Source organism: Exiguobacterium sibiricum 7-3, assembly GCF_000620865.1.
In the GTDB taxonomy this organism is placed as follows: domain Bacteria; phylum Bacillota; class Bacilli; order Exiguobacteriales; family Exiguobacteriaceae; genus Exiguobacterium_A; species Exiguobacterium_A sibiricum_A.
The window spans coordinates 896,355-954,025 of record NZ_KK211190.1; the positions used below are offsets into that span (position 1 = coordinate 896,355).

Consider the following 57,671-nt stretch of genomic DNA (forward strand, 5'->3'; position numbering starts at 1 on the left):
ATCAATACTTTTGCCCGGGCGAACGGATCTTTGATCCGGACATTTGTTTGCCAACTCGAGGTATCAATTAATTTTCCGCGGTATCTTGTATTGTTTTGTTTTAGACTGGCTTCCGTCTGTCCGACTTTTGCAAGATTTGGCGTAGTGAAGACGATGCTCGGCACAGGAAGTAATTCCAGTCGGCGCGTATTGCCTTCGAGCATATTACAGGCAGCAAGCCGTCCTTCCGTTCCTGCAAAAGGAGTCAAGGCAGGATTTCCGCTGACTGCTACGTCACCTGCTGCATAGATGTTTGAAGCGGAAGACTGGAGGTAATCGTTCACATGTATGCCTTTTTCTTCGTAGATGACACCGGCTTTTTCCAATTGCAAATGTTCGATGCTTGCGACGCGACCTGTCGCATTCAACACAACGTCAGCTTCTAACCGTGTTCCGTCAGAAAGTGTCAATGTCGTGTCCGAGTAAGATACAGCTTCCGTTTCGTGAAGAATCTTGATGCCAAGCGCCTGTGTCGCTTCGAGCAGCACGGAAACTAAATCTTGTTCAAACTGTTTAAGTGCACCGGAACGCAGGAGAATCGTCACTTCAGAACCGGCGATTCGCGCAAGGTGAGCGAATTCAAACGAAATGTATCCTCCACCAATACAGACAAGGCGACGGGGTACATCACGTAATTCCAGAAATTCATTACTGTTGAGGAAACGTTCACTACCGGGAACGGACAGCTCACGTGGGCGAAGTCCGGTCGCGATTAAAAATTGGTCGGCTTCCAACTCGATATCGTCCACAAGGAGTTTTTTGTTAGATAGAAAACGGGGTTCACCGTGATAGTAGTCAATTCCCACCTCGTCATACCGATTTCGTGTTTGTTCCGGGATGGCACGTGTGTATTCATTTTTTCGTTCCATCAGCTGACGCCAGTCAATGGACACAAGGCCTTTTAATCCATATCCCAGCAGACGTTCGACGGCGTCTTTAGCTTCACTGCCGGTCAATAAAATCTTTTTCGCATCACAACCACGCTGGGCGCATGTTCCGCCCGGTGTAAAGTTTTCGATAATGGCAACGTTTAGTCCTTTTTCGGCAAATTTATAAGCTGCTTGGTTTCCAGCAGATCCTGTACCTATTACAATGCAATCGTATGTACGCATTTTTTATCCCCCATATGTCATAATCAATGTATGATATTTACCCTATAACGTAAAACTAAAAACGGTGGAAGGAGACATTTTTGTGAGTCATCAAGAACATATTAAGGCGAAATTATCCCTTTTACCTGACGAACCGGGTTGCTATTTGCATAAAAATCAATTTGGTGAGGTCATTTATGTCGGAAAAGCTAAAAATTTAAAGAACCGTGTCCGGTCTTATTTCACCGGTGCACATGACTTAAAGACAGAACGGCTTGTCGCAGACATCCGTGATTTTGAATACATCATTACGGGAAGTGAGCTCGAAGCTTTGCTTCTTGAGATGACACTGATCAAGAAACACGACCCGAAATATAACATTATGCTGAAGGATGATAAATCCTATCCTTATTTAAAAATTACGAATGAGACGTATCCGCGTCTGATTACGACCCGTAAATTAAAAAAAGACGGCGGACATTACTTTGGTCCTTATCCAAACGCCTATGCTGCGAACGAAACGAAACGTCTGCTCGACCGGTTATATCCGCTCCGGAAATGTCAGCCGATGCCGAAGAAGTTGTGTTTGTATTACCACATCGGTCAATGTCTTGGTCCTTGCGAAATTTCGAACCTTGAAGGTGTGCAAAAAGACATCGTTTCGGAAATCCGCCGTTTCTTGTCGGGAGAAACAAAAGACCTGGTCCAGTCGTTGCAACAAAAGATGAGCGTTGCAGCGGAAGAGATGGAATTCGAGCGGGCAGGGGAGTTGCGTGACCAAATTCGGGCGATTGAATCCATCATGAACAAGCAAAATATGATTACGGCAGACCTGACCGCGCGGGATGTCTTCGGGATTTATGTCGACAAGGGATGGATGTGTGTCCAGGTCTTCTTCCTGCGTGGCGGAAAAATGATTGAGCGCGATGTGTCATTGTTTCCGATTTACGGGACACCGGCAGAAGAGCTCGAGAGTTTTATCGTCCAGTTCTACGAAAAAAACATTAAACCGAGCGAGATTTATGTCCCACCCCTCGTCAATCAGATGTTGCTGAAAGAAGCGCTTAGTTTGCGTGTCCATGTACCGGTCCGCGGATCAAAACGTAAGTTGCTTGATCTTGCGACGAAAAATGCGGAAAATGCAATCGGCGAACGGTTCGAACTGATTGCTCGTGATGAAAAGAAAACCGTTCAGGCTGTTCAGGAACTGGCCGATGCAATTGATATCCATCCGTTATCGCGGATTGAAATCATTGATAATGCCAACATTCAAGGTGCTGATGCCGTATCGGCACTCGTCGTTTTCGAAGACGGAAAACCGCTCAAAAAAGAGTATCGCAAATTTAAAATCAAGACTGTCACAGGACCGGATGATTATGAGTCGATGCGGGAAATCGTCAGACGACGCTACCGGCGTTTATTGCTTGAAGGAGCACGTTTGCCGGATCTTGTCTTGATAGATGGTGGACTCGGGCAATTAAATGCCGCACTCGAAGTGATTCAAGATGAACTGGGATTATCCCTGCCAGTCGGCTCACTGAAAAAAGACGATAAGCACCGGACAAGTCAATTATTGTTCGGGGAAGGCGGTCGGTTGATTGAACTGCATCCGCGTTCGAGTGCGTTTTATTTGCTGCAACGTATGCAAGATGAGGTCCACCGATTTGCCATCACATTCCACCGTTCGTTGCGCTCAAAAGGAATGACTCGGTCGCTGCTTGACGACATTCCCGGAGTCGGGCCAAAACGCCGTCAACAGTTGATCCGCCATTTTGGGTCGATGCGGAGTTTGAAGAAAGCGAATATCGAACAGCTGACGGAAGCGGGCTTACCCATTAAGTTAGCAGAGACGGTTGCGGAATATCTCAGTCAGACGAATGAGGAGTAAACTTAAAATTTAATGAGCAGACAAAGAGGCGAACCCGACTATCACTCAATAGCGGGTTCGCCTCTTCTTTGGAACCGTAAGAAAGCTGTACAATCCAAGCCGTATGTAATTATTTTGTAAACCAACAGGTCAATAACAAAAGGACGGCTATTAAAAAAATCACGAGGAAGACATATTGCTTTTTATCGGATTTTTTCTTGGAATTTGCTAACGTGACACTCGTAACTAAGACAATCGCGATCGCGAACCATGTCCAAAAGCTCATAATTTCCCTCCATTCCAAAGACACAATCAGGTACACCGAAAATTCGGTGTACCTGATTTAAATTGTTCAGTTATTGATATATTTTTCGTAGAACGAACCAAAGTCTTTTTGATTCCACTTGTAGTAATGGCCCTGTAACCAGTCAAACGACTCTTGCGATAAGTCTTTGAACGTTTGCGGGACGTTCATATCGCCTTGGCGGAGACCGCCGAGAATCGTCACGGAATGATTCAGTGAACTGTTAGCGAACTCAAGCATCTTTTGTCCCTCGTATTGTTTTTCGGCAATGGCGAGAAGCGCTTTGTAAAGATCCTTCACGTGTTCGAGCTGTTTTTTATCGACATCAATCGAATAGTGTTTTCCGCCAATCTCAAACTTGATCTCGACATCGAGATCAACCGTACCGGCCGTTTCAAACATGACATGACGAATCGGGTAATGGGCATACGGATAACGGTAGAGAACACGTTTTGAGCTGACGGCACTTTCTCCATCAAGATGGACCAATGCCAGATTCGTAAAGCAGTACTCATCCGTTTTCGATTTGATTAAGAAATAAATTTTTTCGCCGTCTTCGTGTAACACGTAGTCGTCCGCGGCGGCCTTGTCAAAATCGTCCGGGTGAATCACTTGCCCAATATCACTGAATCCTGTTAAATCGGCTGCTAGTTTCTTGAACATAAAAATTCCTCCTTTGGTAGATGCGACTAAGTATGGATACGGCAATCAAACTAAAAAGGTTTCATGTTTCAAGAATTCGAGGTCCGCTTTAAAACTCCTGTATAGATTTCAAAGTGAGCGTTCTATCGGATCTTTTGGATCAATCTCAATCAAAATATGTACGCTGGTTTTGTTTAATTCTGCATATCCTTCCGCCACACAACCGTGCAGTCGAGAGAATTGTTCCGCTAAAAAGCCGGCTTCTAATTGGAAATAGCCTGCAGGACGGTCGAGGCGTGTCGATTCAGGGGGTGTTAATACAAAACTCAAAGAGTTTCCTTTTTGTTTTTTTAGTTCGAGATGTCCCCAACCCGCTTCGTAAAAAAAGGGAGCTGCTTCTTCTGCACTTAAGACCGGAAATTCACGTGCCAGTCGCTTGCCTGCCCAATAGATGACATGGCGGTAATCTGTTCCTAATAAATCCATCAGCACATAGTCACGAATCAGTTCGATTCCGAATGTGGAAGAGGGGGTTGGTACTGAATCCATCAACAATCACTCCTATCTCTGAAACTATTATAGCGGGGTAATTCTCCTCGGTCATTGTTTTCCTGAAAAAATTTGCAGTTATTTGCAGTTAAATGCAACGGCTCGGGTTGTCTTATAAAAAGGACAGGAGTAGAATAAGTGATGAAAAGACGAATTTCCTTATGAAAGCGCTTTTCTACCAAAATGCGCCAACATTTGATTGGCAAACAAAAGGGGGGATTTGGATGACGAATCATCGTGATTTCGTGGGGCGTAAAATACACTCACTGCTCGGCGTCATTCCAATCGGGTTATTTTTACTTTCTCATTTTACGACGAACTATTTCATCGTTCGTGGGGAGGAAGACTTTAATAAGGCTGCGGAAGTCGTGGGGAGCGTTCCGTATCGGTTGTTCTTGGAAGTGTTTGTCATCTTCATTCCAATCATCCTACACGGTATCTACGGTGTTTACATCGCGTTTACTGGTTCCGCGAACACAGGTCGTTATACATACTTCCGGAACTGGATGTATGTGCTACAACGCTTTTCAGGTATTTTCCTTGTCGTGTTCATCACATGGCACGTTTGGGAAACACGGATTGCGGCAGCAATGGGTACGGAAGTTGATGCGAGCATGATGCAAAATATCGTCGATAACGGATTCATGCTTGCCTTCTACATCGTCGGGATTTTAGCGACGACGTTCCACTTGGCGAATGGTCTCTGGACGTTCTGCATCACATGGGGAATCACACAATCACCCGCTTCTCAAAAAGCGATGTCTTATGTGGCAGCCCTCGTATTCATCGGATTATCGTTTGTAGGCGTACGCTCGATCTTGACGTTTGCAGGCGTGTTGTAAGGAAAGGGGAACTAACAACATGGCGAATAAGAATCTTGTCATCATCGGTGGAGGACTCGCCGGTTTGATGGCTACGATAAAAGCAGCAGAACAAGGTGTACCCGTAAAATTATTCTCACTTGTACCGGTCAAACGTTCACACTCCGTTTGTGCACAGGGGGGAATCAACGGGGCCGTCAACACGAAAGGGGAAGGTGACTCACCTTACCAGCATTTGGACGATACGGTATATGGCGGCGATTTCTTAGCCAACCAGCCACCGGTCCAAAAGATGACGGAAGCAGCGCCGAAAATCATTCATATGTTCGACCGGATGGGCGTCATGTTTAACCGGACACCGGAAGGATTACTTGATTTCCGTCGTTTCGGAGGAACATTACATCACCGGACGGCTTACGCCGGTGCAACAACAGGGCAGCAATTGTTGTATGCACTTGATGAACAGGTCCGTAAGTTTGAAGCGCAAGGTTTGGTAGAAAAATATGAAGGATGGGAATTCCTTCGTGCAATCATCGATGAAGAAGGTATTTGTCGTGGTGCGGTGTGTCAAAACTTACGTTCGATGGAAATCGAAGCGTTCGCAGCTGACTCAGTCATTTTAGCAACAGGTGGTCCGGGGGTTATCTTCGGAAAATCAACAAACTCGGTTATCAACACAGGGCAGGCAGCGGCGGCAGTCTACCGTCAAGGTGCCATTTATGCAAACGGTGAGTTCATTCAGATTCACCCGACAGCGATTCCCGGAGATGATAAACTCCGTCTCATGAGCGAATCAGCACGTGGTGAAGGTGGACGTGTCTGGACCTACAAAGACGGTAAGCCATGGTACTTCCTTGAAGAAAAATATCCGGCTTACGGAAATCTTGTGCCACGTGATATCGCGACGCGCGAAATCTTCGATGTCTGTGTCAATCAGAAGCTTGGTGTCAACGGGGAAAACATGGTCTACCTTGACCTTTCTCACAAAGATGCGAAAGAACTGGACGTCAAACTGGGTGGGATTCTTGAAATCTACGAAAAATTCGTCGGAGATGATCCACGAAAAGTACCAATGAAAATCTTCCCGGCAGTCCATTACTCAATGGGTGGATTATGGGTCGATTATGATCAAATGACGAACATCCCGGGCTTATTTGCATCCGGTGAGTGTGATTATTCGATGCATGGCGGTAACCGTCTAGGAGCGAACTCGTTATTGTCTGCCGTATACGGCGGAATGGTCGCTGGACCGGCAGCCATCGCTTACATGAACGATCTCGATCAATCCGTCCATGAAATGCCGGAAGAAGTCGTCGAAGCGCATAAGATTGCAGAAATCAACCGTTTCAACGACATCCTCGCGATGGAAGGTACGGAAAATGCATATCAAATCCACCGTGAACTCGGTGAAGTCATGACGGATAACGTCACGGTTGTTCGTTACAATGACAAACTCGAGCAAACGCTTGAGAAGATCAAGGAACTCCGCGACCGTTTCACACGCATTTCAGCGACGGATACAGCGCGTTGGAGCAACCAGGGCGCATCGTTCATTCGTCAACTCGATCATATGCTTGATCTTGCGGAAGCCATCACGCTTGGAGCCTTAAAACGGGATGAGAGCCGTGGGGCCCATTACAAACCGGACTTCCCGGAACGTGATGACGAACGATTCTTGAAAACGACGATGGCTCGTTACACGAACGGTCATCCGGAAATCTATTACGAAGAAGTGGATACATCCTTGATTCCACCGCGTAAACGCGACTACAGCAAGAAGTCGAAGAAAGAGGTGAAGGCATAATGGCGACACCACTCGAACAGAAAACGAATCAAAAACCGGTTCAATTCATCGTCCAACGTCAGGATGGACCGGATGGTAAAGCATATGATGAAGCATTTGAAGTCCCTTACCGCCCTAACATGAATGTCATTTCGGCCTTGATGGAAATTCGTCGTAACCCGGTCAACGCAGCCGGAGAAAAAACGACACCCATCAACTGGGATATGGGCTGTCTGGAAGAAGTATGTGGGGCGTGTTCAATGGTCATCAACGGAACACCCCGTCAATCATGTACAGCACTTGTCGACAAGCTCGAGCAACCGATTCGTCTTCAGCCGATGCAGACGTTCCCAATCGTCCGTGACCTTCAAGTCGACCGTCAACGGATGTTTGATGCCTTGAAGAAAGTCAAAGCATGGGTACCGATCGATGGGACGTATGATTTAGGTCCAGGACCCCGGATGCCGGAAAACAAACGCCAATGGGCATACGAACTTTCGAAATGTATGACATGCGGTGTCTGTCTTGAAGCGTGTCCGAACGTCAACGACCGGTCGAACTTCATCGGACCGGCATCGATTTCGCAAGTCCGTCTCTTCAATTCGCATCCAACCGGTGCGTTCCACAAAGAAGAGCGTCTTGAAGCTTTGATGGAAGACGGTGGAATCATGCAGTGCGGAAACGCACAAAACTGTGTGGAAGTGTGTCCGAAAGGAATTCCATTGACAACGTCAATCGCAGCGATGAACCGTCAAACGACATTGCACTCATTCAAGAAATTCTTCGGCAGTGACGAAGGACGCACGGGAGAAGCAGTCAGTCGTTAATACGAAAACGTAAAATTAAAGAAGGGGCGATGCTCCTTCTTTTTATAATTTAAGGAGGAAATGGTTGTGCGTGTACCTAGTTATATCAATGATTTGGACCAGTGGTTGGAACAGATGAAGCACGGCACACGGCTTGATGTCGCGGTCCGGTTCGCTGAAACCGATGCTTACGGTCACATGAATAATCGGGTTCCCTTCGTTTATTTCGAAGATGTCCGGACCTTGATGCTTGAAGAAACAGGCTACTCGCTTGCTGATGACGGAATCGTCGTCGTCGCGGATGCGCAGTGTAACTACATCCGACAAGTCTATCCACGGGCCCGTCTTGCCGTCTACGCGTATCCTGTCCAGGTCGGAACGGCTTCGTGTGATGTCCATTACGCGGCATTCAGTGAACAAGAGGAATTGATGTTTACAGGACGGACCTCGATGGTTCAGATTGATCGCTCCGGGAATGCCTTTCCTTGGAATGAAGCCTATAAAAATTCCTTGCAGAATCGATTCGAATCCGTTATCATTTGATAATGAGTTCACATATTCGAAAACGACTCACTAGTACGTTATTAGTGGAGGGAGATTTCTTAATCATGGAAAAAACATTCAAAGTCATCGCGGATTCAGGCATTCATGCTCGTCCGGCAACACAACTCGTCAACACAGCTTCTAAATTCCAATCAGACATCAACTTGGAATACAACGGAAAGACTGTTAACCTCAAGTCGATCATGGGTGTTCTTTCACTCGGAATCGCAAAAGACTCAGACATCAAAATCGTTGCAAACGGTGACGATGCTTCTGAAGCTATCACGACTCTTTCAGATATGCTGACAAACGAAGGTCTTGCTCAGTAATCCTTTATCGTACATTCTTGGACGCCGGTCTTGCACCGTCGTCCTTTTTTGTTACCATATGAGATGAGAGGAAAGTGAGGGGAAATCGTGAATAGATCAATTGGAGTATTAGATTCTGGGGTTGGTGGATTGACGGTCGCACGTGAATTGATGCGTCAGCTGCCCCATGAACAAATCATATATGTCGGAGATACATTACGGTGTCCGTACGGTCCCCGGCCGGAAGAAGAAATTCGTCAATTTACGTGGGAGATGATTGATTTTCTTGTCGCTCAGGATGTGAAATTGATCGTCATCGCCTGCAATACGGCAACAGCGGTCGTCTTAAAAGAAGCGCGTCAAAAGTTATCGATTCCAATCATCGGTGTCATCGATCCCGGTGCACGGGCAGCGGTCAAAGTGACGCGGTCGAAACGAATCGGTGTCATCGGTACGAAAATGACGATTGAAAGCAACTCGTATGAAAAAGCATTACGTCACGTTGAGGGTCAGGTCGTTGTCGAGTCGCTAGCCTGTCCACCGTTCGTCCCGCTTGTCGAATCATCCCAGACAAGTGGAGCGTATGTTGAGCGCGTCGTTGCAAACACGTTGAAACCATTGCTCTCATACGATATGGATACACTGATTTTAGGATGTACGCACTATCCGTTGCTTGCAGAAGTCATTGGACGAGTCATCGGACCAGACGTCCAGCTGATTTCTTCAGGAGATGAGACGGCGCTTGAAGTCAGTGCATTGCTTGATTATAACGGCATTACGGCAGATCTTGATCGTGTTCCGGAACATGTCTATCATGCAACCGGTGATACACGCTCTTTTGAACGAATCGCCAGTGACTGGTTAAATCAACCGGTTCAAGCGAAACGGTTAGTGTTAGGAACGGAGGAAGAAAAATGCGTTTAGATCAAAGAGGACGGACGGATATGCGGAAAATTCAGTTTGAGACGGGTGTCAGTAAACACGCGGAAGGATCCGTACTGATATCGGTTGGGGATACACGCGTCTTGTGTACCGCAACGGTCGAAGAAAAAGTCCCGCCCTTTTTACGCGGGAAACGACACGGCTGGATCAATGCCGAATATGCGATGTTGCCGCGGGCGACAGCACAACGGACAGGACGGGAAGCCGTTCGAGGAAAGCAGACGGGACGGACGATGGAAATTCAGCGATTGATCAGTCGGGCATTACGTTCTGTCGTCAATCTGGAGAAATTGGGCGAACGGACGGTTTGGATTGATTGTGATGTTCTGCAAGCAGATGGTGGAACCCGGACAGCGGCGATTACAGGCGGTTTCCTGGCGCTTGTCTTAGCGGTTGACGGATTGATTCAAAGCGGCAAGCTGACGGATACACCAATCAAAGAAGGAATTGCGGCAGTATCCGTCGGGAAAGTCGGGACGGAGCTGTTGCTTGATCTTTGTTATGAAGAAGACGCAGCGGCAGATGTCGACTTGAATCTTGTCATGACATCATCCGGAAAAATCGTCGAACTGCAAGCGACAGGGGAAGAAGCAACCTTTTCTCGCAAAGAAATGCTCGATATGCTTGAACTTGGGGAAAAGGGTATTGAAGAACTCCTTCATGCGGCCGAACAATCGTTAGGCGCCTCATGGTGGTATGTCGGGGAAGAGGTGGAGCACGGATGAAAATTATCGTAGCAACGAGAAATCCAGGAAAAGTTGGTGAGTTTCAAGCGATGCTCGGACGACTCGGATACGACGTTGAATCCTTACTGGATTACGAGACGGCACCGGAGACCGAAGAAACCGGATCGACATTTGAAGAAAATGCGGAATTGAAATCCAGAGAAGCGGCAGCCTACTTTGGTCACGCCGTACTATCGGATGATTCCGGGCTTGAAGTGGATGCATTAAATGGAGCGCCTGGCGTCTACTCTGCCCGTTTTGCAGGAGAGGACAAGTCGGATGCGGCCAATAATGCGTTGTTGTTAGAAAAATTAGCAGATACACCGGCAGATCAGCGGGCAGCTCGTTTCGTCTGCGCCTTGTCGCTTGCAAAACCGTCGGGTGAAACATTGACTGTCCGCGGGACGATGGAAGGGCAGATTGGATTTGAAGCGAAGGGGACAAACGGTTTTGGTTACGATCCGTTGTTCCTCATTCCGTCATTAAATCAGACGGCAGCCGAACTAACAAAAAGTGAAAAGGCGACCATCAGCCATCGTGGACAAGCATTGCGAAAACTTGAAGCGGCATTAACTACTTTTTTGGGAGAGTGATTTTAGATGAAAGCGTTAATCGTAAGTGACAGCCATGGTCTCGATCAGGAACTATTGACGATATTCAACCGCCACCAAGAAGCAGATGTTGCCTTTCATTGCGGTGATTCCCAACTGACAGGGAATACCGAATCGTTATATCCCTATCGTGTTGTAAAAGGAAATTGTGATTACGGGAATGATTTTCCGGACGACGTCGTTGAGGAACTGGGCGCGTTTCGTGTTTTATGTGTCCACGGTCACCGGCAAGATGTGAAGTACAGTCTGGATCAATTGGTTCACTACGCTGATCAAAAAGCGGCAACAATTGTCTTATACGGTCATTCGCATGTCGCAAAAGCCGAACAGCGGGACGGTAAATTATTCATCAATCCGGGTTCAATCCGGATGCCGCGCCATCGTCCGGAAAAGACGTATGCGTTGCTGGCGGTAGAAAATAATCAATTTACAGTCGATTTTTATGATTTGACAGGTGAAAAAATTAATGCTTTACATCTCGACGGAACACTTTAAAAAGAGTTTTTACGAATGTGATTGACACGAAAGAATTGTTTTAGTATAGTTTATTCGTGTTGACACGTCTCAATAGCTCAGCTGGATAGAGCAACGCCCTTCTAAGGCGTCGGTCGGGGGTTCGAATCCCTCTTGGGACACTATAATTAAAATAGAGACTTCTCTTATGAGGGAGGTCTCTTTTTTTTATGCTTTTTTTCGGGTATACTTAAGGTATCGTGAACTTGAAAGGGATGATGAAGATGTTGAAGAGAATGAGTGGAATCCTCTTACTGACAGCGGCTTTAGCCGGCTGTAGCGAGGTTACGGATACAGTGGATAATGCGAAACAACAAGTGACGGATGTAAAGAATAGTGTCGATTATGCAGGACAATTGCAAGACATCGCCAAGGATACGTCGAAAGTGACATCAGAGTTATCGACAAAACTCGACCAGGCAGCGACAGAAGCACGCGATGCCGCAAATCCGGAACAAGCACTTGATCAGCAAATCGAAAAATTACAAAATGATGGAACGGTTCAACAGTTGAACGGAGAGTTGAACCAAATTGATGAACGGCTTGCGAATTTAGACAGTCCGCCCGCGGAGCTGAAGAACTTAAGTGAAAAACTGGAGCAGTACGTAAATCAATCGGAAGATATCACACGATTGCTGGAAACCGATGTTTCCTTGGATACACTTAACAAAATGGGAATCGAACAGGCGGGGCAATTACAAGAAGCCATCTCGAACTGGACTTCTTTGCTTGATCCGTTTACAAAGTAAGACAGATATGAAAAAGGTGGGATGACTGTGAATCAGTCGCAATCACGTTGGATGGAACAACCGTTGGAAGACGAGCGAAAGCGGCTTGCAAGACTGAGTCAAGATGAGTTGACGGCTGAGTTGGGGCAACTAAAAATCTTGGAAACAGAAGAAGACATTCTCTATATGCTCTATACGATTCAGGAAGCCTTTATGAAAACTGAACAAGGTGTGGAGGCCTATTTACAGGTGACCGAGCCTTTTCTGGATGTAGATGGTGTCGAGCAACTCATTGCCCTTTTCATGTATGAAAAGGGAGAGTGGTATTCATTTAACGTGGCCTTACGGACTGCCTCTCCCTATCTTCCGTATGGTCTTGCATTAAAGTTAGACGAAATGGCCCAGTCGCTCTCGCGTAAGAAAGGGGATGCTCGACAAACGGATGATTCCTCCTATGTGAAAATCCGTGAAACATCACCATTGCAGTTAGACGCAGGTGACTGGGTTGAATTTTACCGGCTCGGGACGATTGCAGAACAGTTTCGATTAATCGGACAACTCGATTTACAGACAAATCCTTCTTTCGTCCACTACATTGTTCAGGACTACTTCACGGGAGAAGATGTCAAAGAACAGAGTGCTCTCGTCATTCAGACATGGCTTCCACAACTACCTAAGGATCGGAACCTCTTTCCGCTTCGGATATCGATTCCGTCCATCCGGGTAGAACATGTCTTTGAAAATCTGGATCAACTCGAGAGACATGTCACGAGACAGGCGCTAGAATTACAGTCTTTTAGTGACGAGACATTTAAATTAAGACGAATGGATCCGTTTAAGGCACTGTTGTTCATGAGTTGGTATCAAATCGTCTTTCCGAAAGAAACACTGGAGGGGGAAGACGGCTGGCAGAAATGGTTGGATGCAGTCGATGAATTGACAGAACTCGACTTCAGTTCGGAAACACCACCATCCGGTTTGAGTGAACAAGCTAAAAGGATTTATCAGGCTGTTTATTTCGTATTACCGGAAGGGAAACAGTACGAGCAGGCATTACTTCTCTAATTCAAGGGAATGCCTCGTTCAACAGTGGTAATCCTCAGAACGATTGTGCTATAATGTGACTTGTTGTACACACACGTACGCTAATTGACATTTTTGGAGGGACTCAGCATGACTGCAAAATGGGAAAAACAATCAGGTAGCCTCGGCGTTCTCACGTATGAAGCGCCTGCTGAAGCATTTGATAAAGCGGTAGACCAAGCGTTCAAAAAAGTCGTTAAGACATTGAACACACCAGGTTTCCGTAAAGGAAAAATGCCACGCGCAATGTTTAACAAAATGTACGGCGAAGAAGCACTTTACCAAGATGCACTTGATATCTTATATCAAGACACAATCGAAGGTGCTGTCGTCGAATCAGGAATCGAGCCAATCGCGCTTGATAACATCGACGTCGAAACACTCGAAAAAGGAAAACCAGTTGAGTTCAAAATCACATTCGTGATTGAGCCGGACGCAACACTCGGTGAGTACAAAGGTCTTGAGTACACAGCAGTCGAAACAGACGTTACAGACGAAGATGTCGATGCTGAACTCAAAACAATGCAAGAACGCGGTGCAGAGCTCGTCGTTAAAGAAGACGGCGCGATCGAAAATGGCGATACAGTCGTATTCGACTTCGCAGGTTTCGATGGTGAAAACCAATTCGACGGCGGAACTGCAGAAAATTACTCACTCGTCATCGGATCTGGAAACTTCATCCCAGGATTTGAAGAGCAGATGGTTGGTCTTAAATCAGGCGAGCAAAAAGATATCGACGTCACGTTCCCAGAAGAGTACCATGAAGCATCACTCGCTGGAAAACCAGTCGTATTCAAAGTAACAATCCATGAAATCAAAGCACAAGAACTTCCTGAATTGACAGATGAGTTCGCTAAAGAAATGGACGAAGAAGTTTCTTCTCTTGATGAGTTGAAAACAAAAATTCGTACACGTCTTGAAAACACACGTAAACAAGAAGCTGATGCTTCAATGCGTGATGAGTTGGTTGAAGCTGCGACTAAAAACGCAACAGTTGATCTTCCAGAAGTCATGGTTGAAAACGAAGTTGAGCGTATGGTCCAGGAATTCACACAACGCATTCAGTCACAAGGAATTGACCTTAACATGTACTTCCAGTTAACTGGAACGACTGAAGAGGCAATGCGCACTGAAATGAAAGAACAAGCAGAAGAGCGCGTTAAAGCTCGTCTCGTTCTTAAACAAATCGTTGCAGATGAAAAAATCGAAGTTACTGAAGAAGAAGCGCAAGCTGAACTTCAATCGATGTCTGAACTCTACAACATTCCTGCAGATCAACTCGAAACGATGCTTGCACCACAAGGCGGACTTGATACACTTAAAGGTGATCTCCAGTTCCGTAAAGCAATCGACGTTCTCGTTGACAACGCAAAAGCGAAATAAGCAAACAACCGAACAGGATCGACTTCAAGACCAATTTCTGGTCTTGAAGTCGATTTTTTTGTACGATAGGTCAAACAAGGACAAACAAAATTATATTTTTCAAATCAAACTGTAAAACGCTCATCCAAGATTTGAAAGAGTTTCCTTGTTCATGCTACAATCATAAATAGTAAAACGTGAGAATAGATGCGAAACGGATCTATACAAATTCCACGTTAAAGGGGTGGACCTTTATGTTTAAATTTAACGAAGAAAAAGGTCAGCTAAAATGTTCTTTCTGCGGAAAGACACAAGAACAAGTGCGCAAACTTGTTGCTGGACCTGGCGTATACATTTGCGATGAATGTATCGAACTCTGTAATGAGATCGTCGAAGAAGAGCTTGGTACAGAAGAAGAAGTCGAACTGAAGAACGTACCAAAACCGCATGAAATCCGTGCGACTTTAAATGACTATGTCATCGGGCAGGAAAAAGCGAAAAAATCGTTATCTGTCGCGATGTACAATCATTATAAACGGATCAATGCCGGTGGACGTGCCGACGACGTAGAATTGTCTAAATCCAACATCGTCATGATTGGACCGACTGGTAGTGGTAAAACACTCCTCGCACAAACGATGGCCCGTATTCTGAATGTTCCGTTCGCAATCGCGGATGCAACAAGCCTGACGGAAGCCGGATATGTCGGGGAAGATGTTGAGAACATTCTCTTAAAACTCATTCAAGCTGCTGACTATGATGTCGAAAAAGCAGAAAAAGGTATCATCTACATCGATGAAATCGATAAAATTGCCCGTAAATCCGAGAACCCATCGATCACACGTGATGTCTCAGGTGAAGGTGTACAACAAGCGCTTCTGAAAATCTTAGAAGGTACAGTTGCGAGCGTTCCGCCACAAGGTGGCCGGAAACATCCGCATCAAGAATTCATTCAAATCGATACGACGAACATCTTGTTCATCGTCGGTGGTGCCTTTGACGGGATCGACCAATCGATTAAACGTCGTCTTGGTAAAAAGGTCATCGGATTCGGAAACGATTCTGAGAACCGTAACCTGACGCAAAAAGAAATCCTTGCGGCTGCTTTACCGGAAGATTTACAGAAATTCGGATTGATTCCGGAATTCATCGGACGTTTACCTGTCATGGCGACACTTGAGCCGCTTGACGAAGAAGCGCTCGTTCAAATCTTAACAAAGCCGAAAAATGCACTCGTCAAACAATACAAAAAAATGCTTCAACTGGATGATGTCGAACTCGACTTCACAGATGACGCACTCGTCGAAATTGCGAAACTTGCAATTGAACGGAAAACAGGAGCACGTGGTCTTCGTTCAATCATCGAAGAAACGATGCTTGATATCATGTTTGAAATTCCATCACGTGAAGATATTGCGAAAGTCATCATCACAGCAGAAACGTTGACTGGAAAACGCGGTCCGACGCTTGAGTTGAAGGATGGCACAATTGAACATGGTAAAGAAAAAGAAACGGCGTAACACCGTGACAAATCGGCTCGGAGGCTACTTGTACGCCTTTCCGAGTCTTTTTGTTTAGGAGGAGATTTTTGATGAAGACAAAACAATATCCATTATTGCCACTACGTGGTGTCGTCGCCTATCCATTAATCGGCCTGACGATTGATGTCGGGCGTCCTGTCTCGCTCAAAGCATTACTGGCATCGAAAGAACATGAAATTGATTTGGTTGTCGTCACGCAACGAGATCCGGAAGCGGAACCATCTGTTGACGGCTTGCATACGATCGGCACGCTCGTTCAGATTGCGAAAATGAGTGAGCTTGGCAACGACACGGTCCGCGTGCGGGTTATCGGTAAAGAACGTGTCCGAATCGATCAAGTAACAGAAACGGATGAAGGCTATCAAGCGAGTATCGAACCGATTGAAAAAGCAGACATCAAAGGAGCGAAGCAAGAAGCGCTCGTCCGTCTGATCAAGGAACAATTTGGACAATTGGTATCACGCATCAAAGGAATCGGGACAGATGAACGGCGCCGTTTTGAGACATACGAACGACTTGACTCGTTGACAGATTATATCGCTTCTAAGTTGCCGATCGACATTGCGAAAAAACAGGAATTTCTGGAAGAGAATGATCCCGTTGAGCGTGGGGTCATGCTTCTTGATGTAATGAAACATGAATATGAAGTCGTCGAATTGGAACGCGAAATGCGGGAACGGACGAAAAAGACGATTGAACAGTCGCAACGTGAATATTATCTACGGGAACAGTTGAAGACGATTCAACAGGAACTCGGTGGAGAAGCAGTCTCGGCAGAAAGTGACGCTGTGAAGTATAAAGAAAAATTAGCGATGCTTGATTTGTCGGAAACGGCAGTCGTTAACATCGAAAAAGAAATCAACCGACTTTCAGTCGTCCCGGCAACGAGTCCGGAACATGGTGTGATCCGGAATTATTTGGAGTGGTTCTTCTCCCTTCCTTGGAACGAAGCGACCGACGATTTTTTGAACGTCGAAGCCGCATCGGAACAGTTGGATGAGGATCATTATGGATTGGAAAAAGTGAAGGAACGGATTCTTGAATACTTGGCGGTCCGACAGTTGACCGATTCGTTACGGGGGCCGATTTTATGCCTCGCCGGTCCTCCGGGAGTAGGTAAGACCTCACTGGCCCGGTCAATTGCTACAGCGCTTGAACGGAAATTCGTTCGTGTCTCGCTTGGTGGAGTACGCGATGAAGCGGAAATCCGAGGGCACCGCCGGACCTATATCGGAGCCATGCCCGGCCGGATCATTCGCGGCTTGAAGCAAGCCGGAACAAACAATCCGGTGTTCCTGCTCGATGAAATCGATAAGATGGCAAACGATTTCCGTGGCGATCCGTCTTCAGCGATGCTTGAAGTGCTGGATCCGGAACAAAATAACAGTTTTTCCGATCACTATATCGAAGAACCGTTTGATTTATCCAACGTCCTATTCATTGCAACCGCAAACGATGTCTCAAATATTCCGGGCCCTTTGCTTGACCGGATGGAACTGATTCAAATCGGCGGCTATACGGAACAGGAAAAAACAGAGATTGCAATCCGGCATTTATTGTCGAAACAATTAAAAGAGCACGGACTGAAAAAAAGTCAGCTGACGGTTAAACCGGATGCCTTACAAGAGGTAGTGCGCCGGTATACACGGGAAGCAGGTGTCCGGAGTTTAGAGCGTGTCATCGGTGCGTTATGCCGAAAAGCGGCGAAGCAAATCGCAATGGGTGAAAAGAAACGGGTTACGGTCACGAAACGCAATTTACCTGACTTCTTAGGTAAACCGATCTATCGTTACGGTCAAAGTGAACTTGAAGATACGATTGGCGCGGTGACCGGTTTAGCGTATACTGCATTTGGGGGCGATACACTGACGATTGAAGTGAGTCTCGCTCCAGGTAAAGGGAAACTGCAGTTAACGGGGAAATTGGGAGACGTCATGCAAGAGTCGGCTCAAACGGCATACAGCTTTGTTCGGGCGAATGCAGAAGCGTTTAAGATTGATCCAAATTTCTATGAGACACAAGACATCCACATTCACGTTCCGGAAGGCGCAGTCCCGAAAGACGGCCCTTCGGCAGGTATCACAATCGCGACCGCACTGATTTCCGCGTTGACGAAACGACCTGTACGGCGAGATGTCGGTATGACCGGAGAGATTACGTTACGAGGACGGGTGTTACCGATTGGTGGTTTAAAAGAGAAGTCACTTGCCGCCCATCGTGCCGGTCTGACGACAATTTTGATGCCGCAAGATAATACACGTGATATCGATGAAATTCCGGAAACGGTCCGGGATGGCATTCGTTTCATACCAGTCGCGACAATGGATCAAGTGCTCGAACATGCATTAAAAGGAGAGTAACATGAAAATTTATAAAGCAGATTTTATTACGAGTGGAGTCAATCCGGAACATTATCCGGAACCACTCCTTCCAGAGGTAGCACTAGCCGGACGTTCGAACGTCGGAAAGTCGTCGTTCATTAACAAACTCGTTCAGCGAAAAGCACTCGCCCGCACATCATCAAAACCGGGTAAAACACAAACGTTAAACTTCTTTAACATCAATGATGAAGTCATGTTTGTCGACGTACCCGGTTATGGATATGCGAAAGTTTCAAAAACCGAGCGTGAGGCATGGGGCAAGATGATGGAAAAGTATTTCACGACACGTGAAATCTTAAAAGGGGTAGTTCTCCTCGTCGATATCCGTCATGAACCTTCAGCAGATGATGTCATCATGTATGATTTCTTGAAATACTATGATTTATCGGTCATCGTCGTAGCGACGAAACTCGATAAAATCAAGCGTGGTCAACGCGATAAACAGATTGCGGCAATCAAGCGGAAATTACAGTTTGACGGGCAAGACACATTCATTCCATTTTCTTCAGAAACGGGTGAAGGTGTCGATGCGGCATGGGAAGCCATCTATCGCCACTTATAATGCAAATGAATGGGAACGACTGCCTATCGGTAGTCGTTCCTTTTTTTATCCAAAATATCCCTTTCAGAAATAAACACTTCCCATATATGCGATGGATTGTTTTCACGTTACAATGGAAAAAACAAAAGAGACGGAAAGGGACGTGTAAAGATGAAGCGATATAAATGGATCGCAGCAGTAATTGTCCTTCTGATTTTGACACCACTATTGATTTGGTTCATACAAAAGGAACGGACATTAAACGTAATCCTGTTTGATTACACGGTAGGAAAACAACAACGGGAACATGCAGGAACGACCTGGTTGTTGAATCATTTGAAAATCACGAAGGATGAAGGAAAGAATTATACATACACGGATTACATCAACCGGTATGACGGGACACAAGGCGAAACGATGCTGAAACAAGCAGCGAAGGCGGATGTCCTGTTGTTTACGGACACGTACGGGAAATCCTATACGGTCGATGGTAAACAACAACACCGTGGCGGACTGACAGCTGAGGATGTGGCACTCGCGACAGATGCCATCTCAAAAGGAAAGACAGTGGTTGCAGAGTTCAATACAGCAGCCAGCCCGACGCCATCCGATCGTTCCAATTCCTTTCGACAATTGTTTGGTACGGCATGGACGGGATGGATTGGCCGCTTTTTCCCGGACTTAACGAAATTACAGGGACTCGATCAGACAGTCATCGACAAATTGAAGATTCAAGCAAAAGACAAAGCGTTTAAATTATCCGGACCTGGTTATGTCTTTATCAACGATTCAACGGAAGAAGTCTTTTTCGTCAACGATGAGACGCCTCTCTTGTACACATGGGATAAAAACCAAGGGCAGGCGAAGGATGAAGTCCGCTACAACTACTGGTTTGAAGTATTAGAGCTTGACGGAGGCGAACAACAGGCCCATTTCTCTTGGAATCCGTCAAAGAAGACACAAGCCATGTTGCGTGAGCGGCAATTGCCTCTTGAATTCCCTGCGTATGTTAAACAAGGAAGCGGCCATTATTTTGCAGGTGATTTCACAGATGTGGCCGATATTCCGCGCTACTATCGTTATGCCAGTCTTGACTGGTTCCGTAAGCAATTCATTTTGGATAGTGCAGACAGCGAGACCGCATTCTTTTGGAAAGTCTATGCACCGACCATCAGTCGTATTTTGAAAGAAACCAAAGTCGTAAAACAGCAGGCGACGCAAGTTAAACCGTTGGCGCAAACGAAAGTCAACAATCAAACAGTCCGTACACGGGCACGTTCTGGTCAAGACACACTTGAGATGTATCAAGACGGGAAATGGAAACCATATTTTGTTAAAGGTGTGAATGTTGGACTCGGACGTCCCGGTGCTTTCCCGGGAGAACATGCTATCAGCCGCAATGAATATGACCGGTGGCTGAAACAGATGGGCGAGATGGGGGTCAATACCATCCGTATTTATACACTTCACCCTCCGGCATTTTATGATGCGTTAAAAGCTTACAACGAAACAGCAAAAACACCGATTTATCTGATGCAGGGCATGTGGGTCGAGGAAAAACCGTTTGAAGAATTAAAAAATGCCTTTGAACCGAATTTTTTGAAGATGACGGATACGGAAGCCGAACGGATGGTCGACGTGATTCACGGGAATGCGGTCGTCAAGGAAGTCGTCGGGCATGCTTCAGGAACCTATACGTCAGACGTTTCGCAATACGTTTCTGCATTTGTGTTCGGGATTGAATGGTTACCGGATGCAGTCATCGGAACGAACAAAAAAAATAAAGGTCTTCGGTACGAAGGGAAATATGTGACGACGACAAAAGAAGCCTCCCCGTTCGAGTCATGGTTAGCCGGTCGAATGGATCGTGCGACACAACATGAGCTCGACACGTACAAAACAACCCGTCCAATCGCAGCGACGAACTGGCCGACGACGGATCCGCTTGCGCACCCGAAGGAAGTGGAGGAAGAACAGGATTTAGTATCGATCGACTTCAATCACATTGAAGCATCAAAAGACTTTGCGGGCGGCGTCTTTGCCTCATATCACATTTATCCCTACTACCCATCGTTCATCAAGGAAGAATTTGGACGGAAAGGGGATACCGGCTCAGAGTCATACAGCCGTTATCTGAAACGCATGAAAGACTATCATGACATGCCGTTACTCGTTTCCGAATTTGGCATTCCGAGTTCGCGTGGGAAAACGCACCTTGGACCAAATGGATTTGATCAAGGGCATGTCAGTGAAGAAAATCAAGGAAAACTCGTCGCTAAATTATACCAAGATATCGTCGATACGAAGATGGCCGGTGGACTGGTCTTCATTTGGCAAGATGAATGGTTCAAACGGACGTGGAACACGATGGACTATGATGATGCCAACACGCGTCCCCGTTGGTCAAATGTCCAAACGAGCGAACAGCATTTCGGGATGCTCGGTTTCTTAAGATCCGACATTACGATTGACGGAAAGATGGATGACTGGAAAGGGTATGCGCCAGTAGCGGAAACGGACGGTCAAGCCATTTACATGACATCAGATGAAGCCTATCTGTATGTCCGGATTGACCGGAAAAAAGCGGAACCGACGACACTCGCCTTCTCGACGAAACCGAATGATGGAAACTTGCAAGTTGGACGGTTGAAACTAGAAGAAGGAGCAGAATATCGTTTAACGCTTGCAGATCAAGCACGACTCGATGTCGATGAACGGTATGACATCTTCCGCTATCATTACGGATTGAAAAAACCGTTTGAAATGGTCAAACCACCGTCAGATAAACAAAATAGTGGAAACTTTAATCCGATTTACCAAATGCTCGATTATGCAAGAAGAGACCCGGTAACTAAAAAAATCATCAAGCCGGCAGTGAAGTGGGACACCGGCATTTTACATGAAGGACCACCGGAAAGTATCTTGACCGATATCTCTGACATGAAGCAGAAACAAATCGAGCTCCGGATTCCATGGATGTTATTGAATGTGCGGGATCCAAGTAAACATGAAATCATTGGAGATTTCTGGAAAGATGGGCTCGAAGCGAAGATGATTACGGAAGGTATTGAAGTGACCGGTCAAATCGGGACGACACGGATTCCAGAAAAAGACCGTGGGTTTTACAATTGGTCGGAATGGACAAACCCGCAACAGCGTGAAGCGTTGAAACCGGTTTATCAAACGATGCAACAAGCGTTTAAAGAAGGAGTGAGGTAAATGCGTCGGGAAGAAATGTGGAAACTGATCAATGCGTCCATTACACCGCTAGACGAGGAAACGAGTTCTGCGAACATGGCGTCAGAAGAAGAAATTAAGCAATCGACCTCTGGTGTTGTGTTTATCCATACGGTTGGTTTAATGCCGGAAACGGTTAATGATTTAATTGAGCAAGGACATTGTGTCCGGACAGACATCTCTTATGCGGATGTCGTCCTCGCGAGCAGTGCTGTTGAAGAAGAACGGATACCGGTTCTCTATCTCAATCCGAACGAATCGGACAGTTCTCTTTATTTACTTGATAATGCACGGGAAGTAATACCGGCTGAGGTTACGATAGATGTATTGCTCGACCGTATCAGCCGGTACAAACGCGTTCAACGAATTATTGATGCTGTCATCGTGACCGAGGATCCGCATTTGAAACGTCTCTTGGAGCGGGAACTGGCGAACCGGTTTGAGACACTGTCCGTATATGAACGGACAGAGTCATTTTTAGAAGAACATGCGGCAATGCGTCCGTATCTTCTTGTCTTTTCATCTGCTCTTCCGCGCGCAGATGGTCTTGAGTTACTCTTGCGCGCCAAAACCGAAAGTGTTATGCCGTTTCATGCCATCATGATTTCGATGTACAACCGGGAACGGGATCATGTGCTCGCAATCGAACGCGGCGTCGACGGAATCATGACGCTCCCGCTTAAAGTGGAGGAATTTCGGGCATGGCTCAGAAAACTGGAGGGGATGAACGAATGAGATGGATTTTTACTTTCATTCTTATCCTGGTCATTCTTCAGGTGGCAGCTTTAGTCTATCTGGTTATTCAAAAACGTAAGCGTGCCAAACAAGAGGATGACCGGTTAACCTGGCAACTGCATTTCCGGGATGAAATCTATGATTATGCGACGAGTAAACAATCGAAGATGCCGGATATTTTACCAGGAAATGAAGATTTGGTTGAATTGGAATTGTTTGCCCTGACCAATTTGACAGCGACCGAGTCGCATCAAGAGAAAATTTACCGGTATGTCGAAACGAAACTGCTGACCTATTATCAAAAACAGATTCGGCACCGGCGGATTGACCGACGTCTGAATGCCTATGAAGCAATCGCTCAGTTCCGGTTGAGTCCGGTCGCAGAAACCCTTCAGCAAAAATTGCACAAACAATTATCAAAAGAAGAAGAAGACGTCATTGTCCGTACCCTCGTATCGATTGCACCGCATCTGGCAATTGAGGAAGCTAAACAGCAAAACGATATCAGTTTTTTCGGTGCTGTACTGGCTGTTGGTCGCAGTCGCGATTTGTCGCCTTGGGTGACAGCATTTGATCAGCTGACGGAATCTTTTCAAATGGCGATTCTTCAACTGATTTATGATCGTGACGAGACGCAGTATGCAGAACTTGTTCGGATGAAGACGAACGACGCCAATCCCGAAATCCGGAAGCGGGCTCTGCGCGCATTGACTCGGATTGGTCTCGAAGACGACTGGCAGCTCTATACGCCGTATCTCGAGGATGAGACGAGTTGGGTCGAGCAGATGTTAGCCCTGCGTTTTTTAGAAAACGTAACACCAAAAGATTCAATCGATTACATTTTACCGTTTGTCGGCAGTCGTTCCTGGTGGGTACGAACGGCGGCATTTGATGCCCTGCTAGCCTGCGGTGGTCTCGAACAATTGGCGCTGGTCGCACAAGATCACCCAGACCGTTATGCGAAACAAAAAGCAACGGAGCGGTTAGCAAAGGAGATGAAACAACATGTTGTCATCTGAAACCATTCAAAAGATTATTGATGTTTTATCATGGACTGTATTGATTTATATGATTCTCGTCATCATTTTCTATTCATCGTTGTATCTGATTTCGGCACAAATGGTCCGGAAACAACGGTTCCGTCGAAAGGAAAGTTCGTATCTTCCATTGATGCGTTCTCTTTATACACGACCGGTCAGCGTTCTTGTTCCGGCGTACAATGAAGAGTACACGATTGTCACCAGTGTCCAGGCGCTGCTTGCGCTTGACTATCCGGAACATGAAGTCATTGTCATCAACGACGGATCAAGTGATGGCACGATGGATGAGTTATTTAAGTCATATGAGCTTGAAAAAGAATTGCGTTTTCCGCGGATTCTGATTGGATCACAACCGATCAAACAGGTCTACCGTTCACGGATTGACGCCCGATTGATTGTCATCGATAAAGAGAACGGTGGAAAAGCGGATGCATTGAATGCCGGTATCGACTATTCGAGTTATCCGTACTTTTGCTCACTGGACGCCGATTCGATTCTCGAACGTGATGCCTTACTGAAAGTTATGAAACCGATTGTTGAGTCCGATGAAGATGTCATTGCGACATGCGGTTCGATTTTTCTCGTCAACGGTTGTACGATTGAAGGCGGAGAAATCGTTGAGATTCGGACACCAAAGCAGCGAATCGTATTGATGCAGATGATCGAGTACTTCCGGGCGTTCCTGTTCGGTCGCCTCGGACTCAGCCGTTTTAATTTATTATTGATCGTTTCCGGCGCTTTTGGATTATTCCAAAAGTCCATCGTTGTTCAAGCTGGCGGGTATAAAGAAGGGCTCGTCGGAGAAGATATGGAACTGGTCGTCCGACTGCACCGGTACATGAAAGAAAACAAAATCGATAAACGGATTGAGTACGTGCCGTCACCGGTCTGCTGGACGCAGGCACCGGATACGATGGAAGTCTTACGGTCACAGCGGACCCGCTGGCACCGTGGACTGGCTGAAACGTTATGGACGCATAAACGGATGATTGGGAATCCACGCTACGGCTTCGTCGGAAGCGTCTCGATGTTGTACTTCTTTTTGATTGAATTACTGGGACCGATTGTCGAGTTGATTGGATATTTCATCATTCCGCTCAACCTGCTTGTCGGAACACTTAATTTTGAGTTTGGTATCGTTCTGTTGACGGTGGCCCTATTGTATGGATCGTTGTTATCAGCCGGGGCTGTCTTGCTTGAAGAATGGACGATGCACCGATTTAAAAACGTCAAGGAATTAATCCGATTGTACCTGTGGTCACTGACAGAATCGTTTTGGTACCGCCCGATCCTTGTGTTCTTTAAACTGGGTGGATTAATTCAGTTCATGACGGGCCGCGGTCAATGGGGTAAAATGGAACGACAACGACTGGATGATGTCGTAACAGAAGAAGCGAAAGAAAAAACAAGTTGATTGTAAACTCGTAGGAGGACTGTTCGTGGATTTATTTCGAAACAAATGGTTTAAAGCCTTACTTTGGATTTTGACGATATTCTTAGTCATCTGGGTCGGAACAAAAATCTCATTTTTATTCCAACCGATTAAAGTAATGTTAGCCCTGATTTTCCCCCCGCTGATCATAGCCGGTATTTTTTACTACTTTACACTTGGAATTGTCGATACGCTGCAAAAGCGAGTCAAAAAACGTGGTCTCGCTGTTTTAATCGTCCTGCTTGGGTTTCTCGGTGTCATCACGATTGCTGTGGCTTCCATCGGACCGATTCTGGTTGAGCAAGTCTCGGACTTCGTAACGAGCATTCCGAATCTGGTCGTCGAACTGCGGGACCAGACGTTGAACCTCCGGGATCAGTTGATGAACAATCGACTCATTTCCAACTGGGTGCATGAAAATACCGATTTGTTTGATAAATGGACGAATGAAGCGACGTCTTATATCGGAACGTTGTTCAAGTCGGTGTCGACTTCTGTCGGGACGATTTTCAGTGTCATTTCTTCTACCGTGCTGATCATCGTGCTCGTACCGTTCATTTTGGTCTATATGTTACTCGACGGCTACAAGTTTCCGAATTCCGTCGTTAAACTCTTGCCGAAAAGCTATGAAACGGAAACACGAAAAATTCTTCACGATATGCATGTGACGGTCAAACATTACGTCAACGGTCAAGTCATCGTCTCGTTATGTGTCGGTCTTATGTCGTTGATCGGATTCTTCATCGCTGACATTCAATATGCGTTGCTGCTGGCGCTGTTCTGTACGGTCACGAATATCATTCCTTATCTTGGACCTTATATCGGAGCTGTCCCTGCAGTCATCGTTGGTTTTATCGACGATCCGATCAAAGCGCTCTACGCGATTATTACGATTGTCGTCGCCCAACAGATTGAATCGAATCTGATTTCACCGTATGTCCAAGGGAAGACGTTGAAAGTCCACCCGCTGACTATCATCATCGTCTTACTCGTTGCCGGAAAAATTGCCGGGATCATCGGTGTCATCCTAGCGGTCCCGACCTATGCCGTAACGAAAGTCGTTGTTCAAAACATTGCCCGGATTTATCGTTTGCGCCAACAAAAGTTGGATGTCCAGATCGATGAGTCACGGATCATTACCGATTCGACGAAATAAGAAAGACAAACCCTCTGCTGACGATGAAAGCAGAGGGTTTGTACTTTGTCGCTGAGAGGGATATGGTAAGAAGATAAGTTTCACAACTTCGACTCATTTTAGTTTATAAATTGATTGGAATCTTTTTTATAATGGTTATAATGTAGAGTAGAGAACGAAAGATAGATGAGAATGAAATCTTTGGACGTAAGGGGTAGAGCGCATGCATATCGTAGTTGTCGGTTTAAATAATAAGACGGCGCCTGTATCAATCCGCGAACAAGTCTCATTTGGGGAACATGAGATGAAGGGAGCGGTCGTTGCGCTACGTGACGAAAAAAGTATTTTCGAGAGCGTCATCGTTTCGACATGCAACCGGACGGAATTATATGTCGTCACGGATCAGCCGCATACAGGGCGTTATTATACAAAACGTTTTCTGGCGAACTGGTTTGGTTTGACAATGGAAGAATTAGAGCCGTATTTGTTCATCCACGAGGGATTTGACGCAATGAAGCATCTTTTCCGGGTGACAAGCGGACTCGACTCGATGATTGTCGGTGAAACACAGATTCTCGGACAAGTGAAGACCAGTTTTTTCACGGCACAAAAACTCGAGACGACAGGAACGGTTTTCAATAAATTGTTTAAAGAAGCCGTCACGCTTGCGAAACGAGCGCATGCTGAAACGGGAATCGGTGAAAATGCGGTGTCGGTCAGCGCAGCTGCCGTAACATTGGCGGAACAGTTACTTGGATCGCTCGAAGACAAATCCATCGTGGTCATCGGTGCCGGAGAAACAGGCGAATTGACGACACTTAACTTGTATGAAGCGGGTGCCCGTGATATCACCGTCTTTAACCGGACGCTGGCCAAAGCCGAAGAAGTGGCGAATCGTTTCGAAGGATCCGCACATTCGATCAATGAAATGCAATGCGGTCTGCTTCGGGCTGACATCGTTATTTCTTCAACCGGAGCAAAACGAGCAATCATCAAACGTGAAGACATTGCTGCAGCACAATTGTTCCGAAGTGATCGTCCCTTCCTGTTGATTGATATCGCGGTTCCACGTGATATCGAACCGACTGCAGGTGACTTGCCGGGCGTTCATTTATACGATGTCGATGATTTGACGTCAATCGTCCAGCAAAACATGGCAGAACGAATGAAGGAAGCCGCAAAAATCGAACGGCGGATTGAAGCTGCGATTGCTGAGTTCGAAGGATGGATGACGACGCTTGGTGTCGTTCCGATCATTACGGAACTCCGTGATCAGTCGCTTAAAATCCAGCAAGAGACGATGCAAAGTCTGGAGCGGAAGTTGCCGAATATGACAAATCGGGAAAAAACCGTGATCGGAAAACACATGAAATCGATCATCAATCAACTGCTTCGCGAACCATTATCCTATATTAAAGATGCAGCCGCGAAACCAGATGCCGATCAACGGATTGCGCAGTTCATGGATACGTTTGCATTAGACGAAGAACTGTTTGATAGTGCCGCCGAGGAAATGGTGTTACAAGAAGAAACAACAGCCGAACGGAAAGCTGTGAATCGGTGAACATAGACCGAATTGTGTTACAATAGAAAAGCATGGGGCGGACTTGTGCCGCCCCTTTATTATTGTACAGGGGGATTTCAGCATGCGAAAAATCATAGTAGGTTCACGTAGTTCAAAACTTGCGATGACACAAACGAAATGGGTCATCGAGCAATTGAAACAAGCAGGTGCACCATACGAATTCGAAATCAAGAACATCATCACGAAGGGTGACCGCATCCTTGACGTGACACTATCTAAAGTTGGTGGTAAAGGATTGTTCGTCAAAGAAATCGAACAACAGATGATTGACGAAGACATTGATTTTGCCGTGCATAGCATGAAAGATCTCCCGTCTGAATTACCGACAGGACTCATCATTGGTGCGACACCTTCACGAGTCGATGCGCGTGATGCGTTGATTACGACGACAGGCGGCGGACTGGACTCGCTTCCGGAAGGGGCAATTGTCGGAACGAGCAGCTTACGCCGTGGTTCCCAATTACTCAAATTACGTCCGGATTTAAAAATCGAATCGATCCGTGGGAACATCGATACACGTCTTGAAAAGCTGAAGACAGGTCCGTTTGACGGCATTCTGCTTGCTGCTGCCGGTCTGCAACGGATGGGCTGGTCAGAAGACGTTGTTTCGGAATACATTTCGACCGACGATATGATTCCGGCGGTCGGACAAGGGATTTTGGCAATCGAATGCCGGGCGAACGATCAAGAAGTCCGCGACTTGCTGAATTTGATCCACGATCAGATGACAGAAAAAGTAGCTTTCGCCGAACGTTCTTTCCTAGCAGCAATTGAAGGAAGCTGTCATGTTCCTGTCGGTGGATTTGCGACGATCAATGAAGATTTGTCGACGACACTCGTCGGATTCCTGGGTTCAGTGGACGGGCAACAAATCTTGCTTGAACGGGAAACATCACTTGATCCGATGCAACTCGGTCAAATGGTAGCGACACGCCTGCTCGATGCAGGTGGTCGTGAAATTCTCGCTTCTTTACCGGATGATTTGTAATCAACTTGTCTTGACGGCGAGTCGGCGGCCGACTGCAGAGCAGGTAGCGCGTTTAGCGGCACAGCAGATTGAAGTCGTCCATCATCCCGTCATCGAAACGATTCCCGTCGTGTTTCAATTACCGACGGAACTCGATTGGCTGATCGTGACGAGTCCGACGGGTGTCGAACGTATCCAGTCACAGCTTCCGTCTTTGGATGACACAAAGATTGCCGTCGTCGGATCGAAAACGGCGTCTGCGTTAATCAAGCAGGGACGGACACCTGATTTCATACCATCCGCTTTTACAGGGGATGTGCTCGTCGAAGAATTACGACCACTTCTTGAGACTGGTCAACGGATTTGTTTTGCTCGCGGAAACCGGTCACGTCAAGAACCGCTCGAACGATTAAGAAACGCCGTTGCGGCTGAAGTGCTGGAAGTCATCACGTACGAAACGAAGTTACGGGTGATTCCACCAGATGTGTTGCAACGCGCTACGTATATTGGTTTACAAAGTCCTTCAGCTGTCGAAGCGATTGCACCATTTTGCAAAGAAACGACCGCGACCTATGTGACGATCGGCCCCATCACTGAGCAAGCCGCTCGACGATTTGGTTTGACACCGCTTTTGGTCGCTGCTGTCTATACACTCGACGGACTGATTGACTGTATCTTAGAGGAGGAACTGTTATGAATACATTAGAATTCGCACGTCACCGCCGCTTGCGTAATACGGCGTCATTGCGCTCACTTGTCCGGGAAAATCATCTGCACAAATCCGATTTGATTTATCCGTTATTTATTGCAGAAGGGGATGACATCAAACGGGAAGTCAGTTCGATGCCTGGTGTGTTCAACTTATCACTCGATCATCTCGAAGCAGAAATCAAAGAAGTCGTTTCACTGGGTATTGAATCGGTCATCCTGTTCGGCGTCCCGCACGATCATTTAAAAGATGAGCAGGGGACAGGGGCATTTCATGATCACGGGATCGTTCAAGAAGCGACACGACTCGTTAAAAAAGTTGCACCGCAACTGACAGTCATCGCGGATACATGTCTATGTGAGTACACGTCAACCGGACACTGTGGCATCGTCGCTGACGGAACGGTCGATAATGATGCATCGCTTCCGTTACATGTCCAAACAGCTGTTTCACAAGCACGTGCCGGTGCCGATATCATCGCACCGTCTTCGATGATGGACGGGTTCGTGGCAGCAATCCGCCAAGGACTGGATGAGAACGGCTTCAGCCATATCCCGGTCATGAGTTATGGCGTCAAGTATGCTTCCGCGTATTACGGACCGTTCCGTGATGCGGCAAACTCGGCTCCTGGTGAAGGGGACCGTAAAGGCTATCAAATGGATCCTGCCAATCGTCGGGAAGCATTCCGTGAAGCAACAGCGGATGTTGATCAAGGAGCAGACTTCATGATCGTCAAACCGGCCCTTGCCTTCATGGATATCATTCGTGACGTCCGCGAACGCGTGGATCTGCCAATCGTTGCGTACAACGTATCGGGTGAATATGCGATGGTCAAAGCGGCTGCGTTAAACGGCTGGATCGATGAAGAACGTATCGTCATGGAGACGATGCTCGGATTTAAACGGGCCGGTGCCGATCTAATCATCACCTATTTCGCGAAAGACATTTGTCGTTACTTGGAGGGGGCGAAATGAGCTTAACGAATCAGAACTCAAAATCAAAAGCGGCGTTTGAACGCGCCTTACCACTCATGCCGGGTGGCGTCAACAGCCCGGTTCGCGCTTATAAGTCAGTCGGAATGACACCGATTTTCGCAGAACGTGCACAAGGTTCGCGGCTTTACGACATCGATGGAAAAGAATACATCGATTATGTGTTGTCATGGGGACCGATGATTCTCGGTCATGCGGATCCGATCGTGACAGCAGCGATTCAGGAACAAGCGACACGCGGATGGAGCTACGGAACACCGACGGAAATCGAGTCGGCGATGGCAGAAGTCGTCATCAGCCGGGTTCCATCAGTTGAAGTAGTCCGCATGGTCAACTCGGGGACGGAAGCAACAATGGCCGCGCTTCGTCTCGCACGCGGTTACACCGGGAAAACGAAAATCCTGAAATTCGAAGGCTGTTACCACGGTCACGGCGATTCGCTATTGATTAAGGCCGGATCAGGTGTGGCGACTCTCGGACTGCCGGATTCACCGGGCGTACCGGCACAAATCGCCAGTATGACATTAACCGTTCCATACAATGATATGGATGCGGTCCGGATTGCGTTTGAAAAACACGGCGACGACATCGCGGGTGTCATCGTGGAGCCGGCAGCTGGAAACATGGGCTTCGTTCCACCGCAACCCGGATTCCTCGAAGGACTGCGCGACATCACGGAACAGTACGGCACACTCTTGATTTTTGACGAAGTCATGACCGGTTTCCGCGTCGGCTTCAACTGTGCGCAAGGATACTTCGGTGTCACACCGGATATCACATGTCTCGGTAAGGTCATCGGTGGCGGTATGCCGGTCGGTGCTTACGGCGGACGTCGTGACATCATGGAACAAATTGCGCCGCAAGGTCCGATTTACCAAGCGGGGACATTATCGGGTAACCCGCTTGCGATGACAGCAGGGCTCGCGACATTGACGCAGCTGAAACCGGAACATTACGAAGAATTTGACCGGAAAGCCGGTCGACTGGCGGAAGGGTATCTCGCAGCAGCGGCCAAATACAATATTCCGCTGACGACGAACCGGGCGGGCGCCATGTTCGGTGTCTTCTTCACGGATCAGCCGGTGACGAATTTTGAGCAGGCAAAATCATCGAATCTCGACATGTTCCGTTCGTATTATCAAAAGATGGCGGCACGCGGTGTCTTCTTACCACCATCGCAATTTGAAGGACTCTTCTTATCGACCGTTCATACGGACGATGATATCGAACAGACACTTGCAGCGGTCGAACTGACGTTCAAGGAATTGCAACTCGAATTTAATCGTTAAGGAGTTCTTGACGCGCTACGGACGTCTCGGATAAAATGAAGAAAGATTAATTTGGAAAACAGCGATGACGGGAAGAGTAGTCAATCAACGGACTGTTATGAGAGAACACATCCATGGCTGAGAGATGTGACAGGACGTCCTGATGAAGGTCACCCCACGAGCTGGTCTCGTAAGCAACAGCAAGCGAGATCCGGATTGCCGCACGTTACGCGGGCTAGAGGGCACTCTGCAAAGAGTGAACTAAGGTGGTACCGCGGAAGAGCAACGGCTTCTTTCGTCCTTAGATGAGGACGAGAGAAGCCGTTTTTATTATGGATTAAAGGAGCGATTCAGATGCAGGAATTATCAATGCCAACAAAATATGATCCGCAGGCAACGGAAGAAAAATGGTACGACTTTTGGATGAAAGGGGAATACTTCAAAGCCGATCAGGATCCGGAAAAAGCACCGTATACGATCGTCATCCCGCCACCGAACGTCACCGGGAAATTACACCTCGGTCATGCCTGGGATACAACACTTCAGGATATGCTGACACGGATGAAACGGATGCAAGGTTTCGACGTCTTGTACCTGCCGGGAATGGACCACGCCGGAATCGCGACGCAAGCTAAAGTCGAACAGAAGCTCCGGGCGGAAGGAAAGTCACGTCTTGAAATGGGACGTGAGAAGTTCCTTGAACAATCATGGGCATGGAAAGAAGAATATGCTTCAACAATCCGCGAGCAATGGTCGAAACTCGGACTCGGACTCGATTATTCACGGGAACGGTTTACACTCGATGAAGGTTTGTCGGAAGCGGTTCAAGAAGTGTTCGTTAAATTGTATGAAAAAGGCTTGATCTACCGTGGTGAATACATCGTTAACTGGGATCCGGCGACGAAAACAGCCATCTCGGATATCGAGGTCATTTATAAAGACATCGAAGGTGCTTTCTATCACTTCAGTTATCCGTTGACGGACGGAAGTGGTCACGTCGAACTGGCGACGACGCGTCCGGAAACGATGCTCGGCGATACAGCGATTGCCGTCAATCCGAAAGATGAGCGTTATGCACACCTCGTCGGAAAAACGATCACGTTACCAATCGTCGGCCGGGAAATCCCGATTGTTGCCGATGAGTACGTTGATATGGAGTTTGGGACAGGTGTCGTTAAAATCACGCCGGCCCACGACCCGAACGACTTTGAAGTTGGAAACCGTCATGATTTACCACGTGTCCTCGTCATGAACGAAGACGGCACGATGAACGAAAATGCCGGGAAATACGAAGGCATGGATCGTTTCGAATGCCGTAAGCAGATCGTCGAAGATCTGAAAGAATCAGGTGTCCTGATCAAAGTCGAACCGCATCTGCATTCCGTCGGTCACTCGGAACGGTCGGACGCGATTGTCGAGCCGTACTTGTCGCTCCAATGGTTTGTTAAAATGGAACCGCTCGCTGAAAAAGCATTACAAGAGCAACAAGGGGAAGACAAAATCAACTTTATTCCGCAACGTTTCGAAAACACATATGTCCGCTGGATGGAAAACATCCGTGACTGGTGTGTCAGCCGTCAGCTTTGGTGGGGTCACCGGATTCCGGCTTGGTACCATAAAGAAACGGGCGAAGTCTACGTCGGCAAAGAAGCACCAGCTGATCTCGAAAACTGGGAACAGGACAATGATGTGCTTGATACATGGTTCTCATCCGCCCTTTGGCCGTTCTCGACGATGGGCTGGCCAAACGAAGGTGCAGCTGATTATCAGAAGTACTTCCCGACGTCAACACTCGTAACGGGTTACGATATCATCGCTTTTTGGGTCTCACGGATGATCTTCCAATCGTATGAATTCACAGGCGAACGTCCATTCAACGATGTCTTGATTCACGGCTTGATCCGTGACTCCGAGGGACGGAAAATGTCGAAATCACTCGGTAACGGGATTGATCCGATGGATGTCATCGAGAAATACGGTGCGGATTCGCTGCGCTGGTTCTTAACGACCGGTTCAACACCAGGAAACGATTTACGTTTCTACTGGGAGAAAATCGAAGCGACATGGAACTTCTCGAACAAATTGTGGAACGCGAGCCGCTTTGCCTTGATGAACATGGATGGACTTACGCATGAGCAAATTGACCTGTCCGGTGAGAAATCACTTGCCGATCAATGGATTCTGACACGTCTGAACACGACGATTGATGATGTGACGCGTCTGTCAGACAAATATGAGTTTGGTGAAGCCGGTCGCGTTCTGTATCACTTCATCTGGGAAGACTTCTGTAACTGGTACATCGAGATGGCGAAGTTGCCGTTAAACGGTGAGGACGAAGCAGCGAAATTGACGACACGTTCGATTCTTGCCTATACGCTTGATCAAATCATGCGTCTGATGCATCCGTTCATGCCGTTCATCACGGAAGAAATCTGGCAACACTTACCGCACGAAGGCGAAACAGTTACACGTGCCGCTTGGCCGACACGGAACGATTCACTGGACTTCCCAAAAGCTGTTCCGGCATTTGAAGCCGTTCAGAACGTCATCCGTTCAGTTCGGAACATCCGGGCTGAAGTCAACGCACCGATGTCGAAACAAATTCAGTTGATGATTGCAACGAGTGACGATCAAGTCCAGCATGATTTAGAAACAAATCTGTCGTACTTGAAAAAGTTCACGAATGCGTCAGAATTGCTCGTTGAACGCAATATGACAGCACCGGAAAAAGCGATGAGTGCCATCGTGACGGGAGCAGAATTGTTCATTCCACTTGCTGACTTGATCAACATCGAAGAAGAAATCGCTCGTCTGAACAAAGAACTCGTCAAGTATACAAAAGAAGTCGAACGGGTCGAGAAAAAACTCAACAACCCGGGATTTGTCGGGAAAGCACCGGCACATGTCATTGAAGAAGAACAAGCAAAAGCACAAGACTATAAAGAGAAGCGGGCGGCAGTTGAAGTCCGAATCAGCGAACTCGCAAAATAATCTTAACAGTGGCTCAAGTTTTCTTGAGTCACTTTTTTTGAAGGAGTGAACCAAGCGTGAGAACACGAGAAGATGTGTTGGAATGGTTATCGGCGTTACTGGCATTTGGCATCAAACCGGGACTGAGTCGGATGGAAGCAGTACTGGAGGAACTTATGATTGATCCGGATGCGATTCCGACGATTCATGCCGCGGGAACAAACGGAAAGGGATCAACGGTCGCTTTTTTGCGGGAGATGGGTGTAGCCGAAGGATTGCAAGTCGGAACCTTTACGTCACCGTATATCATTCAGTTCGAGGAACGGATCATGTTGAACGGTGTACCAATCAGTGAAGCGGATCTGGTCGAGGCGGCTAATGTGGTTCAAGCTGCAATCCTGAAATTAGAACCGGTAATTGGGGCATTGACGGAATTTGAAGCCTTAACGGTGCTCGCTTTTTATCATTTTTATCAAATTCGTCCTGATTTTGTGATTTATGAAGTCGGACTCGGTGGTTTGTACGATTCGACGAATGTCCTGAAGCAACCGAAAGCCGCCATTATTACTTCGATTGGGCACGACCATCAGGCTATCCTCGGAGATACGCTTCAAGAGATCGCCCTACAGAAATTCGGGATCATCAAACAAGGCACACGAGTCATTGCCGGGAAACTGCAGGAAGAATTGACGGTGCCGTTGATGGCCTATTGTGGCGATCGGCAAGCGAGTCTGTCCTGGAGTCAGGAAGTCATCCGGCATTACCGGCTGAGTGAGACAGGAACATGGGCAACCTATGAAGGCATTCCCGAGACACGGCTTGGACTGGAAGGGATGCATCAAGTCCACAACGCGGCCAATGCCGTCGTCTGTGCCAAACAACTGGGATGGTCGAAGACCGCAATCCGGCGTGGACTGCGGAATGCAACGCATCCGGGTCGGTTTGAAATCATCTCCCGTAAGCCGCGGATCATTTTGGACGGTGCCCATAATCCGGAAGGGGTGACGGCACTTGTCGAACGTTTGAAGGAAGAGTCAAAACCGGTCGTCGTCCTCTGTTCGATCTTACGGGACAAGGACCGCAAAGCGATGCTCAGGCAGTTACGGGAAGTGACACCGGATATTTACGAGACGACGTTTGATTTTCCAAGGGCGCGAACACTGGAAGAATTGGAGATGGACGGAGCGAAGGCGATGGAACTCAACAGCTTTTTCAAGGAAGTGGATACGGCCGACAAGACACTTATTGTCACGGGTTCCCTTTATTTCATCAGCACGGTTCGCACATTACTTAAGGCACAGTCTTTTACAAAAAAGGGGAAACACTGAAAGAACTTGTATACTAATGGTGGGGTAATATAGTCCTAGATTTTATGATCTTACGACGAGGAGACGATGGAGATGCAACGTTGGGTACGTCTGTTTTTAGTCAGTCTGTTGATTTTTACCAGTATTACGTATATACAACCACCACATACAAAGGCTGAAGCCGGAGAAAAGTTTAAGATTTTAGAAATCCGAGATGCCTGGTCAGCAACAAATCGGATTGATCCGAATACTGTCATCACATCCATGTTGACAGGACTGGATACGAGCCGGTACGAGATTAAGATGATGACAGTCAAGGAACTGAATGCGTCGCGTTTCCCGCTTGATGGAGCATTTGATGCGATTGTTTTTGATCCGTCAGCTTTTTCGGGAACAGACCGTTATTCGATGACTGTTTCAGATACGAAAAAAAATCATAATACGAACAAGATTGAAAATGATATTACGAAGCTGAAAGCGAACGAAATCTACAGTGCTTATGTCCAAAAGGGTTTACCGGTCTTTTTACATCAAGATGTTCTAGCACAAACGTCAAGTAATTTTAATTTGATTTTTAAAGGTACGCCTACCTATACCGATATTGCGGCAGTCATTACGAAATTGAAGAGTCAAAAAATCGTTCGCCCTCGTCTGGAGCGGGTTTCCGTTCAACAACAAGGGACGGTCTTGGCAAACGTCGATAAAAGTACAACAGCTGTTCCGAACGTACCGATTGATTTCACGTACACGACAAGCCTTGAAAATACGAACCAACTCGCGCGACTCTATATTGATTTTGACAGTAATGATCAATTTGAAGAATCAGAAAAGGTTGATGAAAAACCTGCCGGGAAAACAGGTACACTGAGCTATAATTTTGATGCGCCAAGTTATACCGGTCCACGGAACTGGATGATTCGCGTTTCTAGTAGTGACGGTTTGACGGATTATAAAACCGGCAGTTTTTTAATGAAGGATCAGGTCGCGGAAGCGAAAATTCTTCAAGTGACACGGACAGGAACGACCGGATCCATCAATGGATTTATGAATACTAGAACGTTACTGAAGCAGGATGGATTTTATGACTTTAATGTCGAAGTCATCACTGCAGACACATTTAATCAAACGTATTCGACTAAGAATTTAAATACGGCTTACGATATGTTAATTTTTGGTTTTCAAGATTCTTATGGTGCCGCATCTTTGAGTGACGCTGCATCGAACGCGATCCTTGGGTTTACGAACACGGGCCAAGGATTGATGTTGTCTCACGACACGATTTTCCGTCCGAATCAATCAGCGATTCCCGAGCTGTTCTGGGAAAAGAAGTTTGCTGATTTAGCAGGACAAAAGAATTTTACGAATATGGGCTATGCGGCGCCGCGTACATCGGGACAAGCAGTTAAGCAAAACGATGGTGTCATGACAACTTACCCCTTCACCTTAGGAAGTAATGTCTTAATTGCAACGACCCACAACCAATACTTTGGACTGGACTTGGAACAACCTGATTTAATTCCATGGTATAACATTCGCGAAAATAGTGTTGCCGCCTCGAACCAAGATGCCGGTCGAACAGTTGGCGACGCAAGAAATCATTATTATATGTATACAAAAGGAAATATCACCTATTCGGGTGCTGGACATACTTCGACATTCAGTCAACAGCAAGAAAAAGAACTGTTTTCAAATACAATGTACCGCGCTTTTATTGGAGCAAACCATAAGCCGCTCATTAAAAATATCTTGCCGGATAATCAAGCCGGTTATTTGAGTAATGAGCCACTTACAATTTCGTATAAAGTGAATGATTATGATTTACGGGATCGCCAATTAAAAACACGTATTTATATCGATAACGAAAAGGTATTTGAGAACGATAAATTGAAAAATAATTCCTTTGTCAGTCAGACGTTTAACGGTAAATTGGCGGGGAAAACGTCAGCCGTGATTCGGATTGAAGCCGAGGACCAGCGTGGAGCGAAGACGGTTGAAACACGAACGATTCAAATCGTTCAGCCCTCTGCTTCATCGCCGTTCATCTTATCACGTTCCATCGATCCGGCTACAATCCCGCAAGGTGAAACAGCTGACATCACCTACACTGTCAAAACAAGTCCAATGCTCCAAAAAGATGCGATTGGAAATAATGGGTATATCATGGGGCAATTCTCTGTCACGATGGAGAACATCCTTTTTAGTGAAAATTTCCCGACAAATGTTGATGTCATTTCAGCGACCGGACTCGGTAACGTTAAAATTGTGGATCAAAAATTGACTGGAGATATTCCGGATATTGAATATGATGAAGCAATCGAAGGTGTCCATAAAGGCTTATGGATTGCACAGCCGTCTGAACTCACCTTTACAGTGAAAGTTCGGGCGAAAGACAGCGCTGGTACTCATTTATTTGATAAAAAAGACAATATAGTCAGTTCGACCAAAACGATTTATCGCGATAAAAAGAATGGAAAAGACAAATCGTCATCGGTGTCCAATGATACACAAGCTTTCCCGACGATAGGGTATGCTTTATCAAAACCTTATGCAACAGAAGTGAAAATTCCGTCAGTCCGTATCGATCTCAATACCCCGTCTTATAAAGTGTTGCCTGATATCAGCCCGGCAGGTAGTCAATACGGGACGTTGAAGTGGTCGATTGCAGACACAGACATTGCGACGATTAACCAAGAGGGAATCATTGTGCCGAAGAAAATCGGAACGACGGATATCAAACTGATTGTCCCTGTCGCAAACGGTAAAGAACTGGTCGCGACATCAAAATTGACCATCAACGATGTATTTGGCGGACTGATTGTCCGGGATGTTCCAAATGTGTTATATGTCGGACAAACAAAATCAATGACTGGGGATGCCATTATGTTGTCCGGAACGGATGCCCCGATCAAATGGATTGTTACGAATCCTGGGTTTGTTGAATCCAAGGGGAAAGAAACCGATACGTTGTCCTTAACCGGTGTCAAACCCGGTATACTGACCGTACAAGCTGTCGTGCCAGCGACCGTGGGAACGACGACTTATCTGGCACAATCACAAACCTATTCGATTGAAGTCAAAGTACCGGAACTGACCGTTACGCCTAGCAACCTGGAACTTTGGGCTGGGACGACGCAGGACGTAACTGCAACGTTCTCACCGGATATTCGCTTACCGTTTGTTCTTTCGAAAGTCAGTGATGCTATTGAACTGACTGCGACCGGTACCGGATACACCGTCAAAGGATTGACCGGGACTCCAAACGGTCCGATTGATGTACTGTTACAGTTAAAAGATTTCCCAGATACGCAAGCGATCACTAAAATCAATGTGCGTGAAAATCCACTGACATTGACGGCGAATGATTTGACGATGACATTACAAGATGATCAAAAACGCCCGCTTCTCAATTGGCTACCCGTTACGACGACGGAACGTTTCTATCGTCTCGAAGTCTTGCAAGGAAAAGAATACGTCAAGACGGATGCGACTTCTCAGACGCTGAAGGCACTTCGTCCGGGTGTTGCCCGCGTCAAGGTCACTGCCCTGAAAGAAGACAAGACTGTTTTTGAAGTATTGAAGGACGGAGAGAAAGAGAAGCAACCGTTGACGACGACGTTTAAAGTCACGATTTCATCTGAGGGATCGGCAGGAGAAAGTGATACGGATGTGTATTAAAGAGGAGCCAACGACGTGACACGAAAAAAAATCATGACCGTCGTTCTCCTGTTCTTGATTGGAATCGGAGGAACGACGTATCTGTTAATCGATTATCGAAATCAACAAACCTTTGAAGCAAGCCTCAAGGCAAGTGATGCCACTAAGTTGCAACAAGCAGCAGAAGCTGTCAATTTATCGACAAAAGAACGAAACCGGTATATCCGGCAGTTTCAAGAAACACTCGAGTACGACAAAGCACTCGTCCTGTTGGACCGGACAAGTGCTAAAAACCAAACCAATTGGTTTTATGTCGCGCAGTTTGCTCCGACGAATGTCGTAGCGGATTGGTTGCAAGCAGGCGCGTCCGTCCGACAAGTGAACAAGGAACGACAAAATGTGTTACATGTCGCAACAAGTGTCAATCGTTCGGTCGATGCCTACGCGTTACTCGTCAAACAAGCAACGAAACGCGAATTGAACCAGCAGGATCGATTCGGTCATACCCCACTCTATTATGCAACCGTCGATCAAAACCAAGAAGCGATGGAGCTGTTACTGGCAGCGGGTGCTTCGCCGGACAAAGGGAAAGATCGCCCGATTTACGAGACCGTCAAACAAAACCGGAAAGACCTTTATCAAGTGTTAGAAAAAAGCGGCGCCTCAGCAACACGTAAACAAGTGAAACAACTGGCTGAAACGTATGGTGCAGCATCTTTTGAGTAACTGAAAAACACGACATCCGCTGTTGACGGGTGTCGTGTTTTTGTTTGTCATGGAAGCCGTTTCGGCGTCTCGACATAGAGTTGAACGGCTCGGCTGAGCGGAAGCATCGCTGTTGGATTTTGAAGAACACTCGCATCGTAAGTTAAACGAAGACGGGATTTTTCAGCATCAGCGGATTGCTTGGCCTTCATCAAGGTCTCGAGTGCTGTTACATCTTGCGGGAAACTGTTTTCCGGTAAATCAAGCGTTCCGCGGTAGGCATTGACTTCGAGACTGCCTTTCGTAAAGATTCCACCTTGCAGGTTCATCGTCGAACCAACGGAATAGATTCGGTTTAGCTTTGGATCATCGCTGTATAAAAAAGCACTCATATCGGGTGTTGCGGTTTTTGGTGTTGAAAATTTATTGACGCGGTTAATCGTCAAACTTCCTTTGCTGAGAAGGATCAAGGTATTCTGACTGACTGAACTGGCAATTCCTTGAATGTTCGCATCGTCCAGGCGGCTCGAGCCCGTCGAAAACATCGTCGTTGCAAAGCTGACGTTACCGCGGATCAGTAAATTACCGAGAACAATCATCGGCCGTTTGATTTCAAGTGGTCGATCGATGGGGTTGAGGGAAGAAATCGTCAAGTTTCCGTCGATGATAAGGGGTTCAGTGGAAGCTTTGACGATGTCGTCGGTAATGGTCACCGTGTTGTTTTCTGTTGGTGCCGGTCGAATCAGTTGTTTGTCTGTACTTAGTTCGTTTAAAAATGGACCTGATAAGACAGCCTGTTTGATCGGTTGATCTCGTAAGTAACTCGATAACGTGGCGAGTGGCGTGGTACTCGGAATATCTAAAAAATCGTTTAAGGCGAATTCAAAATCAAACGGGACCAAGGCGTCTTTTGTGGCCAACAAGTCCGTTTTGACGGTCGAGTCGAATACACTTGAATCACAAGGTAAAAAATCACGACAGCTCAATAACGGTTGGTCCTTTGGCTGGAATACCTTGACTTGACCATCGATGTAAGAACGGGCCGTTTTATCCGTATACTTCCCCGAAACACCATTGTAGATAAAGTTAGGTGACGCTGATACTTGCAACGGTTCCCGGGAAAAGATATTTCCCTGAATCCGCGGGGCGCCATTTAAAATCACTTGATTGTCCGAACCTAAGATGTAGTATAAAAAACTTGGAATCGCAGACAGATAAACGCGTTGCGAATACGTTTTTCGGACCGTCGGCTGATCGCCTTTTGTTTCTTCGACCTCTGCGGTCAAATCAAATGCCTTGACCCGGATGTTCGAGGCCGCCTCGTTTAAGACTACTTTGACATTCGGTGCGGAAGCCGCAAGCTTTAAAATGATTTGATTGGTTGGATCCTTAAATAATTCGGTGGAAGAACTGGTGGGATTGGTGCCGGCTGTCGTCGCAACGATTTGTTGCAGGGCAGCGATTGCTTGATTCAATTCATTTTGTGTCGCTGATTCGACTTCGATGTTCGTGCCCCGGATTTCCGTCAACCGGGTGGATTGTAGACTGATACCGATTGTCGCCACCGCCAGTACGGACAGAACGGTTAATGTCACTAATACAAATAGTAGGGTGTAACCTTCTTCAGATTTTCGCATAGGTCGTCCTTTCTCCCTTAAAAGCCGATCGTACTCGTCAGGGTTTGTGTTTCTTCTTGATCAACGGACCGGATGGTTAAGGTAATCGTCAAGATGCCGTGAATGACGTAAACCCCAGGGGAATCGCCGGTCGTAATCGTGACCATTTCCGGACGTGATAATGTAAATGTTTTTTCAACGCGTGTCTGGTCATTGATGCTTTCGGGCGGTCCTTTATAAATCAAAGTCGTCTGTTCGGTTTGTTGCTCAGCAAATGTATAAGTGATCGGATCGACCGTCTCGTCTGTTTGGTCTTGATTGGCGTTATACGGTACAAAACCGGCCGACCGTTCAAGCAGCCCTGTTGATTGACTAATACTTGGCAGTGTTTTTTTATAAAATGACAATTGATTGAGTTCGTCAATTCGAATAGCATCAAACCCGGTGATTTCATTTAAAATCAAACCAACCGAACTGTCGGCTTCACTCCGCAACTCACTGATAATGCCGGTTGCCTGAAAGCTTTTTGTTCCCGAAATAAACACCGTTAGGATGACCGCACTAAAAATCGCAGCAATGACGATTGCGACCAGTAATTCAACGAGTGAAAACCCGTCACTTCGTTGATGGAAAACTTTGATTAAGCGTCGCATTCGTAATCGATCCTTTCAAGGAAGTAATGGGCTCTGATTGTCCGTCTGGATAGACATAAACATACAAATCGAGCAGATTGGGATCCGTTTGTCCGTTGATTTTACGTGGAGTGACACTGAACTTCACATCGAACGGTAAATTATTTATTTCGGCGTCATTGAAGATTGAGTCACAAATAGCCGATACACCACATGACGGCGTGTTCGGCGTCGGCATTACAAAAGCTCCATTCTGATAGGTTGCCTGTTGGGCTTTGGTTTTCAAGTCATTAAAAACAAAAGGACCGGACTCTGCTTCGACGGCTTCCCGCTCGATATAGGAGGCAGCATTTTTGGCGAGATAATTGGCAAACGTCAATTTGGTGCTATCCCGGGATGCGGCGAGGGATTGGGAAAAGATACTGATTAACGATACAGAAATAATCGATAAAATCGTAATGCTTACTAATACCTCAATTAATGAAAAACCAGCTTGCTTGTTTGGCACGGATTCACCTCATGTCTAAATCAATAGGATTTCTGGACTAAAAATTAAAAAAAGGTATGTATTCACACGTAGAGAAAGTATTTGTCAGGTAGGACTTATGTTTCATCATAATATTCATTATAATGGAAATACTAGACACCTGAAATGGTTATTTCATACGGAAAGGAAACAGATGATGATAAATTTAAAACGTTTTGCTGTACATACGCTGTTGCTAGTCGCCTTAATCGCCTTAATCTATGTTCCTTCGTTTGCCTTGATTTCCTTTACCGGCAAAGCAACAGTCTCGGAAAACTTCTCTGACACGGCGCGTATTGGTTCTGTTCCCGTCAGCGGATTGACACGGAAAGAAGCAAAACCGAAAGTGCAGGAAGCAGTCACGTCCTGGTCTAAAAAAACACCATTGACCGTCGGGACAGGAGAAGAAACATTGCCAATTCCGACTGAACTGGTGACATTTAAAATTGAGGAATCAATCAAACAAGCGTCCTTAAAAAAAGGTGGATCTTTAGAGGTAACTGTTGATCAAACAGCGATGGAAGCCTATCTCGCCTCACAACCGATTACATATACAGAAGAGCAGGTGAAGACGTTCAACACCTGGTTAATCAAAACAAGTGAAAAATTGGAAGAAGGAAACTTTGATCCGTCTGAAACGGCAGCAGCGATTGATCCGGCGGGTGAAGTCGTTTCGAGTGTCACGTTCATGACCCGTTCGGCAGCAGAAGAACAGATGATTGACGCGATGGCTCAAGTCGACATTAAGGCCGGTCAATTGATGAATGTGAAGACATATGGGATGGATCCGATTGCGGCCTCCTTCATTGGCAGTAAACTGTATGAATTATTTGCGAAAACGCCATTTGAGATTGTCGAACGGATGCCACATGCGCAGTTACCGGACGATATCACGCTTGGTTATGATGTCAAGATTGACGAAAAAACCGATTTTGCCGTTCGGAACACACAAGCGGTCAACTACCAAGTCGTAGCGACGAAGAATGGGAGCGATGTCACACTTGAATTACGCGGGACACCGTTCAAAGAAACGGTTTCTGCCGTACTGGAAGCGGAAAAAACAATTCCGTACCGGACAATCACACGCTATTCTGCAACGCTATCTGCGGGAACAAGCAGTGATACGCAATCAGGCATCGAAGGAAAATCAATTGAGTTGTATCGTGTCACGAAATCAAATCAAGGAGAAGTCAAACGATTACTGGCCCTTGATTTTTATGCAGCCACACCAGCCATTGTGACGAAGAGCAGTCAAGAAGAGTTACCGCCTGTCGTCACACCACCGGCAGAAGAACCGTCAACCGACTCGACGGACGAGACGACGAATGATGAAACAACCAATGACTCGACAGATAACTCAACAACTGACTCAACGGATGGAACAACAGACGGAACGACGACACCAGAAGAACCTGTAACACCGGAGCAACCGACAACACCAGATACTCCGGATACACCAACAACAGGGGACCCGGCATCTCCAGTCGAAGATGATTCGACAGAAGGCGCTGTCGGCTGATTTTCCTAAAAGAAAAGAGGATGAACATGAACTGGACGGACTTAGCAATCGAGCTTGGCATCATTATCGGTCTTGCGACCATCATTTGTGGTTTGATGTTTGCGATTCAAATTCCTTTTGTCACGACTACAGCAGCAAAAGTGATTCTTTCATTGACGGCGCTCGTCTTGGTCAATTCCCTCTATTTAATCGTCAAGTTTGACTGGATTTCGAATCCTTTGGTCATTGCCGGTTATATCGTATTGATTCTCGTTGTAACGGCAATTACGAGTGTCGTGGATGAAAAAAAACAAAAACTGACACCACTTGACGAAGAAGAAACATGGCACGCGGAAGGATGACAACGTAAATGGCGATGAAACGAAAACGTTTAGGCGAAATGCTGTTGGAAGAAAGTGTCGTGACGGAAGCACAGATTGAAGAGGCTTTATCCGTCAAACGGACATCGGAAAAATTAGGGGATACCTTACTACGACTCGGTCATTTAACCGAACAACAATTGATTGAAGCGTTGCATCATCAATTAAAAATTCCTGTCATTCAACTGTATAACTATCCGGTCGATGTCGCGGTAACGAAATTGATCTCAAAAGAACTGGCGCAGCGGCATACATTAGTGCCGGTTTATCGAGAAGGAAATCGGCTGTTCATCGCGATGGCAGATCCGATGGATTTAATTGCAATTGATGATTTGCGGTTGCAGACAGGATTGATGATTGAGGTGGGACTTGCGACACGCGACGAAATCCGGCGGACGATTTTAAAGTATTACGATATCGATTCATCCCTGCGAGAATTACTCGAGTCCGACGAGATGACGATTTCGGATACATCACGTGATACCGTGACACGTGAAGATGCTCCCATTATCCGTCTGGTCAATCAAATACTCGAAAACGGAATTTCCCAGCGGGCATCCGATATTCATATGGATCCACAAGAAACATCGCTGTCAATCCGAATTCGGATTGATGGTGAATTACGGACAGAAAACAATTATCCGAAACAGATTCAAAATATTTTGACGACCCGGATTAAAGTCATGAGCGAACTGGACATTACGGAATCCCGGTTACCACAGGATGGACGAATTAAATTCCTACATAATGGCGTTGCGTATGATTTCCGGGTCTCGACATTACCGACTGTCTACGGCGAAAAAGTCGTCATTCGGATTCTCGACAGTTCAAATTCCAACATCTCGATTGCAAAAATCGGTTTCAGTGAACGGAACGAACAACAATTCCGTGAGATGCTCAAACGGCCAAACGGGATTATCTTAATCACGGGACCAACCGGATCCGGGAAATCCTCGACATTGTATGCCGCTTTAAATGAATTGAACGATGAAACACGGAATATCATTACCGTCGAAGATCCGGTCGAGTATCAAGTCGACGGTATCAATCAGGTTCAGGTCAACTCAAAAATCGGCTTGACGTTTGCCAGTGGTCTCCGTTCGATTCTGCGACAGGATCCAAACGTCGTCATGGTCGGGGAGATTCGGGACATTGAAACAGCCGAGATTTCAATCCGGGCTTCATTAACCGGTCACCTTGTTCTCTCGACCTTGCACACGAATTCGGCCGTCAGTTCGATTACCCGATTGATCGATATGGGGGTTGAACCATTCCTTGTCGCGGCCTCGGTCACCGGATTGATTGCCCAACGCCTCGTCCGGCGGGTGTGCCGTGACTGCGGGGAAGTCCAGCCGTTGTCGAAACGGGAAGAAGAATTGTTTGCACAAGAAGGAATCACAGCGACGACCGTCATGCGGGGACGCGGCTGCTCCTCTTGTAACATGACAGGCTATCGTGGACGTCTGGCGATTCAAGAAGTTGTCATGGTTGATGAAAGCTTACGACGGATGATCATGAATCAATCAACGGAGAGTGAAATCACGATGTATGTAAGATCACAAGGACAAAGGTTATTGCTAGCGGACGGTTTATCTAAAGTCGCCCAAGGGATCACGACGACGGAAGAAATCCTCCGGACGGTGATTTCCGAATGAGTACGATGGAACGCGCCCAAATTGAAGACATTTTACGATCGTCAAAAGAAAAAGAAGCATCTGATGTCCATTTGACGGCCGGCTCACCACCGGTCTTTCGCATCAACGGTGTCCTGACACCGTTTGGCTCGGAAAAGATGAAGCCGATCATCATTGAAGGGTTCGTCCGTTCCCTTATTACCGAGGAAATGTTTTTACAGTTAAAACAGGATCGCGATATCGACTTTTCATTTGGTGTGACAGGAGTGGCGCGCTACCGCGTCAATTGTTTTTATCAACGCGGTGCGTTGTCGATGGCTTTCCGGACAATTCCGACCGAAGTCCCGACACTCGATCAATTGTCATTACCGCCGGTCTTAAAACGTTTTTTGACGAAGCCGCACGGTTTGATTCTCGTGACCGGTCCGACCGGTTCCGGGAAATCGACGACACTGGCAGCGATGATCAATGAAATCAACCAGACGATGTATAAGCGGATCATCACGCTCGAAGATCCGATTGAATATTTGCATAGTCATCAGAAAAGTCTGATTGATCAGCGGGAAATCGGAATCGATGCGCCGCGGTTTGCGACCGGCTTACGGTCTGCCCTGCGTCAGGATCCGGATGTCATCTTACTCGGTGAGATGCGCGATCTGGAAACGATTTCAACCGCCGTGACGGCAGCAGAGACCGGTCATCTAGTTTTCGCGACCGTCCATACGTCGACGGCGGCATCGACGGTCAGCCGCATCATCGATGTCTTTCCGTCCGAGCAACAAGACCAGATTCGGGCTCAACTCGCGAACGTTCTAGCCGGTGTCGTCTCACAACGGCTAATGCCGCGAACAGACGGAACGGGTCGTGTCGCAGCACTTGAAATCATGGTCGAGACACCGGCTGTGTCAAACTTGATCCGGACCGGGAAAGAATATCAGATTCAATCTGTTCTGCAGACAGGGAAGCAATACGGGATGCAGACGATGCAGATGGCATTACAAGACTTAGTGAGTCGTGGATTGATCCCAGCATCTGCCGCGACACCTTACATATCGGGGTGAATTAATGACAGTCTTTAAATATGAAGGTCGAACAATGACCGGCAAACGAAAAAAAGGCAAGATCACAGCACTAACGAAACGGGAAGCGGCAGAACGATTACGGACCGATCAAATTGCCGTGACGCTGCTTGAAAAACAAGAATCAAAAGGCTTAAATACAGAGATTACATTTTTAACCGCGAAACCGAAAATCGAGCATCTCGTCATGTATGCCCGTCAGTTTGCGACACTTGTACGGTCCGGGGTCTCGATCGTCAAAGCGACGGAAATCTTGCGCAAACAGACCGATTCGAAACCGCTCGAACGGGCACTTGTCGAGGTTGAAGATGATCTACGGAGCGGAATTCAATTTTCGCAAGCGATTGAAAAACATCCCCGTGTCTTCGATACGTTTTTTGTCAGTATGGCGATGGCGGGGGAAGCAAGCGGAAACTTGGAAGAAGCGCTTGATAATATCGTCACTCAGCTTCAGAAGCAGTACGAGATCAAACGGAAGGTCATCTCGGCGTTGATTTATCCGGCAGTCGTCTCGATTGTTGCCATCGGCGTTGTCGTCTTCTTAATGCTGAACGTCGTCCCGACGTTTGCGTCGATTTTTGACCAACTGGGAAGTGAGTTGCCGTTGATCACAAAAATCGTCGTTGCGGTTTCTGACTTTTTTGTCGCCTATTGGTGGGTCTTACTGCTGATTGCTTTTGGTTTGCTCGGTCTGCTGTACTTCAACTTAAAGAATGAGCGGCAACGCGTTATCTTTGACCGTCTGTTATTGATGATTCCCGTGTTTGGCCCATTGATTCAAAAATCACAAATCGCCTTGATGACACGGGGGCTGGCCGTTTTACTGAATGCCTCCGTCCCGATTCTCGCGTCCCTCGACATCACGGAACGGATCGTCACGAACCGGGTCATCCGTAAAGGAATTGCCGCTGCAAACGAAGCAATGTCACGCGGGATTCCGATGCATGAACCCTTATCAAAAAACAAATATTTTCCACCTCTCGTCACTCAGATGATTGCGATTGGGGAGGAGTCGGGACGGCTCGACTCGATGCTGACGGAAGTCGCCGATTTTTATGAAACCGAAGTTGAAACGACGACGGATCGCTTGAAGTCAATCATCGAACCGTTGTTGATTGTCGTATTAGCAGTTATCGTTGGTGTCATTGTCATCGCCGTTGTCGTACCGATGTTCAAAATCTACTCCGATATTCAGGCCAGTTGACAACTGTCAAAACATTTACCTATTGTACAAAAAAGACATTTTCTACAAAAAATATGGTGCTACTATAATAGTATTCATCTGGACAGTATGACCTATACGCCAGGAACAGTAAAAAAGTACTAGGGAGGAATAATAAACATGTTAGAACGTCTGAAAGAGATTTGGCTCGATGCGAAACAAATGCGTGACGAGCGCGGCTTGACATTGATCGAGTTGCTCGTTGTTGTCGTTATCTTAGGAATCATTGCAGCAATCGCTGTCGTCGCCATCGGCGGATTGATTGAGAACTCACGTAAGGATGCGGTTGTGTCCGATGCGAAACAATTGGTAGCAGCAGCAAAACTGTATACGTCTTCAAACCCTGTTCAGCCTGGGGAAACAGTTAAAGTAGGTATTAATCAAGATAAAAAACCAATTACAGCTAACGGTGTAGCTAAAGGTACAAAAGATGCACCTCGAACAGATTCATTAAAAAAATATATCGATGATATGAAAGATGCTTTAAATTCTGATGCACCTTATGAAGATTCGTTCGTTACTGTGACTGAGAAGAATGGTTCGTATGATTATGAAGTTACGCTGAAAAGTGAATCAACAGATTACACATACTTTACAGCAGCAGCGCCAAAAGATTTAAAACGTGCTGGAGTAGTTGAAAAATAAGATGAAAGCCCCCATCTCGGGGGTTTTTTTCTGAACTTTTTTAAGGAGGGAACGCACGATGACTATCGTTTTCACCGTTTACTTTTTTCTGATTGGAATGCTCGTGACCTCATTTACGAACGTCGTCGGCTTACGGGTGCCGGTCGGGGAATCGATTGTTCGTCCGCGCTCGCATTGTCCCAACTGCGGGCATGTTCTCGGTCCACTCGAGTTGACGCCGGTCATCGGCTATCTCGTTTTGCGCGGCAAATGCCGGACGTGTCAGCTGCCGATTTCGATCAAATATCCGGCGCTCGAATTACTCGGGGGCATCCTATATGCTTATGCCTTTTATCAGTTCGGTTGGTCGATGCAATTCGTCCTGTCGATTCTGCTGACGAGCCTGCTCAGTATCCTCGTCATGTCCGATCTTGCCTACATGTTGATTCCGAACAAAATCTTATTATTCTTTTTACCGATTAGTCTGATTGTTCGCTACCTTTCTCCCCTTGAGAACTGGTATAATCCAATTATTGGCGGATTCGTCGGATTCTTTCTATTGTTCGCGATCTTTCTTGCGTCACGGCAAGGGATGGGGGCAGGAGACGTCAAGTTGTTTGGTGTGCTCGGGATTTTTTTAGGTCCGTTACACGTCGTCATCGCCCTGTTTGTTTCCGCGTTCGTCGGATCAATCATCGGACTGGGGTTACTCGGCTTCAAACGCGTGGAACGAAAACAACCGATTCCGTTTGTTCCCTCGATTGCCGTCGGAACATTACTGACATATTATTTCGCGGACGATTGGGTGAAGCTTTATCTCGATCTGTTCCTCTAGGAAAGGAAGAACATACATATGGCGCAAGCTCGGCGCAGAGGTACATATATTTACTTTAATTTCACAGATGTCGGGATTTTTGGAGCGGTCGTTAAAAAAGGTGTCATTAAGCGGCGAGGCGTCGTCTCGTTACCGCCCGGGACCCTTCAAGGGGGGTGGCTCCAACCGGAAGCATCGCTTGATCTGATTTTTGACAGCTTACTGGCGAAGTTAAAGGTTCCCCGCGGTTCGCAAGCGGTCTTGGCGATTGATGGATCACTCGTCCTGGCCCGGAAACTCGAAATTCCGGAGACGGTCGAGACGAATCAGATTCGCGGATATTTGTTTATGGAACTGGGACACAGCATCGTCCTGCCGTTTGAAGAACCGTATTTTGATTACACGCTGCTCGAAGAAGACGGTAAACGGGAAATCATGTTGTATGCGGCACCAAACGAAGCGTTAAAACAGTACATGGAACTATTCCGGAAAAAACATATCCGTCTCGTGGCAGCGGAGCCCCAGCCACTGGCAACGTTTTTTGGTCTCGATGCGCTGTATGAGGTCGAAGCCGACAGTAATCTATTGATTTGGAACGTCAACGCGACGAATCATCAGCTGATCATCATTGAAGACAAGATACCGCGTCTGATTCGTTCGGTCGATACGTTTGTCGCGAATGCCTGGGAAGTCGATGTCATCGAGGACCGGTTGCATTACCGGTATCAATCGGACGATGCCAACGTCGAATTCATCTTGGAAGAGATGTTACTGGAATTTTCACGTGTGCTTGATTTCTATCGCTTCTCGTTAGCACGGGACGGGCGGGAAATTAGCCGTGTCATGCTGACTGGAGATTTTCCGTTTCAAGAGGAGCTGGTCCGCCGGTTTGAAACGAACTTTGATGTCCGGTTGGAACAAGTACCGGATGTACTTGATGTGGCAGGTCAATCGATTCCAAAAGCTTACTTACCCCTCGTTGGATTAGCAACGGTCCACAAAGACCGGATTAACTTGTTGCCGGACAGTGATGTGGCTCCTAAGTTTCCACTGGTAGCTTCCCTCATCCTGTTGCTATTCGGCGGGATAGCCGGAGGATATCTCTACTGGCAGACCGATCAATTTGCCGACCGGATCGAAACCGCGAACAACCAGATTCAAATCGTCCGGACGCTACAATCGGAATCGGCCCAATCCGCCAAACAAGAAGTCGCGCAGCTCAAGCAGACAGTTGACGGGCTTGAAGCGACACCACGTCCGGCTGTTCCGGCTCTTGAACGGATTACGCGATATTTGCCGGAACGCGGCTATATCCTGCAGTTTGCTTATGGCGCCGACCATCTCGTAACAATGAACGCTCAGTTCGAGACGCTCGAAGAGTTAAACGGATTTTACCGTCAATTGTTGACGGACACGGCCTTCACCGGAGTGACGTTAACGAGTGTCACGACGAAAACGATGAATGAAGAGGCGGAAGTCGTCACATCGACGACAATTGATCCGACGACCGGTCAAGAAATTCCATCGACGACAATTACGCCGACGGATGATACGGAGACGGAAGAACCCCGTTATATCGGACAATTCGGTCTGACGGTCGTTCCGGCAGAAGTCATCAAAGGGGAAACGAACCAGGCGGATCCTGATGCGCCGAAGGAAGACGCGGTGACGGATGCCGTGGTCGATCCTGAATCGGAAGCAACTGAAACGGTGGAACCGCCGACGACAGACACCGGTACAGATGCAAACGAACCGGTATCGACTGAAGTAGAGGAGGTGGAAGAAAATTGAAACGATACAGTGGTCTCATTCTTCTTGCCTTGACGATCGTCCTGATTGTCGGCGGCCTCTCTTACTTCGGCTATACGACGTATACGACTTACCAGGAAATGAAACAAACCGAAGCGACGCTTGAGCGGGAACAGATGGCGCTTGAAGCAGCGAAGGCGAATGAACAGAAAGTGGATGTCGCCGAATCCAGCTTTCTTCAAAAACAAGTCCCGGTCGTACCAGCGAATGATGACGTGATTGATGCAATCAATGCGGCCAGTCAAATTGCCGGTGTGAAAGTCCAAGCTATCACGTTTGGTGCAACCGGAACGGAAGCAGCTCCTGCATCGCCGGTCCAGTCAACGCCTGCCGTCGATGGTGCGATGGCAACAGAATCCGAGACGGAAGCTGCCCAGACGGCAGAGACACCGGTTGCGACCACAACCGCGACGGCACTGCCAGCTTCTTTGACGGTCGAGGCTCCGTCCTATCTTGAACTGATGGCCTTCCTCAAACAGATCGAACGGACGGACCGGATTACGATTTTACGTCAAATTCAGCTGACAGGTCCGGATGAACCCGGTCCGGGAAGCCAGATGATCGTATTAGAGGACGAGATGATGTCCTTTACGGTGGAAATCGAAAGTTACTACCGCCCGGATTTGACGCAGCTGATTCCGGATAAACAGACGCCTCTTCAAGAGACGACACCTAAATCGGATCCGTTTGTCGATGTTACAGATAATTAATCAAAAAACAGGTGTTGCTCTGACTCGGAGCGGCACTTGTTTTTCGTTATACTGAAAGTTGATTCCAGTAAGACTGGTCGAAAAAGAAGGAAAAGAGCGTGATAATGATGATAACGCAACACCCATTGATTCTGGCTTCAGCATCTCCGAGACGGACTGAACTGTTACGGCAGATTGGTGTGCCCCATACGATACGGCCGGCCGATGTGTTGGAGGAAGCCCCATACCCGATGACGGCTGACGAGTACGTGATGTATTTATCACGGAAAAAAGCGCGTACCGTAGCGAAGCCCGGGGAAATCGTTCTGGCAGCGGATACGGTCGTGGCACTGGATCACCACATTCTTGAAAAACCGGCCGATCAACCGGCGGCCCTCGAAATGTTACGGCGGTTATCTGGACGAACGCATGAAGTCGTGACCGGGGTGACGCTTTTGCAGGATGAACGAGAGGAGACGTTCACAATTACGACGACCGTCCGATTCTGTGATATTCCGGAAAGCTGGATGTTCGCTTATGTCGCGACGAAAGAACCGTATGACAAAGCGGGCGGATACGGCATTCAAGGAAAAGGCGGTCTGTTCGTCGAAGCGATTGACGGGGATTATTATAATGTCGTCGGTTTACCGATCAATCCGATCAGCCGTCGTCTCGAAACGTTTGGAATCAAGCCGATGTTCGCGTAATTCCTTGTACAGAAAGGTCGGATGAAGTGATTGAATGGCCAAAAGATATGATTCAGTTAAAGGGGTTGGCACAGGCGACGACGGTGGAACTATTAGCATGTCTCGTCCGCAGCGGGACGCGGAACCGGAGTCCACTTGAAATTGCCGAGGATTTACTCGATATCTATCCGTCGCTGATCGAACTTGAAGCGGCAGGGGTCGGCGGACTGGAAAAGGCACCGGGCGTCGGAAAAGCAAAGGCGCTCCAAATCATGGCAGGACTTGAACTCGGCCGACGTCTTGTCACGGAACCGAAATGGGTCCGCCCGGTCGTCCGCTCACCGGATGATGCCGCTGAATTATTGATGGAAGAGATGCGTCTCTATCAGCAGGAACACTTTATCTGTCTGTACTTGAATACGAAAAATGAGGTTATTTCGAAAAAAACACTGTTTATCGGTGGACTCAATACATCGATTGTTCACCCGCGCGACATATTTCGGGAGGCGATCCGTTGTTCGGCGGCAAGTTTCATAGCCGTCCACAATCACCCGTCCGGTGATCCGACGCCGAGCCGCGAAGATATCGAAGTCTCGGAACGAATGGTCGAGGCCGGGAGATTGATCGGAATCAGTTGCATCGATCACCTCGTCATCGGGCATGGACAATTTATTAGTATGAAACAGCGGGGATTTATGTAAGAATAACGTCTGAGGGGGAACGATGCTTCCTGACCTCAGGCGTTTTTACTTTTGTAGCGACCAATGAACTGTAAACAAGCTGTAACGTTTTAACGCTTTCCTAGGAAGGCTTTTCCGTTATAATTAGTGAAGTGTATTCTCAGAGAGGGGTTTTTTGAATAATGTTTGGATCATTTAGCCGTGAAATCGGCATTGACTTAGGTACGGCAAATACGCTCGTTTATGTGAAGGGGCAAGGAATCGTCGTGCGCGAACCTTCTGTCGTCGCATTCCGTACCGATACAGGAAAGATTGAAGCAGTAGGTAATGCAGCAAAAAACATGATTGGACGGACACCGGGAAACGTGACGGCACGACGCCCGATGAAAGATGGGGTTATCGCCGATTATGAAACAACGGCTACGATGATCAAATACTTCATGGATCAAGCAACGAAGAAAAAAGGATTATTTTCGTCTAAAACAAACGTCATGATTTGTGTACCAAGCGGTATCACATCCGTTGAAAAACGTGCGGTCGAAGACGCAGCGAAACTCGCTGGTGCACGCGAAGCCTATACGATTGAAGAGCCGTTTGCAGCAGCAATCGGAGCAGGTCTTCCGGTTTCTGAACCAACGGGATCCATGGTCGTCGATATCGGTGGCGGAACGACGGAAGTTGCTGTCATCTCACTTGGCGGTATCGTCACAAGCCAATCGATTCGTGTCGGTGGAGATGAGATGGACGAGTCCATCATTCGTTACATCAAATCGAAATACAATCTGATGATTGGTGAGCGGACGGCTGAAACGTTGAAAATGACGATCGGTTATGCCCGGATTGATGAAGAATCGGAAAACGAGACGATGGAGATTCGTGGACGTGATCTCGTGACAGGACTTCCGAAACAAATCGAAGTCACAAGTGCAGAAATTTGTGATGCGTTGTCGGATACGGTCGATGCGATTTTAGCCGGTGTTAAACACACGCTTGAACAAACACCGCCAGAATTATCAGCAGACGTCATGGACCGCGGAATCGTCTTGACAGGCGGCGGCGCCCTTCTGAAAAACTTGGATGCTGTGATTGAAGATGAAACACGCATCTTGACACTCGTTGCGGAAAACGCGCTCGACTGTGTCGCAATTGGTACAGGTAAATCGTTGGAGATGATGAATGTGTTACGTTCGAAATCAGGCATCTCACAAAAAAGATAAGGACGGGATGAGCGATGAAGCGATTTTTAAATAATCGAAAACTGCTCATCACACTCCTTAGTTTTCTCCTTTTGGTGATTTTAATCGGGATCTCGCTCCAAGGACGTAACCAAACCCACTGGTATCAAAGTTTTGTCCGCGATACCGTCGGCGTTGGACAGCGTCTTTTTGCGACACCGATTGGCTGGATTGATGATACGGTCACTTCGGTTAAAGAAGTGCGCGATGTGTATAAGGAAAATGAGTATTTAAAATCACGACTGGGCGACTATGCCGGAAATTCCGTCAAAGTCCGCGATCTGGAACGTGAGAACAGTGAATTAAAAGACATGTTGAAGCTAAAAGGGTCGATTCGGGATTATACGTTATTACCGGCAGAAATGATCGGTCGCACGTCATCCGAATGGCAACGCTTCGTCACGGTCAATATCGGAAAAGAACAAGGTGTCAAAGCCAATATGGCCGTCGTAACGGCAGATGGTTTAATTGGCCGTGTCATTCAGACAAGTGCCTACACATCACTCGTTCAATTGTTATCGGATACGAGCCGGACGAACAATGTCTCAGCGGTAGCTGACGATACGAAAGGAAAAAGTATCTTCGGTACGATCGAAGGATTTGACGAAGAGACGAATCTCTTGAAATTCACGAAGATTCCGAATGATGCCAAACTGAAAAAAGGCCAGATTGTTACGACATCTGGACTCGGTGGTAAGTATCCGAGTGGTATCGTGGTCGGAAAAATCGAACAGGTGAAATCGGATCAATACGGTGCTTCGAAAATCGCATACGTCAAACCGGCAGCAGACTTCGAACAGTTTGGTCATGTTTTCGTGATTCAGCGCGAAGCGAAGGAACCTTTCGCTGAGACCGACAAGGGAGGGGACACTCGTGAATAACATCAAGTTGTTTTTCGCCGTGTTCCTTCTTTTTATCTTGGAAGGAACGCTGTTTGCGGGTCCGCTTGGAGACGGTTCTCCTTACGTCATCCATGTCACGTTGATCGCATTGATGTTTTTGGGACGTTATGGAAAAATCGAACAAGCGCTTGGTTTTGGATTGTTGTTCGGTCTGTTATATGATTTCGTCTATTCGGATATCATCGGAATTTATTTATTTGCGCTATCTGCCATTCCGCTTTTTAGTAGCTTCGTGCTAAAATATGTAAAGGAGAACGTATTAACGATTATCGTCACCTTTACGTTCAGCGCTATTTTGTTTGAACTGGATATTTATTTCTTCACGGCTTCGGTCGTAGGAGTCGGTGTTCCCTTCAAGGAACTCGCGACGCAAATCATTCCAAGGAGTCTCATTGCTCAGTTGATTGGAATCATCGTGCTGTATTATCCGATGACGCGACTGGTGCAATCCACATTTGATGAGAAAAGAGGATGAGTCATGATTGAGCGTAAGCGTTATGTAACGATGAAAGGTCATCGTGGTGGCCTCGCCGTCTATGTGAATGAAAGGTGCAGTGTGGATGAATTTCTTGACGATTTAGAATTGACGCTTGCCGACAAATCCGTCGAGAACGGACGCGCCGTTCCGATTACCTTCTTCTTCGGTCGCCGTTATGTCGACGAAGGCGTTGTGACGGCCGTCGAGTCCATCGTTGCGCGTCATGATTCATTTTCGTTTAACGGGTACGA

The 57,671-nt window shown here is 47.0% G+C and carries 52 protein-coding genes and 1 tRNA gene (2 of these 53 cut by a window edge); 46 read left to right on the plus strand and 7 right to left on the minus strand.

The window, feature by feature from the left end; translation table 11 throughout:
- On the minus strand, positions 1-1,151 hold the 5' portion of the coding sequence (locus tag P402_RS0105465; protein ID WP_012371031.1) for a dihydrolipoyl dehydrogenase family protein. The gene continues 172 nt to the left of window position 1, outside the view; the window shows 1,151 of its 1,323 coding nt (coding positions 1-1,151); its start codon is at positions 1,149-1,151; its stop codon lies beyond the left edge, outside the window.
- Positions 1,152-1,233: 82 nt separating this feature from the next.
- Here P402_RS0105465 and uvrC point away from each other — a divergent pair, with 82 nt between their 5' ends.
- Positions 1,234-3,018: an excinuclease ABC subunit UvrC gene (gene uvrC, locus P402_RS0105470; protein ID WP_026827776.1), complete on the plus strand. Its 1,785-nt coding sequence runs from the start codon at positions 1,234-1,236 to the stop codon at positions 3,016-3,018.
- A gap of 109 nt (positions 3,019-3,127) precedes the next feature.
- Here uvrC and P402_RS16985 read toward each other — a convergent pair whose 3' ends face one another.
- From P402_RS16985 to P402_RS0105485, 3 genes are all read right to left on the minus strand, one after another.
- A complete protein-coding gene (locus tag P402_RS16985) occupies positions 3,128-3,283 on the minus strand; it encodes a hypothetical protein (RefSeq protein ID WP_160168608.1) in 156 nt (51 codons plus the stop codon).
- 66 nt (positions 3,284-3,349) lie between these two features.
- Complete coding sequence (locus P402_RS0105480) at positions 3,350-3,964, minus strand: PH domain-containing protein (RefSeq protein ID WP_012371029.1); 615 nt, start codon at positions 3,962-3,964, stop codon at positions 3,350-3,352.
- A 108-nt stretch (positions 3,965-4,072) separates the two neighbouring features.
- Positions 4,073-4,492 carry a DUF2507 domain-containing protein gene (locus tag P402_RS0105485; RefSeq protein ID WP_026827777.1) on the minus strand — a complete coding sequence of 140 codons (420 nt, stop codon included), beginning with the start codon at positions 4,490-4,492 and terminating at the stop codon, positions 4,073-4,075.
- Between the two features lie 224 nt (positions 4,493-4,716).
- Here P402_RS0105485 and P402_RS0105490 point away from each other — a divergent pair, with 224 nt between their 5' ends.
- The 30 genes from P402_RS0105490 to P402_RS0105635 all read left to right on the plus strand — a co-directional run bounded on the left by P402_RS0105490 (position 4,717) and on the right by P402_RS0105635 (position 40,937).
- Positions 4,717-5,334 carry a succinate dehydrogenase cytochrome b558 subunit gene (locus P402_RS0105490; protein WP_026827778.1) on the plus strand — a complete coding sequence of 206 codons (618 nt, stop codon included), beginning with the start codon at positions 4,717-4,719 and terminating at the stop codon, positions 5,332-5,334.
- A 19-nt stretch (positions 5,335-5,353) separates the two neighbouring features.
- Positions 5,354-7,117, plus strand: a complete 1,764-nt coding sequence (gene sdhA, locus P402_RS0105495) for a succinate dehydrogenase flavoprotein subunit (RefSeq protein WP_012371026.1) — start codon at positions 5,354-5,356, stop codon at positions 7,115-7,117.
- On the plus strand, positions 7,117-7,923 hold the full coding sequence (sdhB, locus tag P402_RS0105500; protein ID WP_012371025.1) for a succinate dehydrogenase iron-sulfur subunit: 807 nt from the start codon (positions 7,117-7,119) through the stop codon (positions 7,921-7,923). Before sdhA ends, sdhB begins: the two co-directional genes overlap by 1 nt.
- Before the next feature lie 60 nt (positions 7,924-7,983).
- On the plus strand, positions 7,984-8,445 hold the full coding sequence (locus P402_RS0105505) for an acyl-CoA thioesterase (protein ID WP_051525124.1): 462 nt from the start codon (positions 7,984-7,986) through the stop codon (positions 8,443-8,445).
- A 65-nt stretch (positions 8,446-8,510) separates the two neighbouring features.
- Positions 8,511-8,774 (plus strand): phosphocarrier protein HPr, encoded by a 264-nt coding sequence (locus P402_RS0105510; protein WP_026827780.1) that lies wholly within the window; start codon positions 8,511-8,513, stop codon positions 8,772-8,774.
- Positions 8,775-8,861: 87 nt separating this feature from the next.
- Complete coding sequence (racE, locus tag P402_RS0105515; protein WP_026827781.1) at positions 8,862-9,677, plus strand: glutamate racemase; 816 nt, start codon at positions 8,862-8,864, stop codon at positions 9,675-9,677.
- Entirely contained in the window at positions 9,668-10,420 is a 753-nt protein-coding gene (gene rph, locus P402_RS0105520; protein ID WP_026827782.1) for a ribonuclease PH, read from the plus strand. Before racE ends, rph begins: the two co-directional genes overlap by 10 nt.
- Positions 10,417-11,013 (plus strand): XTP/dITP diphosphatase, encoded by a 597-nt coding sequence (locus P402_RS0105525; RefSeq protein ID WP_026827783.1) that lies wholly within the window; start codon positions 10,417-10,419, stop codon positions 11,011-11,013. Before rph ends, P402_RS0105525 begins: the two co-directional genes overlap by 4 nt.
- Positions 11,014-11,019: 6 nt before the next feature.
- Positions 11,020-11,526: a metallophosphoesterase family protein gene (locus tag P402_RS0105530; protein WP_026827784.1), complete on the plus strand. Its 507-nt coding sequence runs from the start codon at positions 11,020-11,022 to the stop codon at positions 11,524-11,526.
- A gap of 66 nt (positions 11,527-11,592) precedes the next feature.
- Positions 11,593-11,666 (plus strand) — tRNA-Arg (locus P402_RS0105535).
- Positions 11,667-11,780: 114 nt separating this feature from the next.
- Positions 11,781-12,293 (plus strand): hypothetical protein, encoded by a 513-nt coding sequence (locus P402_RS0105540; protein WP_235188826.1) that lies wholly within the window; start codon positions 11,781-11,783, stop codon positions 12,291-12,293.
- 21 nt (positions 12,294-12,314) lie between these two features.
- Positions 12,315-13,337: a hypothetical protein gene (locus P402_RS0105545; RefSeq protein WP_026827786.1), complete on the plus strand. Its 1,023-nt coding sequence runs from the start codon at positions 12,315-12,317 to the stop codon at positions 13,335-13,337.
- A gap of 108 nt (positions 13,338-13,445) precedes the next feature.
- The gene (gene tig, locus P402_RS0105550; protein WP_012371016.1) at positions 13,446-14,738 is read left to right on the plus strand and encodes a trigger factor; all 1,293 of its coding nucleotides are present in this window, start codon (positions 13,446-13,448) and stop codon (positions 14,736-14,738) included.
- A 233-nt stretch (positions 14,739-14,971) separates the two neighbouring features.
- Positions 14,972-16,237 (plus strand): ATP-dependent protease ATP-binding subunit ClpX, encoded by a 1,266-nt coding sequence (clpX, locus tag P402_RS0105555; protein WP_026827787.1) that lies wholly within the window; start codon positions 14,972-14,974, stop codon positions 16,235-16,237.
- A gap of 71 nt (positions 16,238-16,308) precedes the next feature.
- On the plus strand, positions 16,309-18,618 hold the full coding sequence (lon, locus tag P402_RS0105560; protein ID WP_026827788.1) for an endopeptidase La: 2,310 nt from the start codon (positions 16,309-16,311) through the stop codon (positions 18,616-18,618).
- A gap of 1 nt (position 18,619) precedes the next feature.
- Entirely contained in the window at positions 18,620-19,201 is a 582-nt protein-coding gene (gene yihA / locus P402_RS0105565) for a ribosome biogenesis GTP-binding protein YihA/YsxC (RefSeq protein WP_012371013.1), read from the plus strand.
- Between the two features lie 150 nt (positions 19,202-19,351).
- The gene (locus P402_RS0105570) at positions 19,352-22,399 is read left to right on the plus strand and encodes a hypothetical protein (protein WP_026827789.1); all 3,048 of its coding nucleotides are present in this window, start codon (positions 19,352-19,354) and stop codon (positions 22,397-22,399) included.
- The gene (locus tag P402_RS0105575; protein ID WP_026827790.1) at positions 22,400-23,152 is read left to right on the plus strand and encodes a response regulator transcription factor; all 753 of its coding nucleotides are present in this window, start codon (positions 22,400-22,402) and stop codon (positions 23,150-23,152) included. It abuts the gene before it with no gap.
- The gene (locus P402_RS0105580) at positions 23,149-24,171 is read left to right on the plus strand and encodes a HEAT repeat domain-containing protein (protein ID WP_026827791.1); all 1,023 of its coding nucleotides are present in this window, start codon (positions 23,149-23,151) and stop codon (positions 24,169-24,171) included. Before P402_RS0105575 ends, P402_RS0105580 begins: the two co-directional genes overlap by 4 nt.
- Positions 24,158-25,606: a glycosyltransferase family 2 protein gene (locus P402_RS0105585; RefSeq protein ID WP_026827792.1), complete on the plus strand. Its 1,449-nt coding sequence runs from the start codon at positions 24,158-24,160 to the stop codon at positions 25,604-25,606. Before P402_RS0105580 ends, P402_RS0105585 begins: the two co-directional genes overlap by 14 nt.
- 25 nt (positions 25,607-25,631) lie before the next feature.
- Entirely contained in the window at positions 25,632-26,780 is a 1,149-nt protein-coding gene (locus P402_RS0105590; protein ID WP_026827793.1) for an AI-2E family transporter, read from the plus strand.
- Between the two features lie 202 nt (positions 26,781-26,982).
- Positions 26,983-28,323 carry a glutamyl-tRNA reductase gene (hemA, locus tag P402_RS0105595; protein WP_026827794.1) on the plus strand — a complete coding sequence of 447 codons (1,341 nt, stop codon included), beginning with the start codon at positions 26,983-26,985 and terminating at the stop codon, positions 28,321-28,323.
- An 82-nt stretch (positions 28,324-28,405) separates the two neighbouring features.
- Positions 28,406-29,332 (plus strand): hydroxymethylbilane synthase, encoded by a 927-nt coding sequence (gene hemC / locus P402_RS0105600; protein ID WP_026827795.1) that lies wholly within the window; start codon positions 28,406-28,408, stop codon positions 29,330-29,332.
- A complete protein-coding gene (locus P402_RS0105605) occupies positions 29,322-30,008 on the plus strand; it encodes a uroporphyrinogen-III synthase (protein ID WP_026827796.1) in 687 nt (228 codons plus the stop codon). Before hemC ends, P402_RS0105605 begins: the two co-directional genes overlap by 11 nt.
- Positions 30,005-30,994, plus strand: a complete 990-nt coding sequence (hemB, locus tag P402_RS0105610; protein WP_026827797.1) for a porphobilinogen synthase — start codon at positions 30,005-30,007, stop codon at positions 30,992-30,994. The genes P402_RS0105605 and hemB overlap by 4 nt, the downstream gene beginning before the upstream one ends.
- Positions 30,991-32,301 carry a glutamate-1-semialdehyde 2,1-aminomutase gene (gene hemL, locus P402_RS0105615; RefSeq protein WP_026827798.1) on the plus strand — a complete coding sequence of 437 codons (1,311 nt, stop codon included), beginning with the start codon at positions 30,991-30,993 and terminating at the stop codon, positions 32,299-32,301. Before hemB ends, hemL begins: the two co-directional genes overlap by 4 nt.
- A 327-nt stretch (positions 32,302-32,628) precedes the next feature.
- The gene (locus P402_RS0105620) at positions 32,629-35,271 is read left to right on the plus strand and encodes a valine--tRNA ligase (RefSeq protein WP_200868732.1); all 2,643 of its coding nucleotides are present in this window, start codon (positions 32,629-32,631) and stop codon (positions 35,269-35,271) included.
- A 56-nt stretch (positions 35,272-35,327) separates the two neighbouring features.
- Positions 35,328-36,578, plus strand: a complete 1,251-nt coding sequence (locus P402_RS0105625) for a bifunctional folylpolyglutamate synthase/dihydrofolate synthase (protein ID WP_026827800.1) — start codon at positions 35,328-35,330, stop codon at positions 36,576-36,578.
- Between the two features lie 72 nt (positions 36,579-36,650).
- A complete protein-coding gene (locus P402_RS0105630) occupies positions 36,651-40,232 on the plus strand; it encodes a DUF5057 domain-containing protein (protein ID WP_026827801.1) in 3,582 nt (1,193 codons plus the stop codon).
- Positions 40,233-40,247: 15 nt separating this feature from the next.
- Positions 40,248-40,937, plus strand: a complete 690-nt coding sequence (locus P402_RS0105635; protein WP_026827802.1) for an ankyrin repeat domain-containing protein — start codon at positions 40,248-40,250, stop codon at positions 40,935-40,937.
- A 47-nt stretch (positions 40,938-40,984) separates the two neighbouring features.
- On the opposite strand, the gene P402_RS0105640 is transcribed toward P402_RS0105635, so the two are convergent.
- The 3 genes from P402_RS0105640 to P402_RS0105650 are packed head-to-tail and all read right to left on the minus strand — an operon-like array spanning position 40,985 to position 43,672.
- Entirely contained in the window at positions 40,985-42,553 is a 1,569-nt protein-coding gene (locus P402_RS0105640) for a type II secretion system protein (protein WP_026827803.1), read from the minus strand.
- Positions 42,554-42,570: 17 nt separating this feature from the next.
- The gene (locus P402_RS0105645) at positions 42,571-43,185 is read right to left on the minus strand and encodes a type II secretion system protein (RefSeq protein ID WP_026827804.1); all 615 of its coding nucleotides are present in this window, start codon (positions 43,183-43,185) and stop codon (positions 42,571-42,573) included.
- Entirely contained in the window at positions 43,148-43,672 is a 525-nt protein-coding gene (locus tag P402_RS0105650) for a type IV pilus modification PilV family protein (protein ID WP_012370996.1), read from the minus strand. Before P402_RS0105650 ends, P402_RS0105645 begins: the two co-directional genes overlap by 38 nt.
- A 172-nt stretch (positions 43,673-43,844) precedes the next feature.
- Here P402_RS0105650 and P402_RS0105655 point away from each other — a divergent pair, with 172 nt between their 5' ends.
- The 15 genes from P402_RS0105655 to P402_RS0105725 form a co-directional block, all read left to right on the plus strand.
- Positions 43,845-45,209: a G5 domain-containing protein gene (locus P402_RS0105655; protein WP_026827805.1), complete on the plus strand. Its 1,365-nt coding sequence runs from the start codon at positions 43,845-43,847 to the stop codon at positions 45,207-45,209.
- A 26-nt stretch (positions 45,210-45,235) separates the two neighbouring features.
- Complete coding sequence (locus tag P402_RS0105660) at positions 45,236-45,550, plus strand: hypothetical protein (RefSeq protein ID WP_026827806.1); 315 nt, start codon at positions 45,236-45,238, stop codon at positions 45,548-45,550.
- Between the two features lie 8 nt (positions 45,551-45,558).
- Positions 45,559-47,223 (plus strand): GspE/PulE family protein, encoded by a 1,665-nt coding sequence (locus P402_RS0105665; protein ID WP_026827807.1) that lies wholly within the window; start codon positions 45,559-45,561, stop codon positions 47,221-47,223.
- Positions 47,220-48,263: a type IV pilus twitching motility protein PilT gene (locus P402_RS0105670; RefSeq protein ID WP_012370992.1), complete on the plus strand. Its 1,044-nt coding sequence runs from the start codon at positions 47,220-47,222 to the stop codon at positions 48,261-48,263. The genes P402_RS0105665 and P402_RS0105670 overlap by 4 nt, the downstream gene beginning before the upstream one ends.
- A 4-nt stretch (positions 48,264-48,267) precedes the next feature.
- On the plus strand, positions 48,268-49,485 hold the full coding sequence (locus P402_RS0105675; RefSeq protein ID WP_026827808.1) for a type II secretion system F family protein: 1,218 nt from the start codon (positions 48,268-48,270) through the stop codon (positions 49,483-49,485).
- Positions 49,486-49,623: 138 nt separating this feature from the next.
- Complete coding sequence (locus tag P402_RS0105680) at positions 49,624-50,148, plus strand: type II secretion system protein (protein WP_026827809.1); 525 nt, start codon at positions 49,624-49,626, stop codon at positions 50,146-50,148.
- A gap of 58 nt (positions 50,149-50,206) precedes the next feature.
- Entirely contained in the window at positions 50,207-50,962 is a 756-nt protein-coding gene (locus P402_RS0105685; protein WP_026827810.1) for a prepilin peptidase, read from the plus strand.
- A gap of 18 nt (positions 50,963-50,980) precedes the next feature.
- Complete coding sequence (locus P402_RS0105690; protein ID WP_026827811.1) at positions 50,981-52,732, plus strand: fimbrial assembly protein; 1,752 nt, start codon at positions 50,981-50,983, stop codon at positions 52,730-52,732.
- Complete coding sequence (locus tag P402_RS0105695; protein WP_026827812.1) at positions 52,729-53,460, plus strand: hypothetical protein; 732 nt, start codon at positions 52,729-52,731, stop codon at positions 53,458-53,460. Before P402_RS0105690 ends, P402_RS0105695 begins: the two co-directional genes overlap by 4 nt.
- 107 nt (positions 53,461-53,567) lie before the next feature.
- The gene (locus tag P402_RS0105700; protein ID WP_051525189.1) at positions 53,568-54,146 is read left to right on the plus strand and encodes a Maf family protein; all 579 of its coding nucleotides are present in this window, start codon (positions 53,568-53,570) and stop codon (positions 54,144-54,146) included.
- Positions 54,147-54,193: 47 nt separating this feature from the next.
- Entirely contained in the window at positions 54,194-54,826 is a 633-nt protein-coding gene (radC, locus tag P402_RS0105705; RefSeq protein ID WP_188005452.1) for a RadC family protein, read from the plus strand.
- 161 nt (positions 54,827-54,987) lie between these two features.
- Positions 54,988-56,022, plus strand: a complete 1,035-nt coding sequence (locus tag P402_RS0105710) for a rod shape-determining protein (protein WP_012370984.1) — start codon at positions 54,988-54,990, stop codon at positions 56,020-56,022.
- Between the two features lie 14 nt (positions 56,023-56,036).
- A complete protein-coding gene (gene mreC, locus P402_RS0105715) occupies positions 56,037-56,921 on the plus strand; it encodes a rod shape-determining protein MreC (RefSeq protein WP_026827815.1) in 885 nt (294 codons plus the stop codon).
- Entirely contained in the window at positions 56,914-57,417 is a 504-nt protein-coding gene (gene mreD / locus P402_RS0105720; RefSeq protein ID WP_012370982.1) for a rod shape-determining protein MreD, read from the plus strand. Before mreC ends, mreD begins: the two co-directional genes overlap by 8 nt.
- A gap of 3 nt (positions 57,418-57,420) precedes the next feature.
- Positions 57,421-57,671: the beginning of a septum site-determining protein MinC gene (locus P402_RS0105725; RefSeq protein ID WP_026827816.1), read on the plus strand. Its footprint extends 424 nt past the window's final position; only the first 251 of its 675 coding nucleotides appear in the window; the start codon lies at positions 57,421-57,423; its stop codon lies off the right edge, out of view.

Bases quoted from the DNA above. Each gene is read 5' to 3' on its own strand.
- P402_RS16985 (WP_160168608.1), bottom strand. From the start codon at position 3,283: ATGAGCTTTTGGACATGGTTCGCGATCGCGATTGTCTTAGTTACGAGT.
- P402_RS0105480 (WP_012371029.1), bottom strand. From the start codon at position 3,964: ATGTTCAAGAAACTAGCAGCCGATTTAACAGGATTCAGTGATATTGGG.
- P402_RS0105485 (WP_026827777.1), bottom strand. From the start codon at position 4,492: ATGGATTCAGTACCAACCCCCTCTTCCACATTCGGAATCGAACTGATT.
- P402_RS0105490 (WP_026827778.1), top strand. From the start codon at position 4,717: ATGACGAATCATCGTGATTTCGTGGGGCGTAAAATACACTCACTGCTC.
- sdhA (WP_012371026.1), top strand. From the start codon at position 5,354: ATGGCGAATAAGAATCTTGTCATCATCGGTGGAGGACTCGCCGGTTTG.
- sdhB (WP_012371025.1), top strand. From the start codon at position 7,117: ATGGCGACACCACTCGAACAGAAAACGAATCAAAAACCGGTTCAATTC.
- P402_RS0105505 (WP_051525124.1), top strand. From the start codon at position 7,984: ATGGTTGTGCGTGTACCTAGTTATATCAATGATTTGGACCAGTGGTTG.
- P402_RS0105510 (WP_026827780.1), top strand. From the start codon at position 8,511: ATGGAAAAAACATTCAAAGTCATCGCGGATTCAGGCATTCATGCTCGT.
- rph (WP_026827782.1), top strand. From the start codon at position 9,668: ATGCGTTTAGATCAAAGAGGACGGACGGATATGCGGAAAATTCAGTTT.
- P402_RS0105525 (WP_026827783.1), top strand. From the start codon at position 10,417: ATGAAAATTATCGTAGCAACGAGAAATCCAGGAAAAGTTGGTGAGTTT.
- P402_RS0105530 (WP_026827784.1), top strand. From the start codon at position 11,020: ATGAAAGCGTTAATCGTAAGTGACAGCCATGGTCTCGATCAGGAACTA.
- P402_RS0105540 (WP_235188826.1), top strand. From the start codon at position 11,781: ATGAGTGGAATCCTCTTACTGACAGCGGCTTTAGCCGGCTGTAGCGAG.
- P402_RS0105545 (WP_026827786.1), top strand. From the start codon at position 12,315: ATGACTGTGAATCAGTCGCAATCACGTTGGATGGAACAACCGTTGGAA.
- tig (WP_012371016.1), top strand. From the start codon at position 13,446: ATGACTGCAAAATGGGAAAAACAATCAGGTAGCCTCGGCGTTCTCACG.
- clpX (WP_026827787.1), top strand. From the start codon at position 14,972: ATGTTTAAATTTAACGAAGAAAAAGGTCAGCTAAAATGTTCTTTCTGC.
- lon (WP_026827788.1), top strand. From the start codon at position 16,309: ATGAAGACAAAACAATATCCATTATTGCCACTACGTGGTGTCGTCGCC.
- yihA (WP_012371013.1), top strand. From the start codon at position 18,620: ATGAAAATTTATAAAGCAGATTTTATTACGAGTGGAGTCAATCCGGAA.
- P402_RS0105570 (WP_026827789.1), top strand. From the start codon at position 19,352: ATGAAGCGATATAAATGGATCGCAGCAGTAATTGTCCTTCTGATTTTG.
- P402_RS0105575 (WP_026827790.1), top strand. From the start codon at position 22,400: ATGCGTCGGGAAGAAATGTGGAAACTGATCAATGCGTCCATTACACCG.
- P402_RS0105580 (WP_026827791.1), top strand. From the start codon at position 23,149: ATGAGATGGATTTTTACTTTCATTCTTATCCTGGTCATTCTTCAGGTG.
- P402_RS0105585 (WP_026827792.1), top strand. From the start codon at position 24,158: ATGTTGTCATCTGAAACCATTCAAAAGATTATTGATGTTTTATCATGG.
- hemA (WP_026827794.1), top strand. From the start codon at position 26,983: ATGCATATCGTAGTTGTCGGTTTAAATAATAAGACGGCGCCTGTATCA.
- hemC (WP_026827795.1), top strand. From the start codon at position 28,406: ATGCGAAAAATCATAGTAGGTTCACGTAGTTCAAAACTTGCGATGACA.
- P402_RS0105605 (WP_026827796.1), top strand. From the start codon at position 29,322: ATGATTTGTAATCAACTTGTCTTGACGGCGAGTCGGCGGCCGACTGCA.
- hemB (WP_026827797.1), top strand. From the start codon at position 30,005: ATGAATACATTAGAATTCGCACGTCACCGCCGCTTGCGTAATACGGCG.
- hemL (WP_026827798.1), top strand. From the start codon at position 30,991: ATGAGCTTAACGAATCAGAACTCAAAATCAAAAGCGGCGTTTGAACGC.
- P402_RS0105630 (WP_026827801.1), top strand. From the start codon at position 36,651: ATGCAACGTTGGGTACGTCTGTTTTTAGTCAGTCTGTTGATTTTTACC.
- P402_RS0105640 (WP_026827803.1), bottom strand. From the start codon at position 42,553: ATGCGAAAATCTGAAGAAGGTTACACCCTACTATTTGTATTAGTGACA.
- P402_RS0105645 (WP_026827804.1), bottom strand. From the start codon at position 43,185: ATGCGACGCTTAATCAAAGTTTTCCATCAACGAAGTGACGGGTTTTCA.
- P402_RS0105655 (WP_026827805.1), top strand. From the start codon at position 43,845: ATGATGATAAATTTAAAACGTTTTGCTGTACATACGCTGTTGCTAGTC.
- P402_RS0105660 (WP_026827806.1), top strand. From the start codon at position 45,236: ATGAACTGGACGGACTTAGCAATCGAGCTTGGCATCATTATCGGTCTT.
- P402_RS0105665 (WP_026827807.1), top strand. From the start codon at position 45,559: ATGGCGATGAAACGAAAACGTTTAGGCGAAATGCTGTTGGAAGAAAGT.
- P402_RS0105670 (WP_012370992.1), top strand. From the start codon at position 47,220: ATGAGTACGATGGAACGCGCCCAAATTGAAGACATTTTACGATCGTCA.
- P402_RS0105675 (WP_026827808.1), top strand. From the start codon at position 48,268: ATGACAGTCTTTAAATATGAAGGTCGAACAATGACCGGCAAACGAAAA.
- P402_RS0105680 (WP_026827809.1), top strand. From the start codon at position 49,624: ATGTTAGAACGTCTGAAAGAGATTTGGCTCGATGCGAAACAAATGCGT.
- P402_RS0105685 (WP_026827810.1), top strand. From the start codon at position 50,207: ATGACTATCGTTTTCACCGTTTACTTTTTTCTGATTGGAATGCTCGTG.
- P402_RS0105690 (WP_026827811.1), top strand. From the start codon at position 50,981: ATGGCGCAAGCTCGGCGCAGAGGTACATATATTTACTTTAATTTCACA.
- P402_RS0105700 (WP_051525189.1), top strand. From the start codon at position 53,568: ATGATAACGCAACACCCATTGATTCTGGCTTCAGCATCTCCGAGACGG.
- radC (WP_188005452.1), top strand. From the start codon at position 54,194: ATGATTCAGTTAAAGGGGTTGGCACAGGCGACGACGGTGGAACTATTA.
- P402_RS0105710 (WP_012370984.1), top strand. From the start codon at position 54,988: ATGTTTGGATCATTTAGCCGTGAAATCGGCATTGACTTAGGTACGGCA.
- mreC (WP_026827815.1), top strand. From the start codon at position 56,037: ATGAAGCGATTTTTAAATAATCGAAAACTGCTCATCACACTCCTTAGT.